Source organism: Marinomonas sp. ABL3_031 (assembly GCF_056161265.1).
Genome location: NZ_JBSWYU010000001.1, coordinates 1 through 56,934 on the forward strand (window position 1 = coordinate 1; position 56,934 = coordinate 56,934).

Annotated in this window: 57 protein-coding genes, 2 rRNA genes and 1 pseudogene (1 of these 60 only partly in view); 38 read left to right on the forward strand and 22 right to left on the reverse strand. The window is 43.6% G+C overall.

What is annotated here, in order from left to right:
• Positions 1-78, forward strand: a 23S ribosomal RNA gene (locus ACXAH2_RS00005); the annotation flags it as partial.
• 235 nt (positions 79-313) lie between these two features.
• A 5S ribosomal RNA gene (rrf, locus tag ACXAH2_RS00010) occupies positions 314-428 on the forward strand.
• Between the two features lie 199 nt (positions 429-627).
• Here rrf and ACXAH2_RS00015 read toward each other — a convergent pair.
• Positions 628-1,587, reverse strand: coding sequence for a class 1 fructose-bisphosphatase (locus ACXAH2_RS00015; protein ID WP_475075626.1), 960 nt, complete (start codon positions 1,585-1,587; stop codon positions 628-630).
• Between the two features lie 150 nt (positions 1,588-1,737).
• Positions 1,738-2,412 carry a ribose-5-phosphate isomerase RpiA gene (gene rpiA, locus ACXAH2_RS00020; RefSeq protein WP_475075628.1) on the reverse strand — a complete coding sequence of 225 codons (675 nt, stop codon included), beginning with the start codon at positions 2,410-2,412 and terminating at the stop codon, positions 1,738-1,740.
• Positions 2,413-2,689: 277 nt separating this feature from the next.
• On the opposite strand from rpiA, the gene ilvA reads away from it, so the two are divergent.
• The 3 genes from ilvA (at position 2,690) to ACXAH2_RS00035 (ending at position 7,162) form a co-directional block, all read left to right on the forward strand.
• Positions 2,690-4,195 (forward strand): threonine ammonia-lyase, biosynthetic, encoded by a 1,506-nt coding sequence (gene ilvA, locus ACXAH2_RS00025; protein WP_475075630.1) that lies wholly within the window; start codon positions 2,690-2,692, stop codon positions 4,193-4,195.
• Between the two features lie 137 nt (positions 4,196-4,332).
• Positions 4,333-6,066 (forward strand): arginine--tRNA ligase, encoded by a 1,734-nt coding sequence (gene argS / locus ACXAH2_RS00030; RefSeq protein ID WP_475075631.1) that lies wholly within the window; start codon positions 4,333-4,335, stop codon positions 6,064-6,066.
• 124 nt (positions 6,067-6,190) lie between these two features.
• Positions 6,191-7,162, forward strand: coding sequence for an asparaginase domain-containing protein (locus ACXAH2_RS00035; protein WP_475075633.1), 972 nt, complete (start codon positions 6,191-6,193; stop codon positions 7,160-7,162).
• A 91-nt stretch (positions 7,163-7,253) separates the two neighbouring features.
• Here ACXAH2_RS00035 and ACXAH2_RS00040 read toward each other — a convergent pair whose 3' ends face one another.
• The 6 genes from ACXAH2_RS00040 to ACXAH2_RS00065 form a co-directional block, all read right to left on the reverse strand.
• Positions 7,254-7,877 carry a ubiquinone biosynthesis accessory factor UbiJ gene (locus tag ACXAH2_RS00040; RefSeq protein WP_475075634.1) on the reverse strand — a complete coding sequence of 208 codons (624 nt, stop codon included), beginning with the start codon at positions 7,875-7,877 and terminating at the stop codon, positions 7,254-7,256.
• A gap of 32 nt (positions 7,878-7,909) precedes the next feature.
• Entirely contained in the window at positions 7,910-8,287 is a 378-nt protein-coding gene (locus ACXAH2_RS00045; RefSeq protein ID WP_475075636.1) for a gamma-butyrobetaine hydroxylase family protein, read from the reverse strand.
• Between the two features lie 64 nt (positions 8,288-8,351).
• Positions 8,352-9,677 carry an ATP-dependent protease ATPase subunit HslU gene (hslU, locus tag ACXAH2_RS00050; RefSeq protein WP_475075639.1) on the reverse strand — a complete coding sequence of 442 codons (1,326 nt, stop codon included), beginning with the start codon at positions 9,675-9,677 and terminating at the stop codon, positions 8,352-8,354.
• Between the two features lie 37 nt (positions 9,678-9,714).
• Complete coding sequence (gene hslV / locus ACXAH2_RS00055) at positions 9,715-10,266, reverse strand: ATP-dependent protease subunit HslV (protein WP_475075641.1); 552 nt, start codon at positions 10,264-10,266, stop codon at positions 9,715-9,717.
• 99 nt (positions 10,267-10,365) lie between these two features.
• Positions 10,366-11,004, reverse strand: coding sequence for an SPOR domain-containing protein (locus ACXAH2_RS00060; protein WP_475075643.1), 639 nt, complete (start codon positions 11,002-11,004; stop codon positions 10,366-10,368).
• A gap of 49 nt (positions 11,005-11,053) precedes the next feature.
• Entirely contained in the window at positions 11,054-13,285 is a 2,232-nt protein-coding gene (locus ACXAH2_RS00065) for a primosomal protein N' (protein WP_475075644.1), read from the reverse strand.
• Between the two features lie 267 nt (positions 13,286-13,552).
• On the opposite strand from ACXAH2_RS00065, the gene rpmE reads away from it, so the two are divergent.
• The 4 genes from rpmE to ACXAH2_RS00085 all read left to right on the forward strand — a co-directional run bounded on the left by rpmE (position 13,553) and on the right by ACXAH2_RS00085 (position 16,709).
• Positions 13,553-13,768, forward strand: a complete 216-nt coding sequence (rpmE, locus tag ACXAH2_RS00070; protein WP_475075646.1) for a 50S ribosomal protein L31 — start codon at positions 13,553-13,555, stop codon at positions 13,766-13,768.
• A gap of 14 nt (positions 13,769-13,782) precedes the next feature.
• Entirely contained in the window at positions 13,783-14,559 is a 777-nt protein-coding gene (locus ACXAH2_RS00075) for a thermonuclease family protein (protein WP_475075648.1), read from the forward strand.
• A 175-nt stretch (positions 14,560-14,734) separates the two neighbouring features.
• A complete protein-coding gene (locus tag ACXAH2_RS00080) occupies positions 14,735-16,003 on the forward strand; it encodes a malic enzyme-like NAD(P)-binding protein (protein WP_475075650.1) in 1,269 nt (422 codons plus the stop codon).
• Positions 16,004-16,148: 145 nt separating this feature from the next.
• Positions 16,149-16,709, forward strand: a complete 561-nt coding sequence (locus tag ACXAH2_RS00085) for an LOG family protein (RefSeq protein ID WP_475075652.1) — start codon at positions 16,149-16,151, stop codon at positions 16,707-16,709.
• A gap of 74 nt (positions 16,710-16,783) precedes the next feature.
• Here ACXAH2_RS00085 and ACXAH2_RS00090 read toward each other — a convergent pair whose 3' ends face one another.
• Entirely contained in the window at positions 16,784-19,243 is a 2,460-nt protein-coding gene (locus tag ACXAH2_RS00090; RefSeq protein ID WP_475075654.1) for a penicillin-binding protein 1A, read from the reverse strand.
• A gap of 156 nt (positions 19,244-19,399) precedes the next feature.
• On the opposite strand from ACXAH2_RS00090, the gene ACXAH2_RS00095 reads away from it, so the two are divergent.
• The 12 genes from ACXAH2_RS00095 (at position 19,400) to ACXAH2_RS00150 (ending at position 36,239) form a co-directional block, all read left to right on the forward strand.
• Positions 19,400-20,362 carry a hypothetical protein gene (locus ACXAH2_RS00095; protein ID WP_475075655.1) on the forward strand — a complete coding sequence of 321 codons (963 nt, stop codon included), beginning with the start codon at positions 19,400-19,402 and terminating at the stop codon, positions 20,360-20,362.
• Positions 20,328-21,062 carry a hypothetical protein gene (locus ACXAH2_RS00100; protein ID WP_475075656.1) on the forward strand — a complete coding sequence of 245 codons (735 nt, stop codon included), beginning with the start codon at positions 20,328-20,330 and terminating at the stop codon, positions 21,060-21,062. The genes ACXAH2_RS00095 and ACXAH2_RS00100 overlap by 35 nt, the downstream gene beginning before the upstream one ends.
• On the forward strand, positions 21,031-22,203 hold the full coding sequence (locus ACXAH2_RS00105; protein WP_475075658.1) for a type IV pilus secretin PilQ: 1,173 nt from the start codon (positions 21,031-21,033) through the stop codon (positions 22,201-22,203). Before ACXAH2_RS00100 ends, ACXAH2_RS00105 begins: the two co-directional genes overlap by 32 nt.
• A 42-nt stretch (positions 22,204-22,245) precedes the next feature.
• Positions 22,246-22,788, forward strand: coding sequence for a shikimate kinase (locus tag ACXAH2_RS00110; RefSeq protein ID WP_475075659.1), 543 nt, complete (start codon positions 22,246-22,248; stop codon positions 22,786-22,788).
• A gap of 5 nt (positions 22,789-22,793) precedes the next feature.
• Positions 22,794-23,894: a 3-dehydroquinate synthase gene (aroB, locus tag ACXAH2_RS00115; protein ID WP_475075661.1), complete on the forward strand. Its 1,101-nt coding sequence runs from the start codon at positions 22,794-22,796 to the stop codon at positions 23,892-23,894.
• Between the two features lie 35 nt (positions 23,895-23,929).
• On the forward strand, positions 23,930-25,477 hold the full coding sequence (locus tag ACXAH2_RS00120; protein WP_475075663.1) for an ATP-binding protein: 1,548 nt from the start codon (positions 23,930-23,932) through the stop codon (positions 25,475-25,477).
• Between the two features lie 424 nt (positions 25,478-25,901).
• A complete protein-coding gene (gene gltB, locus ACXAH2_RS00125; RefSeq protein WP_475075665.1) occupies positions 25,902-30,353 on the forward strand; it encodes a glutamate synthase large subunit in 4,452 nt (1,483 codons plus the stop codon).
• 94 nt (positions 30,354-30,447) lie between these two features.
• Positions 30,448-31,869 (forward strand): FAD-dependent oxidoreductase, encoded by a 1,422-nt coding sequence (locus ACXAH2_RS00130; protein WP_475075667.1) that lies wholly within the window; start codon positions 30,448-30,450, stop codon positions 31,867-31,869.
• A 142-nt stretch (positions 31,870-32,011) separates the two neighbouring features.
• Entirely contained in the window at positions 32,012-32,191 is a 180-nt protein-coding gene (locus tag ACXAH2_RS00135; protein WP_475075669.1) for a DUF6435 family protein, read from the forward strand.
• A gap of 247 nt (positions 32,192-32,438) precedes the next feature.
• Entirely contained in the window at positions 32,439-33,593 is a 1,155-nt protein-coding gene (locus ACXAH2_RS00140; RefSeq protein WP_475075671.1) for a hypothetical protein, read from the forward strand.
• A complete protein-coding gene (locus tag ACXAH2_RS00145; protein ID WP_475075673.1) occupies positions 33,590-34,099 on the forward strand; it encodes a polysaccharide biosynthesis/export family protein in 510 nt (169 codons plus the stop codon). The genes ACXAH2_RS00140 and ACXAH2_RS00145 overlap by 4 nt, the downstream gene beginning before the upstream one ends.
• A 1-nt stretch (position 34,100) precedes the next feature.
• On the forward strand, positions 34,101-36,239 hold the full coding sequence (locus ACXAH2_RS00150; RefSeq protein ID WP_475075675.1) for a GumC family protein: 2,139 nt from the start codon (positions 34,101-34,103) through the stop codon (positions 36,237-36,239).
• Between the two features lie 27 nt (positions 36,240-36,266).
• On the opposite strand, the gene ACXAH2_RS00155 is transcribed toward ACXAH2_RS00150, so the two are convergent.
• On the reverse strand, positions 36,267-37,835 hold the full coding sequence (locus tag ACXAH2_RS00155) for a cation:proton antiporter domain-containing protein (protein WP_475075677.1): 1,569 nt from the start codon (positions 37,833-37,835) through the stop codon (positions 36,267-36,269).
• A 261-nt stretch (positions 37,836-38,096) separates the two neighbouring features.
• Here ACXAH2_RS00155 and ACXAH2_RS00160 point away from each other — a divergent pair, with 261 nt between their 5' ends.
• The 14 genes from ACXAH2_RS00160 to ACXAH2_RS00225 all read left to right on the forward strand — a co-directional run bounded on the left by ACXAH2_RS00160 (position 38,097) and on the right by ACXAH2_RS00225 (position 46,453).
• Positions 38,097-39,332, forward strand: coding sequence for a multidrug effflux MFS transporter (locus ACXAH2_RS00160; RefSeq protein WP_475075679.1), 1,236 nt, complete (start codon positions 38,097-38,099; stop codon positions 39,330-39,332).
• A 296-nt stretch (positions 39,333-39,628) separates the two neighbouring features.
• The gene (locus tag ACXAH2_RS00165; RefSeq protein ID WP_475075681.1) at positions 39,629-40,987 is read left to right on the forward strand and encodes an amidohydrolase family protein; all 1,359 of its coding nucleotides are present in this window, start codon (positions 39,629-39,631) and stop codon (positions 40,985-40,987) included.
• Positions 40,988-41,127: 140 nt separating this feature from the next.
• A complete protein-coding gene (locus tag ACXAH2_RS00170) occupies positions 41,128-42,456 on the forward strand; it encodes an MATE family efflux transporter (protein ID WP_475075682.1) in 1,329 nt (442 codons plus the stop codon).
• A 354-nt stretch (positions 42,457-42,810) separates the two neighbouring features.
• A complete protein-coding gene (locus ACXAH2_RS00175) occupies positions 42,811-43,014 on the forward strand; it encodes a RebB family R body protein (RefSeq protein ID WP_475075683.1) in 204 nt (67 codons plus the stop codon).
• Between the two features lie 234 nt (positions 43,015-43,248).
• The gene (locus ACXAH2_RS00180) at positions 43,249-43,509 is read left to right on the forward strand and encodes a RebB family R body protein (RefSeq protein WP_063333638.1); all 261 of its coding nucleotides are present in this window, start codon (positions 43,249-43,251) and stop codon (positions 43,507-43,509) included.
• 47 nt (positions 43,510-43,556) lie between these two features.
• Positions 43,557-43,817: a RebB family R body protein gene (locus tag ACXAH2_RS00185; RefSeq protein WP_353666984.1), complete on the forward strand. Its 261-nt coding sequence runs from the start codon at positions 43,557-43,559 to the stop codon at positions 43,815-43,817.
• Between the two features lie 37 nt (positions 43,818-43,854).
• Positions 43,855-44,115, forward strand: a complete 261-nt coding sequence (locus ACXAH2_RS00190; RefSeq protein WP_475075685.1) for a RebB family R body protein — start codon at positions 43,855-43,857, stop codon at positions 44,113-44,115.
• Between the two features lie 90 nt (positions 44,116-44,205).
• Positions 44,206-44,490: a RebB family R body protein gene (locus ACXAH2_RS00195; protein WP_353666986.1), complete on the forward strand. Its 285-nt coding sequence runs from the start codon at positions 44,206-44,208 to the stop codon at positions 44,488-44,490.
• A gap of 81 nt (positions 44,491-44,571) precedes the next feature.
• Complete coding sequence (locus ACXAH2_RS00200; protein WP_475075686.1) at positions 44,572-44,865, forward strand: hypothetical protein; 294 nt, start codon at positions 44,572-44,574, stop codon at positions 44,863-44,865.
• A gap of 86 nt (positions 44,866-44,951) precedes the next feature.
• On the forward strand, positions 44,952-45,386 hold the full coding sequence (locus ACXAH2_RS00205) for a RebB family R body protein (protein ID WP_475075688.1): 435 nt from the start codon (positions 44,952-44,954) through the stop codon (positions 45,384-45,386).
• Positions 45,358-45,621, forward strand: coding sequence for a hypothetical protein (locus ACXAH2_RS00210; protein ID WP_475075690.1), 264 nt, complete (start codon positions 45,358-45,360; stop codon positions 45,619-45,621). Before ACXAH2_RS00205 ends, ACXAH2_RS00210 begins: the two co-directional genes overlap by 29 nt.
• A gap of 8 nt (positions 45,622-45,629) precedes the next feature.
• A complete protein-coding gene (locus ACXAH2_RS00215; RefSeq protein WP_475075692.1) occupies positions 45,630-45,899 on the forward strand; it encodes a RebB family R body protein in 270 nt (89 codons plus the stop codon).
• A gap of 82 nt (positions 45,900-45,981) precedes the next feature.
• The gene (locus tag ACXAH2_RS00220) at positions 45,982-46,170 is read left to right on the forward strand and encodes a RebB family R body protein (protein WP_353666991.1); all 189 of its coding nucleotides are present in this window, start codon (positions 45,982-45,984) and stop codon (positions 46,168-46,170) included.
• A 13-nt stretch (positions 46,171-46,183) separates the two neighbouring features.
• Positions 46,184-46,453, forward strand: coding sequence for a hypothetical protein (locus ACXAH2_RS00225; RefSeq protein WP_475075694.1), 270 nt, complete (start codon positions 46,184-46,186; stop codon positions 46,451-46,453).
• 300 nt (positions 46,454-46,753) lie between these two features.
• Here ACXAH2_RS00225 and ACXAH2_RS00230 read toward each other — a convergent pair whose 3' ends face one another.
• The gene (locus ACXAH2_RS00230; protein WP_475075696.1) at positions 46,754-48,094 is read right to left on the reverse strand and encodes a hypothetical protein; all 1,341 of its coding nucleotides are present in this window, start codon (positions 48,092-48,094) and stop codon (positions 46,754-46,756) included.
• Positions 48,095-48,320: 226 nt separating this feature from the next.
• Here ACXAH2_RS00230 and ACXAH2_RS00235 point away from each other — a divergent pair.
• Positions 48,321-48,490 (forward strand): annotated as a pseudogene (locus ACXAH2_RS00235) (IS3 family transposase); the annotation flags it as partial.
• Between the two features lie 159 nt (positions 48,491-48,649).
• Here the strand turns inward: ACXAH2_RS00235 and ACXAH2_RS00240 are convergent.
• Together ACXAH2_RS00240 and ACXAH2_RS00245 are read right to left on the reverse strand one after the other, a co-directional pair.
• Positions 48,650-49,189 carry an isochorismatase family protein gene (locus ACXAH2_RS00240; RefSeq protein ID WP_475075698.1) on the reverse strand — a complete coding sequence of 180 codons (540 nt, stop codon included), beginning with the start codon at positions 49,187-49,189 and terminating at the stop codon, positions 48,650-48,652.
• Positions 49,189-50,163, reverse strand: a complete 975-nt coding sequence (locus tag ACXAH2_RS00245; protein ID WP_475075700.1) for a DMT family transporter — start codon at positions 50,161-50,163, stop codon at positions 49,189-49,191. The genes ACXAH2_RS00240 and ACXAH2_RS00245 overlap by 1 nt, the downstream gene beginning before the upstream one ends.
• Positions 50,164-50,292: 129 nt before the next feature.
• Here ACXAH2_RS00245 and ACXAH2_RS00250 point away from each other — a divergent pair, with 129 nt between their 5' ends.
• Positions 50,293-50,754, forward strand: a complete 462-nt coding sequence (locus ACXAH2_RS00250) for an Lrp/AsnC family transcriptional regulator (RefSeq protein ID WP_475075702.1) — start codon at positions 50,293-50,295, stop codon at positions 50,752-50,754.
• Between the two features lie 201 nt (positions 50,755-50,955).
• Here the strand turns inward: ACXAH2_RS00250 and ACXAH2_RS00255 are convergent, their stop codons facing one another.
• The 6 genes from ACXAH2_RS00255 to ACXAH2_RS00280 all read right to left on the reverse strand — a co-directional run bounded on the left by ACXAH2_RS00255 (position 50,956) and on the right by ACXAH2_RS00280 (position 54,441).
• On the reverse strand, positions 50,956-51,336 hold the full coding sequence (locus ACXAH2_RS00255; protein ID WP_475075704.1) for a hypothetical protein: 381 nt from the start codon (positions 51,334-51,336) through the stop codon (positions 50,956-50,958).
• Between the two features lie 148 nt (positions 51,337-51,484).
• Positions 51,485-52,078, reverse strand: a complete 594-nt coding sequence (locus ACXAH2_RS00260) for a hypothetical protein (RefSeq protein WP_475075706.1) — start codon at positions 52,076-52,078, stop codon at positions 51,485-51,487.
• Positions 52,079-52,162: 84 nt separating this feature from the next.
• Positions 52,163-52,882, reverse strand: coding sequence for a hypothetical protein (locus ACXAH2_RS00265; RefSeq protein ID WP_475075707.1), 720 nt, complete (start codon positions 52,880-52,882; stop codon positions 52,163-52,165).
• Between the two features lie 98 nt (positions 52,883-52,980).
• Positions 52,981-53,628, reverse strand: a complete 648-nt coding sequence (locus tag ACXAH2_RS00270) for a hypothetical protein (protein WP_475075709.1) — start codon at positions 53,626-53,628, stop codon at positions 52,981-52,983.
• Positions 53,629-53,694: 66 nt separating this feature from the next.
• Positions 53,695-53,994: a hypothetical protein gene (locus ACXAH2_RS00275; protein WP_475075711.1), complete on the reverse strand. Its 300-nt coding sequence runs from the start codon at positions 53,992-53,994 to the stop codon at positions 53,695-53,697.
• A 21-nt stretch (positions 53,995-54,015) separates the two neighbouring features.
• Entirely contained in the window at positions 54,016-54,441 is a 426-nt protein-coding gene (locus ACXAH2_RS00280) for a hypothetical protein (RefSeq protein ID WP_475075713.1), read from the reverse strand.
• A gap of 133 nt (positions 54,442-54,574) precedes the next feature.
• Between ACXAH2_RS00280 and ACXAH2_RS00285 the strand changes: the two genes are divergently transcribed.
• Positions 54,575-54,826: a hypothetical protein gene (locus ACXAH2_RS00285; protein WP_475075715.1), complete on the forward strand. Its 252-nt coding sequence runs from the start codon at positions 54,575-54,577 to the stop codon at positions 54,824-54,826.
• Here the strand turns inward: ACXAH2_RS00285 and ACXAH2_RS00290 are convergent.
• The 3 genes from ACXAH2_RS00290 to ACXAH2_RS00300 all read right to left on the reverse strand — a co-directional run.
• A complete protein-coding gene (locus tag ACXAH2_RS00290) occupies positions 54,804-55,751 on the reverse strand; it encodes a hypothetical protein (RefSeq protein ID WP_475075717.1) in 948 nt (315 codons plus the stop codon). The genes ACXAH2_RS00285 and ACXAH2_RS00290 overlap by 23 nt on opposite strands.
• Positions 55,752-55,765: 14 nt before the next feature.
• Positions 55,766-56,542 carry a lamin tail domain-containing protein gene (locus ACXAH2_RS00295; protein WP_475075719.1) on the reverse strand — a complete coding sequence of 259 codons (777 nt, stop codon included), beginning with the start codon at positions 56,540-56,542 and terminating at the stop codon, positions 55,766-55,768.
• A 61-nt stretch (positions 56,543-56,603) separates the two neighbouring features.
• Positions 56,604-56,934, reverse strand: the 3' portion of a protein-coding gene (locus tag ACXAH2_RS00300; protein WP_475075720.1) for an N-acetylmuramidase family protein. It continues 560 nt past the right edge of the window; only the last 331 of its 891 coding nucleotides appear in the window; its start codon lies beyond the right edge, outside the window; the stop codon is at positions 56,604-56,606.

Below are 56,934 nucleotides of genomic sequence, written 5' to 3' on the forward strand. Positions count from 1 at the left end.
GGACGTTGATAGGTTGGGTGTGTAAGTGCTGTGAGGCATTGAGCTAACCAATACTAATTGCTCGTGAGGCTTGACCATATAACACCAAAGTAGTTTTACTGGATAATGAAGAAAATCATTACCAGGCACATAGATTACGATAACTGAAATTGTTCCTGACAATTTTCAGCATTTCCTCCATCTATGGAGGTCCTGGTTTAACACTTGATCCAGGTTATTTCAAAATGAATTGTTAAAGATCCAAGCAACGTATTCGCGTGTTTTGGTAGAAGAGTAGAAGAGCTCAAACCAGAACGATACGCCAACCGAATTGCTTGACGATCATAGAGGCGTTGAACCACCTGATCCCATCCCGAACTCAGCAGTGAAAAGCGCCATCGCCGATGGTAGTGTGGGAGATCCCATGTGAGAGTAGGTCGTCGTCAAGCTTTAAACATAAGAAGCCCTGATAGGACAGCCTGTCAGGGCTTTTTTACGTCTATAGGAACGTCAAACTACACCTCGTTTGATAGCGGTCGTGCCTCCCTTGTCAAACCTACGGTTTTGTATGAAATGGATATAAAAAAACGGAGCTTATGCTCCGTTTTATTCACAAATCTGTTCAAATGCTAATGTCGTGGCTGAGTGTTAATAACTTAAGCATTTATCCACTTCATTTGCCGCTCCAAGAATCACGGCGACGCGTTGGTGAATGCCCTCTGGTTGGATATCAAGGATACGTTGAGTGTGCGTGTGCGCTTTGCCGCCTGCTTGTTCTATCAACATAGCCATAGGGTTGGCTTCATACATAAGGCGAAGTTTACCGGCACGGTTTGGTGTTTTGCTGTCCCATGGATAGATAAAGATACCACCACGACATAAAATACGATGCACATCCCCTACCATAGCGGCGACCCAACGCATGTTAAAGTCTTTCTCTCTTGTGCCGCTTGAGCCAGCGACAAGGTCGCTGACATAGGTTTGGGTTGCGGCTGACCAAAAACGTTGGTTGGACATATTAATAGCAAATTCTTGCGTATCTGCAGCCACTTCGACCTTATTTTGCGTCAGGATAAATTCATGCTTCTCAGGGTCTAAGGTGAACATCTGCACGCCTTGGCCTGTAGTCAGGATGAGCATGCAAGATGGGCCGTAAAGCACGTAACCGGCAGCAACTTGTTCTGTCCCAGGCTTTAAGAAGCTCTGTTCTGTCGCGGCGGTTTCGCCAGTGTCATGGTAAATGGAGAAGATGGTTCCAACCATAGCATTGATATCAATGTTGGATGAGCCGTCCAGCGGGTCAAAAGCGATTAGATATTGTCCTTGTGTGTTAGCAGGAACAATATCGTCTTCCTCTTCTGAGGCAATGGCCCGAACATCTGAACACTTCAGTAATGCTTCTTTGAGCATATTATTGGAGATGATATCCAATTTTTTTTGTTCTTCTCCTTGCACGTTTTCATTACCCGCAACGCCAAGAATACCCGCCAGAGAGCCTTTGTGCAGTGCTTTGCAGATGTCGATGCAAGTATCGGTTGTGACGCTAAGAAGGTTTTGCAGCGCGTTTGGAGTAGATGAATTCGCCAAAACGTGAGCTAAATTGTGCATGATCAGACCTATCCTTATTATTTTGAGGGTGGTGAAATGATACCGTTTTCGATTTTTGGTGCCAGTTTAGACTAAAAAATAGCCTGTATTATAAAGGAGTAAACCTTCTCAGATACGTCAGTTACTTTATAGGGTAACTGACGACCTTAGTTAGGCTTTGCGTAGGGTTTTAACACCTTGCTGTGTGCCTAACAATAGAACATCGGCCGCGCGATCGGCAAACAAGCCATTGGTCACCACTCCGACAATACTATTGATCTGTGCTTCTAATTTAATCGGATCAAGAATCTTCATATTGTAGACGTCTAGAATGCAATTGCCGTTGTCAGTGACGATACCTTCACGATAAACCGGATCACCGCCTAGCTTTACCAGCTCACGAGCAACATAGCTACGAGCCATTGGAATCACTTCTACTGGCAGAGGGAAATCGCCCAACACATCGACTAGTTTGGATTCGTCAGCAATACAAACGAACTCTTCGCTGCAAGCGGCAACAATCTTCTCTCGAGTTAATGCTGCACCGCCGCCTTTAATGAGATAAAGGTGATGGTTGGATTCATCTGCTCCGTCCACGTAAACGCGAATATTGCCAACGCTGTTTAGATCATAAACAGGAATGCCATGTTTTTTTAAACGCTCGGCAGACGCTTCTGAGCTGGCAACTGTGCCGTCAAAGTCGTGTTTGTGCTTGGCTAATTCATCAATAAATAAGTTGGAAGTGGAGCCTGTACCGACACCGACTATGGTATCACTCTCTAGTAAAGGCAGAATGTAATTCACGGCCGCTTCGGCAACGGCTTGTTTTAGCTCATCTTGAGTCATGAGGGGCGCTCTTAGTTATCGTTTTAATGGTAATTTGAACTCACTCTTATGGTAAGTTTCCTCTGATGGTGGGGACATTATATGCCCTTATTCTTAAGCTTGTTAACTGTGCTTTGTACGGAACTGAAAATTATATTGGCTATTTCGCAGATTCCATGGCTTGCGGCTTTACGTGCGTTGTAGCGAACAGGTATATTTCGGGGTTCAATTTTATAACTTGCTGCTCTTTCATTAAGCGTACAAGTCTTATTCTGACGAAGGTTTTCTGGGAATTATTATGCCTCACACCATTATTAAAAAGATTCTACAGGCACGCGTCTATGACGTTGCTGTAGAAACACCACTGTCTCGTGCCAATCAGTTATCAAATCGATTAGGCAACGAGATTATTTTGAAGCGAGAAGATTTACAGCCTGTTTTCTCATTCAAAATTCGTGGGGCATACAACAAAATTTGTCAGTTAACAGATGCAGAAAGAGCCAAAGGTGTGATTGCCGCGTCAGCGGGAAACCACGCCCAAGGCCTTGCTTTAGCAGCGAAAAAACTGGGCATACAAGCGACCATTGTGATGCCTGCGACTACACCAGATGTAAAAGTCAGTGCGGTACGTAATCATGGGGCTGAAGTGGTCTTATTCGGGGATGCGTTTGATGAAGCGTCGGCTAAATCGAAAGAGATTATGGCGCAAACCGGTCAAACCTATGTGCATCCATTTGACGATGTAGACACCATTGCTGGTCAAGGCACCATAGGCATGGAAATTTTGCATCAACATGAAGGGCCAATTGATGCCATCTTTATCCCTGTCGGCGGTGGTGGCCTGATCGCGGGGGTTGCTGCTTATGTTAAATATTTACGCCCTGATATTAAAATCATCGGCGTAGAGCCTGAAGATGCGGCTTGTCTGAAAGTCGCGATGGATAAGGGTGAGCCAACGCGTCTGGCACAGGTGGGCATCTTTGCGGAAGGGGTGGCGGTTGCGGAAATTGGTCAAAACACCTTCGCTATCGCCAAAGACACGGTTGATGAAGTCATCACAGTGACCACAGATGAAATGTGTGCTGCCATCAAAGATATATATGATGATACCCGAGCTATTACTGAACCGGCTGGCGCTTGTGCCTTAGCGGGTTTGAAAAAATACATCGAAAGAGAGAATGCACAAGGTCAAACCTTGATCGCCATTAACAGTGGTGCCAATGTTAACTTTGACCGCTTACGTCATGTGTCTGAACGCGCTGAATTAGGTGAAAAGCGCGAAGCCATTATTGCGGTGAAAATTCCTGAATCGCCAGGCAGTTTTAAAGATTTTTGTCAGGCTTTGGTTGGTCGAAATATTACGGAATTTAACTATCGGTATGGTGATGATGATCAAGCGGTGATTTTTGTCGGTGTGGGATTAGGTGGTAGTCCTCACAGTCGAGAAGAATTGCTTGATGATTTGAAAGAATATGAAATTGTTGATCTTACCGATGATGAGACGGCTAAAGTACATGTTCGTCATATGATTGGTGGCCATTTGCGCAGTAGCAAAGGGGAGTTGCTGTATAGCTTTGAGTTCCCTGAAAGACCTGGTGCTTTGCTGAAGTTCCTTAACACTTTAGGCGGACAATGGAATATTTCCATGTTTCATTATCGAAATCACGGCGATGCTTATGGTCGTGTTTTGGTGGGCTTGCAGGCGGTGGGAGAAGAAACCGACGTGACTCATTATTTGGATGAGTTAGGCTATCCATATCAAGATGAAAATAATAACCCAGCTTGCCAGTTGTTCTTTCGCTAATAAAGTGAAAATCGGTTATTATTAGGCCATCTACTTTCTAATGAAACCCTCTGCCGAACTTGTGTAACAAGATTGACAGAGGGTTTGTGATTTTGATGTGTTCACTTTGAGCACATGCATTGTTTAAAGGTTTCCAAGTGAATATTCAAACGCTTCTAAATCAACGTATTCAAGCGGCCATGGCCGCAGCGGGTGCGCCTGAAACAGCGCCGGCACTGACGCGTCAATCGGCGAAAGTCCAATTTGGTGATTACCAAGCAAATGGCATCATGGGCGTAGCGAAAAGCCTAAAAATGAACCCTCGTGAATTGGCGCAAAAAGTCGTCGATGGTTTGGACTTATCTGATATTGCAGAAAAAGTCGAAATTGCGGGGCCTGGTTTTATTAATATCTTTTTGAAAAATGCTTGGCTAGGCAAAGAGCTAATGGCGCTGCGTCAAAGCGACCGTCTGGATGTGCCTGAAGTCAGTGCGCCAGAAACCGTTGTGGTGGATTATTCGTCGCCTAATTTGGCCAAAGAAATGCACGTAGGTCATCTGCGTTCCACCGTGATTGGTGATGCGGTGGTGCGTACTCTGGAGTTCTTAGGTCATCGAGTGGTTCGTCAAAACCATGTGGGTGACTGGGGCACTCAATTTGGTATGTTGTTGGCATACATGGAACGCTTACGTTCCGAACAAGCTGAAATCAGTATGGCTTTATCGGACTTAGAGACTTTCTACCGCGCGGCGAAGAACTGTTTTGATGAGGATGAAACCTTTGCTAACCGTGCCCGTGAACTCGTGGTAGCGCTGCAATCAGGTGATAAAGATTGCTTGGCCTTGTGGGATGAGTTTATCGACATCTCTCTGACACACTGTGAAGAAACCTACAAAATGTTGGGTGTTTCGTTAGAGCGTCAGCATGTAATGCCAGAAAGTGCTTACAACGATGACTTGCAAAATGTGGTTAACGAGCTGCAAGAGCAAGGTCTATTAAAAGAAGACCAAGGTGCACAGTGCGTGTTCTTGGAAGAGTTCGCCAACAAAGACGGTGAAATTACGCCGATTATAGTGCAGAAAACGGGCGGTGGTTTCCTATATTCGACCACCGATCTAGCGGCGGTACGTTTTCGTCAACATACCTTGCAAGCCAATCGTGTGTTGTATTTTGTCGATGCTCGTCAATCATTACATTTTCAGCAAATTTTCACCTTGTCTCGTAAGGCGGGCTTTGTAAAACCGGAAACTCAGTTGGAACACATGCCATTTGGTACCGTTATGGGCAGTGATGGCAAGCCATTCAAAACGCGTTCCGGCGGAGTGGCTAAGTTGTCTTCTTTGCTAGAGGAAGCGCAAGAGCGTGCTTATCAATTGGTCGCATCGAAGAACCCTGAGATGAGCGAAGAGGAGCTGCGTAACATTGGTCGTGTGGTGGGGATTGCGTCAGTAAAATACGCTGACTTATCGAAAAACCGTACCAGTGATTATGTTTTTAACTGGGACACCATGTTGAGCTTTGAAGGTAATACCGCGCCTTACTTGTTGTACGCTTATTCCCGTGTTGCCAGCATTGTGAAACGTTCTGAGATGGACATTGCATCTTTAACGGGTGACATTAAAGTCGAAGCCAGCCAAGAGCGTGCTTTGGCAGTGAAACTTTGTCAGTTTGAAGAAGCAATGCAGCAAGTTGCGAACGAAGGTATGCCTCACTTCTTGTGTGCTTACTTGTATGAGCTAGCGGGTACTTTCATGAGCTTCTATGAAGCTTGTCCGATTTTGAATGCAGAGGAAGAGGTGAAAAACAGTCGCCTACAATTGGCGCTGAATACTGCATCTACTTTGAAGTTGGGCTTATCCTTATTGGGTATTGAGACCTTAGAGCGCATGTAATTTAGGCGAAGATTGGATTTGAAAGGCGCTTTTCCTCGGTTTAGCGCCTTTTTTCTTTGCGATGGGGCCTGGCTTGGATCAAATGAAACCTGCTTCCTGCGCAGAGAAATATTAGGGGAACCAGATGAAAATATACATAGCTTATACGGGTGGTACGATCGGTATGGTGCCATCAGAGCAGGGATTAGCGCCGGATAGCGCGTTTGCGCCAGCATTGTTATCACAGCTCAATAATATGTCAGACATGGCTCATGAATTTGAGATTCACAGTTACCCTGAGTTGATCGATTCATCCAATGCCACGGTAAAAGACTGGCAAACCATTGCTCAGGATATTCATACTCGTTGGCAGGATTTTGATGCCTTTATCGTACTTCATGGCACTGACACTATGGCTTACACCTCGGCTGCGCTAAGTCTGATGTTTGAAAACAGTGCCAAGCCCATTGTGGTCACTGGTTCTCAGGTGCCTATGTACCAATCCAGAAGTGATGCCATGAACAACGTATTAGGCGCTATTTCCGCCTGTGAATCAGTTGCTCAAGGTGTGTTCTTATTCTTTGCCGGACGCCTCATTGAAGGTGATTGTGCGCACAAATCCCATACCAGTGATTGGCAAGCATTCTCATCGCCTAATCGCGCTGAGCGAGGCATTTTAGGCATTGATTGGCGATGGCGAGAAGGGCCAGTGAATGAAGTTTCCGGTGAGATACGGATTCCTGACATGCAATCTGGTGCGGTGACGCTATTGCCTGTGTTTCCCGGGGTAAAGGCATCCCATTGGCAAGCTTTACTCGACGAGCAAGTAAAAGGGGCGGTATTGCTTAGCTATGGCGCGGGTAATGCACCGGATAAAGATGCTGAGCTCTTGTCCGTATTACATCAAGCCAATGAGCGTGGCGTGGTGATCGTCAATGTCAGCCAATGTGGTGCGGGCAGTGTTGCCGCTGGCGCGTATGCGGCGGGTTCGGCCTTGGTTAACGCTGGTGTAATTTCTGGGCAAGCCATGACCTATGAAGCGGCGTTTGCCAAACTGCATTTTTTAATCGGTTTAGGCCATAGTGCTGAGCAGATCAAGCTGGCTTTTGACGATTAAGGTTTCTTGTGTAAAGGATGCATTGTGAAATACCTGTCATGTGTTACATGAGTGTTAAGGCACAAGCTATCAAGTAGGTAATCATTAGCTCTTAGCGGTTTTTGTTTTCCTGCATTCTTAATCTTGCTTCAAAGCGATCCAATTGAGTACCAAATTGCTCTAGTTGATCAATGAAAGCCTCTACTTCTATTTTGCTGGGCAGTAATTGACTATTGGATTGTAGATGTTGCACCAGTTGCATACGCGCCGTTGTGGCAAAATTTTTGCTCCATGACCATTGAGCGCGTAACAAGCGCGCTAAAGCTGCGGCGGGCAGGTCACCAAGGTGATCCGCTAATAAGCCTTCCCAATCCAGCTCAAAGTTTTCCATTACCTTGTGCAAGGTCATGAGGGTTTGAGCATTACCTTGAATGCGTAAGTCTCCGTCAAAGAAACCATCGCCTTCGAGCAATTTACGATACGCTGAGCTGGGTCCTTGTACTAAAGTATCCAGTTTGGGATTCAGCTCAATCTCGTCCAAAGAGTCTGGCTTGTGCAGCATGACGCCTTGTTCAAGTATGTGTACCTGCAGAATCAAAGCAAAGTCTTCTACATACAGAAATACTTGTTGACCAGCTATTTTGCTTAGTCTTTGTTGTGAGGGAACGTCTTGTTGTAGCGCAAGGTTGATGCCATGTTCGATGGCGCTAATGGCTGACAAGCTAAGTGAGCTCATGCAAGTGTCCTGATGTTGGCGGTAACCTAATATTACAGCTGGTGGATTTGAATGACGGAAGTGTCCCGCGTCTTGCCTTCTTTTTCAAGGCGATCTAAATACATTTGCCAAAGCTCAACCTGATTAGAACCCAGTTTGTGCAAGTATTCCCAAGTAAAAAGACCGGAATCATGGCCATCATCAAAACTGATTTTTAACGCATAGTTACCGGCACCTTCGATGTTCTGAATGGCAACGTTTTTCTTGCCGTACTGAAGTATCGGCATCTGTAATCCATGACCACGTACTTCGGCAGAAGGTGAGTGGACGCGCAAATACTCTGCACTTAAGCGAAAGCTTTGACCATTTGAAAAGGCTAATTCCAGTTCACGAGACTGCTTGTGGTAATGAATTTTTGTTGGTGTGAGCATGATGTTGACTCTAAATAATAAGGCGAACCACGAAAGCGTGGTTCGCACTAATTCAGCCCTAAGCTTACAGAATGTATTGGCTTAGATCTTCGTCTTTGGCAACTTCACCTAAGTGCTCGTCAACGTAGGTAGCTGTGATGTCAACTTGCTGACCTTCAGGCATATCACAAGCAGAATAAGACACTTCTTCCAGTAAACGTTCAAGCACAGTATGTAAGCGACGCGCGCCAATGTTCTCGACCGTTTCGTTGACCTGACAAGCAATTTCGGCAATACGGGTAATGCCTTCGTCAGTAAAGTTTAGATCGATGTTTTCGGTTTTTGCGAGTGCAACGTATTGTTTAGTGAGAGACGCGTTAGGCTCTACCAAAATGCGTTTGAAGTCATCTACAGTCAAAGCATCTAGTTCAACACGAATGGGTAAACGACCTTGCAATTCCGGAATCAAATCCGATGGCTTGGTTAGATGGAAGGCGCCAGACGCAATAAACAAGATATGATCGGTTTTGATCATGCCGTATTTGGTGTTGACGGTACAACCTTCTACCAAAGGCAATAAATCACGTTGCACACCCTCGCGAGACACTTCTCCGCTGGTGCGTTCTGAGCTTTTGGCTACTTTATCAATTTCATCTAAGAAGACGATGCCATTTTGTTCAACTGCTTCCACTGCACGGGCTTTTAATTCGTCTTCATTGACCAGTTTGCCCGCTTCTTCATCACGTACTTGGCGTAAGGCGTCTTTGACTTTCAGTTTGCGCTTCTTGGTTTTGTTGGAACCAAAGCTTGAGAACATGTTTTGTAGCTGGCTGGTCATTTCTTCCATGCCAGGTGGCGTCATAATTTCCACCCCAACAGGGGCTTCTGCTACATCAATGTCGATTTCTTTGTCGTCTAATTGACCTTCGCGTAATTTCTTACGGAAAATCTGACGAGTATTGCTCTCGCTATTGAGTTCAGGGTCACCGCCACGAGCAGGAGGAAGTAAGGCATCCAGAATACGATCTTCAGCCGCATCTTCCGCTTTGTGGCGTAATTTCTCGGTTTCTTGCTCACGCAACATCTTGATGGCCATTTCCACTAAATCACGAATAATGGATTCCACATCGCGACCAACATAGCCAACTTCGGTGAATTTAGTGGCTTCAATCTTGATGAAAGGCGCATTGGACAGTTTTGCCAAACGACGGGCGATTTCGGTTTTACCCACACCGGTTGGGCCAATCATCAGAATGTTTTTTGGCGTCACTTCGGCGCGCATATCTTCTGGCAATTGCATACGACGCCAGCGATTACGTAGGGCAATGGCGACGGCTCGCTTGGCCTTTTGCTGGCCGATAATGTGATTGTCTAAGGCGTTAACCGTCTCTCTTGGGGTCATGCTGCTCATGAAATTATCTCTTAAAAGGTGTCTAATAGCGGTTGAGTTAAACGGATTTGTCTTCCAGCTTGGCTTCAACGGCGATTTCTTCAATGGTGAGGTTGTGGTTAGTGAATACGCAGATGTCCGCAGCGATGTTCAAGCTTTTTTCCACTATCTCTTTGGCTGATAAGTCTGTGTTGTCAATTAAAGCACGTGCTGCGGCTTCAGCGAAGTTACCGCCCGAACCTATGGCTAAAGCACCATGTTGTGGTTCCACGACGTCCCCAGTACCTGTGATGATTAGAGTACTTTCTTGATTTGCCACAATCAACATGGCTTCTAATTTGCGCAGGGCGCGATCCGAGCGCCAATCTTTGGCAAGATCAACGGCAGCGCGGACTAGATGGCCTTGGTGTTTTTCCAATTGTCCTTCAAAACGTTCGAATAAGGTGAAGGCATCGGCGGTGCCACCGGCAAAGCCAGCAATGACTTCACCATGATATAAACGGCGGACTTTACGAGCGTTGCCCTTCATTACCGTATTACCAAGTGATACTTGTCCATCGCCACCTACGACGACTTGGTTGCCTTTGCGTACAGTTAGAATCGTTGTCATGCTTTACTCCAATTTCGATTCTAACGAAATGGGGGCTGACAATAAGATTTCAAGCGTGAAGGGGAGATTGCTGAGATCATTCCAGCACCTCCCGAGAGGTTATGGCTCTTTCTTGACAGTATAAGAGAAGGAAGAGATGTCCATCGACACCAGTTTATCTTCGGCACGGTTCATTTTAGATCGAGACACATAGGGTCCTAGAATGACACGATACCAAGGGCGACCATCTTGGCCTGTGGTTTGACGAATATTGGTTTCTACTAAGCCAGATAAAATTAACTTGGCACGCAAGCGATCGGCATCGTCAGCGTTTCGAAAAGACGCCGCTTGTAGCATGTAATAGAAATCTTGCTCACCGCGAGGTGTCGACTGATAAGCATCAACATGGCTGGTATCGACTTCGCTATCCTGTAAAATCTGATAAAACTCAAAGTTGTCTTTTTTCGCTGTTGTCGTGGTTTGTTCGACCGGTTTCGCTTTTTTGACAGGTTTAGGTTTGGCTTTTTCCACTACCTTGGCTTTTGCAGGTTTCGCTGTCTTTGGTGTTTGCTTGGCTTTAGCGGCTTCTGTATTTACCTGACTCAGCTGAGTTAACGCATAGATGAAAGCAAATAAAACGGCTGGAATGAGTAACCATAGCCACCAAGGGGTTTTTCGTTTAGCAGGCGGTGGCGTACGACGAGTCGCGCCTTTCTTCGGACGGCTACCTTTGCTGGCGATGTAAAATGGCTTAAACATATCGGTTTTTGGGTACTCAAATCATTAGGTGCACATTATGCGTTGTCGACTAGTAAGTTTCCAGTGGATCAACGTCGATTGCGAAACGCATTTTATGCTGTTTTGTCGCCTGTTCCAACCAATGAGTGATGACTTGTGTGGCTTGGTGCAGAGGCCCTCGTTGAGAGGATTTTAAGGAAATCAATGCACGATGCTGCCCAGCTTTGCGTACTATGATGGCTGCATAAGGCCCAACCCAATAGACATCATTGGGTAACATGGGGGCTAAATCGTTTTTCATCGCATGCAAAAACTGCATGGCTTCTTGTTCATTAGCGGATTCGGCACGCACGATCACTTGATGATAAAAAGGTGGCAAAGACAAGGATTTCCGCTCGGCCAGTCCTTCAATGGCAAAGTGTTCATAGCCTGCATCACATAAGCATTCTATGGCAGCATGTTCTGGATGATAGGTTTGTAGCAATACATGTCCAGGCTTTTTCGCACGCCCGGCACGACCAGCCACTTGGGTGATAAGCTGTGCTGTGCGCTCCATGCCGCGAAAATCCGACGAGAATAACCCAGCATCCGCGTCCATAATAATCACCAAGGTGACATTGGGGAAATGATGGCCTTTGGCCAGCATTTGAGTGCCAATTAAAATGGCTTGATCATGTTCATGAATTTTTTGCGTTAGCTTGGCCATCGACGTTTTGCCTTGCGTGCTGTCACGATCAATGCGCAACACGGGCGTATCTTTAAACAAATTGCTTAATTGGGTTTCTAGCTGCTCGGTGCCTTCGCCAACAGTGAAAAGTTCATCGCTTTGGCAATCAGGACACTGATAGATTAGGGCTTTTTGTGCGTCACAATGGTGGCAATGTAGTTTGTTGGCACGTTTGTGTACGGTCAGATTAACATCACAATGATCGCACGTAGCAATCCAACCACATTGGTGGCACATCAGTGTTGGCGCATAGCCACGACGATTGAGAAAAATCAGTACCTGTTCTTTTCTGGCCAAAGTTTGCTTGATATTGGCTAATGCTGTTTCACTAAAACCGTGGACTAATGACTGACCTCTAAGGTCAACACGTTCCATAACTGGTGGTTTCGCATCTCCCGCTCGGTGACGTAATTTGAGCCAAGAAAATCGATGTTGCAACGCATTAGCAAGACTTTCGTAGGAAGGTGTGGCTGACGCCAACAATACTGGAATGTTTCTATTTTGCGCACGTTTGACCGCTAAATCGCGGGCATGGTAGCGAAATTTTTCATGTTGTTTGTAGGAGGCGTCGTGCTCTTCATCGATCACGATTAGTCCCAAATTGGGCGCAGGAACAAATACCGCGGAGCGTGTGCCTATAATGATTTTAGCGTGACCGTTGGCGGCTAATAACCAAGCGTCTAAGCGTTCTCTGTCGTTCATATTGGAGTGCATTAACACGATATCGGTATTAAACCGCACTTCAAAGCGCTTTAAGGTTTGTGGTGTAAGGCCAATTTCAGGCACCATCACCAGCACTTGTTGATCGTTATTAACATACTGCTCAATCAAGCGTAGAAAGACTTCGGTTTTCCCGCTGCCTGTCACACCATCGAGCAAAGCGACATGAAAGTGGTCTTTGTGTTGTTGCAGAGTGTCAATGGCTCGGCTTTGTTCAGAATTGAGTGTGGGTGGAACTTGTGTCTGGTGTGTATGTCTTTCACCGGCTTTATTAAAAGCACGCGGCTCTCTTCTTACTAGGCCTTTTTCTTCTAATGTTTTGCCGGCCGCATGAGCCAAATCCAATACCGCAGCGGCTTGTTGGCTTAAACCATTTGGATGCTGTTGTACAGCTTTAAGAAAGTCTTGCTGTCGTGGTGCTCGGCTCAGTTGGGCAAGGTCATAGCTTTGTCCTAGGTCGGTAGTGAACCACCAATTTTCGGTGCGAAATTCCGCGTTCTCTCCTTTTCGAAGTAATACAGGTAAAGCATGAAAAATCACATCGCCAATGGGGTGGTGATAGTAGCGAGCAGCCCACAAACACAATGACATTAGCTCTTCAGTAAGTACTGGTGCTTTGTCATGTAATGAAGTAAGTGGCTTAACCTCATCAGGATTCCAATCGCTCTGCTGACTTAATGAAACTATCACCCCGATGCGACTGCTTTTGCCAAAAGGCACTTTGACGCGCATGCCAGGTTTTAATTCGTGACGTAGGGCGATGGCTTTGGGAACTTTATAGTCGAACAGGGTGCGCAATGGCACTGGTAGAGCCACTTTAATGTAGGGAGACTGAGTTAGTAGTTGCTCTTGCATCTGCTCTGTTAAGCCTTGTTTAGTAAGGAAAAATATTCTCCAATCTTGTGTAGGTTAAGTGTACGCTAGATTAAGGGCGATACGCGAGTAAGAAATTTATCGTAAAAGCACCACAAAGGGCTTGATGAATTGACAATTGATCCCTAGAATACGCGGTTCTTGGTACCACTGTACAATGTCTGTACAACGAATCGTGCGGTGCTTGACGAGGCGAAAGCCCATATTTGTCGATCAAGTGGCGGCACACCAAACTTTAAGGTAAAAACGATGAAAAAAGATATCCACCCAAATTACTCTGCGATTACTGCAACTTGTACTTGTGGTAACACTTTGAGCCTAAACTCTACCATCGGCAAAGACATGCACATCGATGTATGCAGTAACTGCCACCCATTCTACACAGGTCAGCAAAAGATGCTGGACACTGGTGGTCGTGTTGATCGCTTTAACAAGCGTTTCGGAGCACGTCGTACTGCTAAGTAATTGGTGGAATGACCATGAGATCGCTAAAAAAGCGCCCAGTGTTGTTGGCGCTTTTTTTGTGCCTGTCATTTGGCGCTCAAGCAGAAGAAGAATGTCGTGCGCAAGGCCCATTAGAGGTTGCTAAAATAAAACGCGTGGTAGATGGTGACACGATTCATTTTACGGATGGTCGTAAAGTTCGCTTGGTGGGTATTAATACGCCCGAATTGGATCATAAAACAGCACAGCATCAACCCTATGCTGAAGAAGCAAAAGACTATTTGAGTGGCTTGCTTGATGGTTATGTTTATTTTCAAACGGCTCAAGACAGTGAAGATAGATATGGTCGTAAGCTGTATTACCTATTCGATAAAGATCGTATTTCGCTGACAAGTCAGTTATTATCTGCAGGACTTGGTTATCGTATTGCGGTGCCGCCAAATTTGTCTTATCAGACCTGCTTTGAACAAGCGGAATTATTGGCCCGCAGCGCGCATAAAAGGTTATGGCAAAACACATTGCAATGGCAGCCAAAAGCTGGTTTTGCAATTGCTAGAGTCAATATCTCTTCTGTTACCCGCAACCGAGGAGGTTGGTGGCTAGAAACTCAATATGATCTGGTTATCAACTTACCGCCCTATGTTGCAGACTACTGGCCAGCGCAAAAAGTCTTTGCTTTGCAGGGAGAAGTGCTTGAAGTTAGAGGTTGGCAACATAACAGAAAAAACCGTAACGCTGCTTTTAAATCTTGGGTTTTGTTGGTTAGACATCCCAAGGATTTGCGGGAAGTCAAGGATTCTATCGTAAACTGATTGATAGAATATTCCGATGGCTTTGTGCTTTAAACAATTTGGTAGATAGATTATTCTGACGAACCAAAATAATAAGGTGCCATTGTTTGATGTTTTTTGCCTGATGCAATGACGTTAAAGATAAGGCCCATAAAAGCAATTAATTTAATAACACCTAACAGACGGAAATATAATAATGGCAGAAGACATTAAGCAAGCCGCATTGGATTACCACGCGAATCCAGTTCCAGGTAAATTGAGTATTACCATTTCAAAACCAACAGCAACGTCTCGCGACCTTTCTCTAGCTTATAGCCCAGGTGTTGCTGAACCTTGCCGTGAAATTGCGAAAGATCCAGAAAATGCTTTCCGTTATACAGGTAAAGGTAACTTAGTTGCGGTTATTTCTGATGGTTCCGCTATTCTTGGTCTAGGTAACCTTGGGCCATTGGCGAGTAAGCCGGTAATGGAAGGTAAAGGTCTTTTGTTCAAACGTTTTGCTGGTATTAATTCAGTTGACGTGGAAGTAGAATCAGAAAGTCCACAAGCTTTCATCGATACTGTGGCGCGTATTGCCAACACTTACGGTGGAATCAACCTAGAAGACATCAAAGCACCAGAGTGTTTTGAAATTGAACGTCAATTGATTGAGCGTTGTTCTATCCCTGTTTTCCATGATGACCAACACGGTACGGCAATTGTAACTGCAGCGGGTCTATTGAATGCCCTTGAACTGCAAGGCAAAGCACTAGCAGAGGCTAAAATTGTTTGTTTGGGTGCGGGTGCTGCAGCAACGGCTTGTATGAAACTGATCATTGCGTGTGGTGCGCAGCGCGATAATATCTTCGTGCTTGACCGTAAAGGTGTGATCCATTCTGGTCGTGACGACCTAAATCAATTCAAAGCCATGTTCGCCATCGATACGGACAAGCGTACTTTGGACGATGCGATCGACGGTGCAGATGTCTTCATCGGTGTATCTGGTCCTGATCTATTGTCCGCTGAACAATTGAGCAAAATGGCCGCTAACCCTGTGGTATTTGCTTGTTCTAATCCTGATCCAGAAATTAGCCCAGAATTGGCACATCAGACGCGCACAGATTTGATCATGGCAACTGGTCGTTCAGATTACCCAAATCAGGTAAACAATGTTCTTGGCTTCCCATTTATCTTCCGTGGTGCACTTGATGTGCGTGCGACTCAAATCAACGAAGAGATGAAAGTGGCTGCTGTTCACGCATTGAAAGATTTGGCCAAAGAAGAAGCGCCTGCTGACGTTGTTGAAGCTTACGGTGGTGGTGCATTGAGCTTTGGTAAAGACTACATCTTGCCTAAACCAATGGATTCTCGTTTGTTGAATGTTGTGTCAGCAGCGGTGGCGAAAGCGGCTGTCGATTCTGGTGTAGCACAACTTCCTTACCCAGATTTCTACCCACTAGAGAATTTAGATCACTTCGGTGCTTAATGACTCTAAGCAATGAGAAACAAGCGTTTCTCATTGTTGGAAAAAAGGCGATACTCACTAGAGTATCGCCTTTTTTATGGCGAGAAAGGGGTAGTTGGAAAAGCAATAACAGCTCGATATTAGCAATATTGGTGGGAGAAAAAGCATGAGATTGGCGATTTTCTGTGGTTCTGCATTAGGAAACGATGAAGGATTTCGAGAAAGTACCGAGCAGCTTGGCCAATACTTGGCAGAGCAGGGTGTGGGTATAGTGTACGGTGGCGGTAATGTTGGCCTGATGGGAAGTATTGCTAACTCTGTTTTGGCAGCTGGTGGACAGGTTATTGGTGTGATACCAGATCATCTTAAACAGAAAGAAATTGCTCATTTGGGGTTGAGTGAGTTGCATGTGGTTGCTGACATGCATGAACGTAAAGCCAAGATGATGGCTCTGGCCGATGGCTTTGTGGCCTTGCCGGGAGGTGTTGGCACCTTGGAAGAAATCTTTGAAGCTTGGACTTGGGGACAGCTTGGTCTGCACAGCAAACCTTGCGCTTTTTATAATGTAAAAGCTTTTTATGATGCCTTGTTTAGCATGGTGGCAAGTATGCAAGAGGCAGGGTTTGTGAAATCCGCTTATCTTGATATGTTGATTAGAGAGTCTACTCCAAAAGCTTTGCTGGAGGCGATCAAGGCTTATAAAGCACCTGTATCTAAGTGGTCATAATATAAGATAAGGTCTGAGTCCTGAAAAGATCCGTGGGTGCGGATCTTTTATGTTTTAATCTCAAGTAGAAGTCGTTAGAAAAGGTTATCAAGAGCGTTGTTTTCTTGCTTTTCTTCTTGTACTTCATTGTTTATTCCATTTTCTAAAATCGGTAGGTTAGCATTTCGTTTAGGTGGTACATGTTCTTTGCGGAAAATTTCGAAAATGGCGTCTTTTTGACCTGGTAAGGCTCGCTCACCCGTTTTAGGATCGATGCGAACCGTTACCAAACTAGATGGCTTTGCAACGTAATCCGGCGGTGTACCTTGCAGGGCATAACGCATGTATTCAATCCAAGCTGGCAAGGAAACTGAGCCACCCCATTCGGATCGTCCACCATCATATCGACCCAATGGTGTGGAGTTATCAAAACCACTCCAAACAGAGGTCACTGTGTCACCGTTAAAACCCGAGAACCAAGCATCGCGGCCTTCATTGGTGGTACCGGTTTTGCCGGCAATATCATCTCGTTTTAGTACCAAGGCACGACGACCGGTACCGTATTTGATGACATCACGCATCATGTCGTAAATAATATAATTAATCTCTGAATCAATTACTTGAGGTGCTACTGGTAAGCTTTTAATGCCATCAGGACGGTTAAATAATCCCATTTGCGCTTCTTCATCAGAGCTCTTCTCTAGCAAGGTGCAGGTTTCGCACACGGTCACAGGGCTGGCTTGGAAAAGTATCTGATTGTCTCTGTCTACCACGCGGTCGATAAGATAGGGCCGCACTTGATAACCACCATTTGAGAATACCGCATAGCCTGTTGCAATCTGCAATGGCGACAAGTTAGCACTGCCTAATGATAAGGATAGGTTGTGTGGTAATTCCGCTGGATCAAAGCCAAAGCGCTTTAAGAAGGTCAATGTCGGGCGAATACCAAGCTCGTCTAACAGGCGTACCGAAACGATATTCTGTGAACGATATAGTGCTTGACGGAGACGGGTTGGTCCATAGAATTTGCCGCCATCATTTGTGGGTCGCCAAGCCGTCGCTAGGTTGGCGTCGTTAAATACCACAGGAGCATCGTTGATCGTGCTGGCTGCTGTGTAGCCGCGTGCCAAAGCACTGGTGTAAATGAAAGGTTTAAAATTAGAGCCAGGCTGACGCTTGGATTGAGTGATGCGATTGAACTTATTCTCATAGAAATTAAAACCGCCCACTAATGCTTGAATGGCACCATCTTTACTATTTAGAGATATTAATGCACTTTGTACATCGGGTTTCTGCGCCAATAACCAGCCATGAGTTTCATCTGGGCGCAAACGAATAACATCGCCAGGCACTAACACATCGGCCATGATTTCTGGCGCAGGGCCTTGGCTGTTTTCATCTATATAAGGTTTTGCCCACTGGACTGCTGACCATTCTAATGTGGCACGTTCTCCATTTACCAAACGCACGTCAGCACTTTTCTCTTCGGTACTGATGACCAAAGCGGCTTGCCAGTTTTTAAAACGGCTGACCTCTTCCAGTGCCGCTTGCTGTTCTTCTAATGGTGCATCGATAAGGTCTATACGTGTTTCAATGGATCCACGGTAGCCGTGACGCATATCGTAACTGATGACGCCGTTGAAGACAGCTTCATTGGCGGCTTTTTGACGACCTGAATCGATGGTAGTGTAAACGGTTAAACCATTGTTATAGAGCTCATCACCAAAGGAGTCATATAATTCAGAACGTACCATTTCGGCAATATAGCCCGCTTCAATATCTGGAGTAACGCCATGATTTTTTGCTGTGATGGGGGACTCTACTGCGATTTGATACGAGCTTTTGTCTATCATACCAAGTGACAGCATGCGTTGTAGGATCCAGTTACGACGAATTAGTGCTCGTGATGGGTTAACAATAGGATTATAGCGTGAAGGGGCTTTTGGTAAGCCGGCAATCATAGCTATTTGAGCTAGGTTAAGTTCATTTAAATTTTTTCCATAATAGACCTGAGCGGCGGCTTCAAAACCGTAGGCACGTTTCCCTAAATAGATTTTATTGACGTAAAGTTCGAGAATCTCATGTTTGGTTAATTCACGCTCCATCTTTAGGGCTATGAAGATTTCGGTGAATTTACGAGTAAAGGTTTGTTCAAAGGATAAGAAGTAGTTTCGAGCGACCTGCATAGTGATAGTACTACCACCACCTTGCTTTTGCCCTGTGGTAACTAATTGTAAGACGGCACGGCCTAGGCCAAGAATATCTACGCCCGGGTGATGATAGAAATTTGTGTCTTCAGCAGCGAGAATAGCGTGTTCTAAATTGTCAGGAATGTCTGAGTAACTAATCGGAGTACGACGTTGTTCTCCAAATTCTCCGATTAATTGGTTGTCTGCCGTATAAATACGCAATGGAATACGTAACTCAATATCTTTTAGTTCTTCTACTGTTGGGATGCGATCTTTTACATTGTAATAAATCGCATAGGTGATAGCAGCGGCACAAATTGCTCCAAATACACCAAGAAAAAATAGTGTTTTAAATACCTTAGCCATAAATAACCAAATGTTACTGAGTGAAAAAGAATCATTATACCTAAAACAACTCAGAATAGACGCTTAACTTTGCAGCAAAACGTGTTATCTTGAGAAAAAGTTCGTATGGATATAGAGCTTTGACATCTATCTAGCAAATTAATTCAAGGATGAGTTATGACGTTTGCGTTGCTTTACACAGTTGCGGTATTTTCTGAACAAACTTGCCGTTTTTTTGCATCAGTAGATCAAACTGAAATAGCATCAAGATTGCAGCATAAGGATGATTCAACTGGTCATTTAGATTCCTTATCAGAAGTCTTGCTATCACTGGACTTCTCTCAAATAGCTTCCAAAAAACGCATATTAGTATTAGTGCCTGATCACTGGTTAAAGGTTACTCAGCCGATTCTTGAACATCCAGTATCGGCGCAACTGCTCCCTTTAGCGGCGTTAAGTTATGCTGTTGAAGTAACATTTGCGACCCCAGAAGAAACGCATTATGCCTTTAATCAGCAACGTTTAAATTCCAAGCAAACTCGATTAACCATCTATTCTTGCTCGCAAGACTGGTTGCAACAACTAATGGCGCCTTTTGAGGCGCACAGCCAGAGCGTCATTTTGATGTCCTTTACGCAATATCAAGGCATAAAAAAGAAGTCTTGGTCGGCGTGTTTTGCCCAGCGATTAACTAGCTTTCAGCCTAACTTTCATCGGCAGCAAAAAGTCCGCCAATATCTTCGAGTGGGCATCCTTGCTAGTGTATTTTTACAGGGCGCGGCGGGCTTTTATTTTTGCCATTTATACGATGCCGTTAATACTACTCGTTTGGCTCACGATCAAATTCTCGATGTGCAGTCTACCTGGTTGCAGGATCAGCAGTCGCAAGCCTTTCCTTTATCGGCTTTGCATCTGGTTCAGGGCATACCGAAACAAGCACGTATTGAACAATTTTATGCCTATCGGCAGCAAGCCAATATGCAAATTATGTTACCCGAAAGCATGCTGAAGCGTTTGCAGGAAAGTTGGCAAAAGAGTCATCCCGATTGGCGCTGGTCTTTTATTCAGGATGCGGTTTTACAAGCCCCAGGTCAGGAGTTAGTTAATGCCTACATACAGATTATCGCAGATAAAGACTAATCTATATCAACATTTGAATGGGCGTATTATATTGGCGCTGGTGTTGTTGCAAGCGGCAGTGTGGTATCTACTCATATTTGATGTTTACGGAGAGTGGCAACAAGCACAGCGTAAATTATCGCGTGTTTGGCAAAGTTGGCAGAGCATTCAACAGCAAGACGCACTGTTGCAAACTCAGCATTTTGAACAATGGCCCTGGTTGTCATTGACTCCCATTCACAGTCGTAACCAGCTCATTACTGGCTGGCGAATTGAGGGTGTGGCTGGATTGAGTGATTGGCAACCTGCTTTGGAAAGTATTCAGGAAAAATTTGCACTATCGGTTATCAGTATTAAGTGGCGACGTCAGCAAGGTGCCCAATGGATGGGAATTGTCGATGTGGATATTGAACCGCCAGGTGGTAATCGAGTATGGCAAAATTGGTTGCCAAGTCGAGTTCAGAGAGCGGTGTTTCATGATGATGATTGGCGTTTGTTTTCCACCATGAAGGTACAGGATCGTCGTTCAGCATTGGTGCAATATCGCCAACGTCAATATTGGTTGACAGAAGGTAGTTGGATACCAGATGCCAGCGTGAGTGTCAGTAAGGTAGCGGCCGATCATGTGATTTTGATTGCCAAGGATGGCAAGCAATATCGGCTCGAAATGCAAACAAGGAGGTCATTGGATGACGATTTTCAGCAGGAGGTGGCTCACTAGTGTCGTTCTAGTTTTTAGTCCATACAGCATGAGCTTAGATCTATACATTGAGAATAAGCCGTTACAAGAAGTCGTGCCTTGGATTGCCGCTCAGTTAGAAGAAAGTGTGGTGATCAGCCCAGAGTTAGATCAATCGCTGACCTTGTCAATTAACAATGCCACTTGGCAAGCTGTATTGAAAGCCATAGGACAACAACCTGGAATTGAGCTTCATTGGCAGGAAGGTGTGGCGGTGTTGATGCCACAGATAGAATCTCAAGTTTTACCACCTACGCCAAGTTGTCAGCATAAGTTTTGGCCGATAAAGCATGCAAAGGCAGAAGTTGTAGGTAAGCATTTACAAACATTATACCCCAATTTAGCCTTGGTGATTGATGGGCGCACCAATTCTATATTAGGGCAGTTTTGTGACCCGCCTGATGGTCTTGACGAGGTGTTCGCTTGGCTGGATACCCCCCTCAAACAGGTTGAAATCAGTGCGCAAATAGCCCAAGTCAGTCGATCCGCGCAATCACAATTTGGAGTGAATTGGCAAAGTACTTTGTCGTCTGGTATTCGATCTTCGATTGGTGGTGCTATCGATCTGGGAGCATTAGTTCCAAGCAGCGCATTCTCTTTTTCCACAACGGGCAATAATAGTTTGTTGTCGTTAACCTTAGACATGTTGGAAAGCCAAGGCATGGCAGATGTGGTTTCCAAACCAAAGATTGTCACCGCTGTTGGGCAGGTGGCACGGATTGAGTCTGGAACAGAAATTCCCTATCAAACGATCGAGGACGATAATGTCAGTGTGTCATTTCGTCAGGCAGCCTTAGTACTGGAAGTAACCCCCTACATTAAACAACAGGACCATATTTTACTTGAGTTAAGCATTCATCAGGATTCGGTTGGAGATTTGGTAAATGGCGTGCCGAGTTTGAAGACCAATCGCTTACGTACTCAGGTGATGGTGAAAGATCAACAAACCTTAGTCTTAGGAGGTGTTTTTCGAGAAGAAAGCTTTACCACCGAGAATCAAGTGCCGCTGTTAAGTGACATTCCTTGGTTTGGAGAATTCTTTAAAAGCCGTTCAAAACAACAAGAAAAGGTTGAATTACTTGTATTTATTACGCCAAAACTGCTACAAATGACGTTAAACTAAGACTCAGTCTTATTTGACTTAAACTCTGTGTAACAAAATACAATGATAAATGCCCCCAATATTATTCTAGTAGGCCCAATGGGCGCAGGAAAAACCACCATAGGCCGTTTGATTTCACAATCGATGGGTAAAGAGTTTTATGATTTGGATAAGGTCATAGAAGACAATACAGGCGCGGACATTCCATGGATCTTTGAACGTGAAGGGGAAGAGGGTTTTCGTAAACGCGAAACGCAAGCGCTGGCGAACATAGTTCAGTCTGGAAAAAACAACACAGTATTAGCCACGGGCGGTGGTATTGTGATGCGCGAAGAGAATCGCGATATTTTGAAACAAGATGCATTGGTGATTTACCTTTATGCGTCTGTAGCTCAGCAACTGTATCGTACGTCAAAAAGCTCACATCGTCCTTTGTTGCAAACAGGCGATCCTAAGGCCACTTTAAAAAAACTGTTTGCTATTCGGGATCCTTTGTATCGTGATGTCGCGACTTTGATCATAGAGACAGATGCTCGTCATCCTAAAGCAGTCGCCAACAAAGTGATTGATGCGTTAAGGCGTTATTTAAATTCGGAGGAAAACTAAATCGAATGCGTACTTTATCTGTCGATTTAGGTGATCGTAGTTACCCTATTTATATTGGTAGTGGTGTTCGTCAGCAGAAACCATTATTTACTAAGGCCATTCATGGTAAGCAAGTCATGATTGTGACCAATGAAACAGTGGCAGACATTTATCTTGCACCTTTAGTTGCACTGTTGACTGAAGATTATCAGGTGGATACCTGTGTGTTGCCAGATGGAGAAGTTTATAAAACGCTAGATACTTATGGCACTATTATGACGTCTTTGCTGCAAGCGAAGCATAATCGCACCACGACCATTATTGCTTTGGGCGGAGGTGTGGTTGGCGACATGGCTGGTTTTGCTGCTGCCACCTATCAGCGCGGTGTGCCTTTTATACAAGTGCCAACTACCTTGTTGTCACAAGTGGATTCTTCTGTTGGGGGTAAAACCGGGGTCAACCATCCGCTAGGCAAAAACATGATCGGCGCTTTTTACCAGCCACAAGCCGTGATCATTGATACCGATACGTTAAGTAGTTTACCTCCGCGAGAATTGTCTGCAGGTATGGCGGAAGTGATCAAGTATGGCTTGATATGTGATGCGGATTTCTTTTCTTGGTTAGAAGAGGAAATGCAAGATCTGATGCTCTTGGATACAGAAAAGATTACCGAAGCCATTTACCGTTCTTGCTTGGCTAAAGCAAATGTGGTGGCGCAGGATGAAAAAGAAGGTGGTATTCGCGCTATATTAAATTTGGGGCATACTTTTGGGCATGCTATTGAAGCAGAGCTGGGGTATGGCAAATGGTTGCATGGTGAAGCGGTGGCAGCAGGTTGTATTCTGGCAGTGGACTTGTCATGGCGCATGGGCAATCTTAGTGAGCAGGACGTGAGTCGTGCTGTGGCATTATTTGAAGCAGCTAAGTTGCCAGTTATGCCACCATTAGAAATGTCCTTGGAAAGCTTTGTTGAGCGCATGGCGTTAGATAAAAAAGTGTTGGATGGCAGTTTGCGATTGGTGTTGTTGGCAGCATTAGGGGCGGCCATTGTTACGTCAGATTTTCCTGTAACGGATTTTGAGGCTTGTATTATAGATGCCTTGGAAGCTAGTAGGCAGGCGAGTTAGACATAAATTATTGGTGATAGCGGAAAAGGACGGATATGTCTCAGTCTCAGCCAGATTTTCAATTTGATCTAGATGAAGCCTTAAATCAGCCCAATAAGGGTTCGCTGAGGGATCCTTTTGGCGCCAAAGATGAATCCGTTTATTTTGCTTCCGAAGAAGGTAATCAGCAATTGGCCTTACTGGAGCACTTGAGTCGTTACAGTAATTTGATGTCTGTCGTGCAAGGTCCTGAAGGAAGTGGAAAAAGTCGCTTTTTGATGGAATTTTCTCGTCATCAGGATGAGATGACGGTGATTAGTCATGTAAAAGCCAGTATGTTGATGACAGCGGGTCAGCTTCTACAGGCAATTTATACTGGCTTTTCTGGGCATTTTAGCCAGCCGCCTAACGAAGCAACCTTTGGTCCTTTACTTAAATTTTCCCATGATTTGGATGAGAAAGGGCAAGCGGCGTTAGTCTTGATTGATAATGCGCAAGAACTCAACACGGATGCGGTCAGTATGTTACTGGACATGATGTCTCTTGCGACTGAAAATCAGTCAGTACCTCATGTGGTGTTATTTAGTGAGCATTCTCTGTCACGTAATCTGGATACGTATCAAAAATCTCGTTATGAACAATTGAGTCACTCGTTCACCTTAGCTCCTTATTCATTCGAGCAAACCCGTGCTTATATGTTGCATCGTGTTCGAGCTGTGGGTGGTGGTATCAATCTTCCTTTTAATGACAAACAGATTAAGCGAATACATCAAGAATCAGGTGGTTATCCTGGGCGCATCAATGAAATAGCTCAACGTATGATGGGCAAAGGTAAAGCGGCTAAATCGTCTTCAAGTTTTAGTTTGGGAATGGGGTTTCCGCTGGCGCATATGGCGCTTTTATCTATTGTCATGCTCGGTATTCTGGTGGCCGTGTTGTTTTCTGACAATCAAGATGAGCCTGCCGCAAATGCCGATAGAGCCTCCAATGTGATTCCTTTAAGCCCAAGACAGGGGCAATCTTCTGAAGAGACCATAGCGCGCATTGATGCGATGCAGCGCAAAATTGGCCAAGAAGGGGAGTTAGTGCTGCCGCCTGTGCCTGACGGTGCCTCATTGCCCGCGATTAACTTGTCGCAACAACAAACGAATGCCGCAGAATCAACGCCTAGTGTGGCGCCAACGATTGAAACGGCTCCCATTCGTGCGGAAGCACCAATGTTGGCAGAAGCTCCTCAGCAGCAGAAAGTGGTTGAGCCTAACTCTGTTACCGAACAAGCTAAAGCAGTAGAGTCAAATGATCGTTTCAATAAAACCCAATGGTGGCTCAGTCAAAACCCGAACCGTTACACGCTTCAATTACTGGGCACACACAATCAGCAAACGGTGAAAGATTTTATTCGCGATCAAGGCGGTATTGATACCTTTGGTTATTTTCAAGCTGCTCACAATGAACGGCCTTGGTTTGTTGTAGTGTACGGTCTTTATCGTAATCGCAGTGAAGCGATTGCAGCAGCGGAGACCTTGCCATCAGATTTACGTGCCTTGAATCCTTGGGCGAGAAGTGCTCGTGGAATTCAAGATGACATTCGAAAAGCACAATAATTCGGTCATTAAATTCTTCTTTCAGTACAGAAAAAATCATAGAAATATGCTTTCGGATGCGTTTTTTTATGTCGGCTAGAGGCAAAAAAATCGTAATTTAGTAAAAATAACTGTATTTCTCTAAAAAACGTGAATGAACAGAGGATTTTTCTGTTTGCCAAAACTCCTGCCATAGATAATTCTCTAACACTGCAAAAATGGCTGCGAAATTCTTGCTAAAGTCCCCCAAAGTAATAGAAAACAAGGTAAGTCAAGTTTGAGTCCATGGTCGCCTCAGGTTAGTATGACCATCCTTTTTTGATGGCGCTTTGGGCAAAATACAGTCTTAACAAATGCTTTCTATAACATTAGTACAGCCAATATCGCCCTCCATCAAATAACGAATATCTTCTTATTTTTATATTTCAACCGTGGGAGTTGGTGTATGAATGCAGGCCTTTATCGCCCTGGCGAGTTCAAGGACAACTGTGGTTTTGGCTTAATTGCACATATGGAAGGCAGTACGAGTCATGAACTGCTGAAAACCGCCATTCAATCTTTAACATGTATGACACACCGTGGCGGTATTGCTGCAGACGGCAAAACGGGTGATGGCTGTGGCCTTTTGATTCAAAAACCGGATGCATTCTTACGCGCTGAAGCAGCCACTTTGTTTGGTCACACTTTATCGGATCTTTACGGTATTGGTATGGTCTTTTTGGACCAGGATGAAACCGCCGCAGAAGAGCAACGTAATCGAGTCAGCCAAGAGTTAGAAGGCCAAGGTTTACGCTTGGTGGGTTGGCGTGAAGTACCAACCGATCCTTCTTGTCTAGGCAGCATTGCGTTGGACTGTTTACCGCGAATTGAACAAGTATTTGTCGACAGCAACCGTATGGATGCACGTACCTTTGCGACACGTTTGTTCGTGGCGCGTCGTCAAGCTGAGATTGCTTTGTCTCAGTATGAAAACTTCTACATCTGTTCTTTGTCTGACAAAGTCTTGTCATACAAAGGTTTGATGATGCCAGTGGATTTGCCATCTTTTTATAAAGATCTTGGCAATGAAAAGCTAAAAACGGCGATTTGTGTATTCCACCAACGTTTCTCAACCAACACCTTGCCACGCTGGCCTTTGGCTCAGCCATTCCGTATGTTGGCACACAATGGTGAAATCAACACTATTGAAGGTAATCGTAACTGGGCATTGGCTCGCGGCAGCAAATTGCGTTCACCTTTGATTCCCGAACTACAAGACCTACAGCCTCTGGTTAACCTAACAGGATCTGACTCTTCTTCAATGGACAATATGTTGGAGATCCTGGTGACTGGCGGTATGGATATTTTCCGTGCGGCGCGCTTGATTATTCCGCCAGCATGGCAAAATGTCGAAAACATGGACCCAGAGTTGCGTGCTTTCTATGAATACAATTCCATGCACATGGAACCTTGGGATGGCCCAGCGGGCTTGGTAATGACCGATGGCCGTCACGCAATTTGTATGCTTGATCGTAATGGTCTGCGTCCGTCTCGTTGGGTTGTGACCAAAAATGGCTTCATTACCCTAGCATCTGAAATCGGTACCTATGATTACAAGCCAGAAGACGTCGTCGCTAAAGGCCGTGTTGGGCCTGGCCAGATGTTGGTAGTGGATACTCAAACGGGTAAAGTTCTTCACACGGATGACATAGATAATCGTCTAAAAGCCTTGCACCCGTACAAAAAATGGCTGAAACAAGAAGCCATTCGTATTGAAACCATCTTGGTGGAATCGTCACAAGAGTTTGTGCCTTTCACCCATGATGAAATGTCCACTTATCAAAAGATGTTCCAAGTGTCTTTTGAAGAGCGTGAACAGATCTTCCGTCCATTAGCGGAAAGTGGTCACGAAGCGGTCGGTTCGATGGGTGACGATACGCCGATGGCGGTGATGTCGAGTCAAACTCGCCCAGTCAGTGACTACTTCCGTCAAAAGTTTGCTCAGGTAACTAATCCGCCGATTGATCCATTGCGTGAATCCATTGTGATGTCATTGGAAACTTGCGTCGGTGTAGAGCGTAACTTGTTCGAAGAAACACCTAAGCACGCAAACCGTATTATTTTGTCATCGCCTTTGCTGTCGCCACGTAAGTTCAGCCGTTTGTTGGCGATGGACGATCATAGATTCCGTTTGGTGCGTTTGGATACCAATTACGATCCAGCCGAAGCGTCGTTAGAAGAGTCTATTAAAGCGCTGCAATTGAAAGCCGAGCAAGAAGTTCGTGATGGCGCAGTGATTTTGGTGTTAACCGATCGTGATTTGGCCAAAGGTCGTTTGCCTATTCCTGCGCCAATGGCAGTAGGTGCGGTTCACCATCATCTTACCAAAGTCGGTCTGCGTTGTGATTCCAACATCATCGCTGATACGGGCTTTGCTCGTGATCCACATCAATTTGCTGTGCTATTAGGTTTTGGCGCCACGGCAGTGTATCCATACCTGTCCTATCGTTTGATTAACGATATGATCGAAAAAGGTGAAGTCTTGGGTGACCCTATCGCCTGTCACGTCAAATACCGTAAAGGGATAAACAAAGGCCTGATGAAGATCCTATCTAAGATGGGCATCTCCACCATAGCGTCATACCGTGGTGCGCAATTGTTTGAAGCTGTTGGTTTAGCAAAAGACGTGGTTGATCTCTGTTTCAAAGGCGTGGCAAGCCGCATTCAAGGTGCCAACTTCATTGACTTCCAGCGCGAACAAGCGTCGGTGGCGAACAATGCGTGGAAATTGCGTAAGCCGATTCAGCAAGGTGGCTACCTAAAATACGTTCACGATGCGGAATATCATGCCTTTAACCCAGATGTGGTACGTAACCTGCAAACCGCTGTGGGTAGTGGTAAATTCACTGACTTTACCAAGTACACAGAGCTGGTAAACAGTCGTCCTGCTTCTATGTTGCGTGACTTGTTTGCCATTTCGGATAAGGCAACACCGATTGCTTTGGATCAAGTGGAGCCAGTGGAAAGTATTTTGCCACGTTTTGACTCCGCTGGTATGTCGCTGGGGGCTTTGTCACCAGAAGCGCACGAAGCGTTGGCACAAGCGATGAACGAATTAGGCTGTCGTTCCAACTCAGGTGAGGGGGGCGAAGATCCAGCTCGTCACGGAACAGAGCGCCGCTCTAAGATCAAACAGATTGCCTCTGGTCGTTTTGGTGTGACGCCAGAATACTTGGTGAACGCAGAAGTGTTGCAGATCAAGGTAGCACAAGGTGCGAAACCAGGCGAAGGTGGTCAGTTGCCGGGTGGTAAAGTAAACGGTTTGATTGCACGATTGCGTTACGCTGTTCCAGGTGTCACCTTGATTTCACCGCCGCCACACCACGATATTTATTCTATCGAGGATTTGGCACAGCTGATTTTCGACTTGAAGCAAGTTAATCCAGAAGCATTGGTTTCCGTAAAACTGGTTTCTGAGCCGGGTGTTGGCACCATCGCCGCGGGGGTAGCGAAAGCCTACGCGGATTTGATTACTATCTCTGGTTACGATGGTGGTACCGCTGCGTCGCCAATCACTTCGATTCGTCATGCGGGGTCTCCTTGGGAACTAGGGTTGGCAGAAGCGCAACAAGCCCTGCGTGCCAATGATTTGCGTGGCAAGATTCGCTTGCAAACAGACGGTGGTTTGAAAACCGGTTTGGATGTCGTTAAAGCCGCTATTCTTGGGGCTGAGAGCTTTGGTTTCGGTACCACTCCAATGGTTGCTATGGGTTGTAAATTCTTACGAATTTGTCACCTAAATAACTGTGCCACGGGGGTGGCGACTCAGGATCAAAAATTGCGTGATGATCACTTCTTAGGCACAGTTGAAATGATCAAGAATTTCTTCTTGTTTATGGCGGAAGACACTCGCTTGTGGTTGGCAAAATTGGGCGTATCTAATCTGCAAGATTTGATTGGACGTACGGACTTGTTGACCCTACTACCAGGTGAAACAGACAAACAGAAAAGCTTGGATCTGTCGCCTATCCTTAACAACGATGCGATCCCTGCAGATAAACCACAATACTGTGAAGTACCGCTGAACCCGCCACACGACAAAGGCTTGTTGGCATTGAAAATGTGGGACACAGTTAAACACGTCGTGGAAGAAAAAGAAGGTGGCGAGTTTGCTTTTGACGTCACGAACTGTGATCGCTCAATTGGTGCGCGTTTGTCTGGTGAAATTGCTAAGCGCTATGGTAACCAAGGCATGGTGGATACGCCTTTGACCTTGACGCTAAAAGGTACAGCTGGTCAGAGCTTCGGTGTTTGGAATGCTGGCGGTCTGAATATGTACTTGGAAGGTGACGCCAACGATTACGTGGGTAAAGGCATGACTGGCGGTAAGCTGGTGATTCGTCCACCACGTGGTTCTGCATTCAAATCACAAGACTCTGCCATCATAGGTAATACCTGTTTGTACGGTGCAACAGGCGGAAAACTGTTTGCTGCTGGTTCTGCTGGTGAGCGTTTTGCGGTACGTAACTCTGGAACGCATACGGTCATCGAAGGCGCAGGCGATCACTGCTGTGAGTACATGACTGGCGGTATGGTAACCGTATTGGGTAATACCGGTTACAACTTCGGTGCAGGTATGACAGGTGGTTTTGCTTACGTGTTGGACTTGGATCGTACCTTTGTTGATAAGTACAACCATGAACTAGTGGAAATTCACCGTATCGGTACGGAATTAACGGAAGAATATCGTTCACACCTTCGTTCTGTAATCGAAGAGTATGTTCGCGAAACGGACAGCGAATGGGGCCATGAAATCCTAGAAAACTTCTACGATTACATTGGCAAATTCTGGCTGGTTAAACCGAAAGCAGCGAGTTTAGGGGCGTTGTTGGCCAATACTCGCCAACGTCCAGAATAAAACACGCTGTCATGGTGCTGAGCACCTTGAATGAATTTTGACCCATTTGAGAGAGTGCCGCTTCAATGGAAGCGGCCCCAGGAGATAGCAGCTTATGTCTGAGCGCTTGAACAATGCATTTCAATTCGTCGAAGTTGATCGTCAGGATCCAAAGAAAAAGCCTTTGATTACTCGTAAGGCTCAGTTCGTCGAAATTTATAAACCGTTTGAAGAGCCTAGTGCCAAAAATCAGGCTCACCGTTGTTTAGAATGCGGTAACCCATATTGTGAGTGGAAATGTCCGGTTCACAATTACATTCCGAACTGGTTGAAATTGGTTAGTGAAGGCAACATTTTGGAAGCCGCTGAGTTAAGTCACCAAACCAACTCTTTGCCCGAAGTATGTGGCCGAGTTTGCCCACAAGACCGTTTGTGTGAAGGGGCTTGTACCCTTGGTGAAGGCGGTTTTGGTGCCGTTACCATAGGCTCGGTAGAAAAATACATTACCGACACGGCGTTTGCCCTAGGCTGGCGTCCGGACATGTCTAAAGTGGTACCGGTAAACAAAACGGTTGCTATCGTTGGTGCCGGTCCTGCAGGTCTTGCTTGTGCGGACGTATTGGTGCGCAACGGTATCAAACCTGTGGTATTTGATAAATACCCAGAGATTGGTGGTTTGCTTACATTCGGTATTCCAGAATTCAAACTGGAAAAGAGTGTCATGACACGCCGTCGTGAAGTGTTTGAAGAAATGGGTGTGGAATTCGTACTGGGTACGTCTGTTGGTGATGATGTGCCGTTTGAACATGTTTTGGAAGAGTACGATGCGGTTTTCCTTGGCATGGGTACTTACAAATACATGAAAGGCGGCTTCCCAGGTGAAGATCTGCCAGGTGTTTACGATGCACTGGATTACCTAGTATCGAATGTTAATCACTGCTTGGATTTGGAAGAGGACGAAGCCGATTACATTAACCTAAAAGGCAAACAGGTTGTGGTTTTGGGTGGTGGTGATACTGCGATGGACTGTAATCGTACGGCGATCCGTCAAGGTGCTAAGAGTGTGACTTGTGCTTACCGTCGTGACCGTGAAAACATGCCTGGCTCGCGCAAAGAAGTGACTAACGCCAAAGAAGAAGGCGTGCAGTTCCTATTCAACCGTCAGCCCGTGGAAATCATCGGTGATGGTAAAGTCGAAGGCATCAAGGTAGTAGAGACCCAAATGGGTGAGCCGGATGAAAATGGTCGTCGTTCTGCGGAAGTGATCGAAGGCAGTGAGCAGATTATTCCTGCTGATATTGTTTTGGTCGCTTTTGGTTTCCAAGCTAGCCCAGCACCTTGGTTCGAAAAGTTTGGTATTGAAACGGATAGCCGTGGCCGTGTATTGGCGCCACATAACGGCGAGTTTATGTTCCAAACCACTAATGAAAAAATCTTTGCTGGTGGTGATATGGTACGTGGTTCAGATCTTGTGGTAACGGCTATCAATGAGGGTCGTAAAGCCGCAGAAGGCATCATGGACTACCTAGATGTATAACAGCTTAATGGGGCTGTCTGCGGTAGGCCTTTAGATGTTACCATCAATGCCAACTTAATTTGATTAAGTTGGCATTTTTTGTGGTGAACACATCTAAACACGCCAGTTTTGCGTACATGACTATTACTATAGGAGTAAAGTCATGTTCAGTTTCTTAAAAGCGGATCCGCAGAAAAAACTCAATAAAGATTATGATTTATTACTAGAAAAGGCCATGCAAGCACAACGCAACGGTGATATTCGCTTGTATGCTGAATTAACCGCAGAAGCGGAGGTGGTAAAGGCTCGGTTAGAGGAAATGGTTTCCTTGTCGACTAAGTAATTTTTGAGTATCAACAAAAGATATGATCAAGAACAAAAAAGCCAGTCTACAGTAGACTGGCTTTTTTTATTTAAATTAGTGAGTTACTTTTCATGCATGGAGATTGTAAGAATTAATCTATTTATGAGCTTAGCGATAAAAAAAACATGACAATTAAAAATAAAATACAAAGTTATTGTATATTTTTGTAAATATACTGTATCTTTTAGTATCTTATGAAACCATTAGATAGGATTAAGTACTAACCATGATTCAAAAGCTGAAATGCTTGTGCTTGGTGCTCACATGGAGTTTTACATCTGCTTTAGCACAGGGCGTGGAAGTGGAAGATTTGGGCTATCAATTGGGAGGTACACAAATTTCGGCAGGTTTGGCTGTGGGAGAGAGGTCGTTCTCGTATCAGCCATCGTATTTATATTATCAATCGAATATAGGAATAGAGAGCGCCCTGACAAGTGGTCGATATATATTACAAGGTCGTTATGATTTTAATGTATATCATCCTGAACAGAGGGATGATGAGACGCAAGATCATCTACTGACATTAAGTTCAGCATGGCGACCAATACCCTCTTCGACAATATCACTTGCAATTAACTTAAATGACAAAGAAGAGGAGCGAGGCACAGGTTTAACATCGGACCTTATTAATATCGACAACTCGCTTAGTTCCTATCGTCAGCAAGGTATGGATGCCAATTTTAACTTCAATCGAATTGCTGAAAGGAGTCCTATTTTAAGTATTTCTTATAATAAAGATATTAAAAAATATGATCAAAAAACAAATTTAGCATTAAATGCAAATTTTGAAAATGAGTCTGTCAATATTAGTTCTGGCTATCGATGGTCAGACAAAAAAATATTTTATACTGTTGAAAAAAGAAGAGAGTTCTATCCCAATGCTCTAAGCAAAAACTCAACTAATTATATTTCGTCATTGGGTTTCGGCTTGCCTTTGACTTTAATAACAGATCTATCTTTAGCGTTTGGTAAAGAAAATAAAGAATTTGATAGAGATGAAGAAGAACAAAAGACGACATATTGGTCTGGAGCAATTAACTGGAAGCCATATGCAAATAATACAATTTCGATACAGAGTATTAATCAGCAGAACCCATTAACAAAAGAAAATCAAACGCTCAATGAAGAAAATGAATTTTCAATATTGTGGAAATATGAAAGAAGCTCTGTTTATAGTATTTTGGTTAGACTCTCAGATAAGAAATCTATTGTTGTTATAGATGAAAAAGAAAGCAATGAAGAATCTATGTCGCTTAAAATTGATAATAATTATAAGGGTTTTATATTTTCCTTTTTATATGAGAGAGAAGAAGATGTAAATTCAGAAAAATATTGGAGTATGGGTCTATCTGTATCATATAGATTTTCGGGGGTTATATGAGTAAAAAAATACTCTTTTTATTGATGCTTTTTTGGTCCTGTATTGCTGTGTCACAAGATGATTACGTTCTGAAGGCAGGCGATACAATCAAAATACATGTTTTTAATGAAGAAGAATTAAATTTAGAAACCAAAGTGGATTTATCTGGCACAATTAATTTTCCTTTTGTCGGAGAAGTGGAAATAGCAAATAAAACCAGTAAAGAAGTAGAAAAAATAATAAAATTAAAACTAAAAGATGGATACTTAGTGAACCCTGAAGTGAATGTCTCCATTTTAGAGTATCGACCTTTTTACATTAATGGACAAGTTAAGCAACCAGGTGGTTTTTCGTATCGCCCTAATATGAAGGTTTCTATGGCGATTGCCCTTGCGGGTGGCCTTACTGACAGTGCTTCTCGATCCGATTGGTTTATAAAAAGATCATCAGAGAAAAAAGAAAAGGTAACAGGTGAAAGTTATATCTACCCTGGCGATATATTAATTATAGAAAGAAGTTTTTTTTAATATGAAAGATCAAGTTGTACATGAAGATGAAATAGATTTATTGGAAGTTTTTTCAATTATTTTGAATAAAAAATTGATTTTTCTAATTGTCTTTTTGTTTTCAGTCTTGTCTTCCATTTATGTTTTTTATACATCGAAAGATACTTATACATCGGAAGTTAATATTCAAGTGAATCTAAATTATAAAGGTGCTGTCTCTATTCTTGATCAGTTTTCCTTGGGTTCTGGTGCTTCAAATAGCTATGGCTCAGAAATTGAGCTTATAAAATCGAGAAATTTACTCTCGAATGTCGTAGATGTTATTGATTCTAAAGTTCTGGATGAATATGTCGAGAGTGAAATTCCCTATTATATTGATGTTTTTTTGAGTAAAATAGATAGTGTTTTATTAAAAATAAAAAGCTATCTTTCTTTTTCTGGTAATGAAGAAAGTTCAGCTATAGAGAAAAGACTTGCAACGATTAAAAAAATACAAGGTATGCTCTCTGTTAATTATGATGCTGCTAGTAATTCGTTGAAAATATCGATTACATCAAATAAACCAGAAGTATCAAAAAATATAGTGAATGCAATTGCCTCCGAGTATATCAGTTATAAAGACAAAGAGGTTGCAATACGTAATAAAGAAACGGTTTCTTGGCTTTCAGGAGAAATTGAGGGTATTAAAAAGGATATTGTGAAATCTGAAAGTGAATTAAAAGAACTCTCTGGTGATGAAGATTCTCCTGATATTAGTATTATGATGAACTTAAAAGAGGATGAGTTAAATAATCTATCGTCAAAAATAAATGATTTAGAAGAACGATTGGCAATTGAGAATATCTACATTAGCAAATTAGATGGAGTTGACGATCCAAATGTTATCTTGGAGTCTCCTCTTATTAATTCTAATTCTGAAATTGAAAGAACAAGAAGCGCTATTTCTTCTGCAGAAGCTCAATTACTAGAAACCAGTCTGAAATATGGTGCTAAACATCCTAGAAACATTGCCGCTAAAGAAAACTTAGATAATTTAATTTCTCGGCTATATCATCAAGTAAAAAACCAGCTATCCATTAAGCAATCCATTTATGAAGTTGAAAAGAAAAAGCTGTCTTCTTTGTATGACGAATTCGATTTAATTAAAATTGAATTAAACTCTCTTGGTCAGTCTGAAGATGCTTATATGGAGAAATTGCGAGAAGTTGAAACTTATAGAAGCTTATATGATATAACGTTAAGACGTCTTCAAGATAGCCAAAGTGTTAGTAATATTAAAAATGAGGTTGCTAAGGTTTTAGATTATGCATTATTGATAGATGTTGTGAATAATGACGTGCGTTATAAGAAAGCCTTTCTTTTTATTTTTTTAGGTTCTATTTTAGGTCTGTTTATTAGCCTTTTTTTTGGTGTGTTGGATCAAAAAATTTACACTAAGAGAACACTTGAGCTTCTTACGGGAATCCCTAACTTAATAAATTTGCCAAAAACGACTTTTAATAGAAGTAAAAATAATCACTTTGGTTATTCAAAAAACAAGGCTTACATTGAGTCTATATACCGATTAAGAACTCAGTTGCGTAGCATACATAAAGAGAAAAAAGTAATAACAATCGCTTCAGCCAAAGCGAGAGAAGGAAAATCTACAGTATCTTTACACTTAGCAAAAGCGCTTTCAGAGTTAGAAAAAACACTAGTCATAGATATCGATTTTAGACGCCAATCCATTGCTAAATATTTAAATATACCGAGTAATCGTTCTGGTTTATCAAACATTATTGCAAAAAAATCAAAAGTATCAGATGCAATAACGCAAAATCATGATGAAGGATTCGATGTTATGGGGGCGGGTACGTATTTGGATAAACCAAATGATCTATTGTCTTCTCATATGATGGAAAAAATACTGGATTACCTAAAAGATTATTACGATAGAATTATCATTGAAGCACCTCCCATTCAACTATTTTCAGATGCAGAAAGTGTTGCTAAGTTTTCTGACGGATTGGTTTTTATCGTTAAGTCTGGTAATACTAAAAAGAGAGATGTTTCTGAAACCATTGAACAGCTAAAAATGATTGAAGTTAACTTAATAGGCAGTATTTTAAATCAAGCTAAAATGCCATCTCGCAGGAAAAGCTATATTGATTATGTTAAATAGGTAGTAAAAATGTCTGAAATTTAGGGTTTATTTGTATTGTATCAAGCCCAAACTCTCTTCTGCGAACCCTGTCCCTGCTTCGGTATAAAAGTTGAAAACATTGTCTATGCCTGCAGTGAGTAATTCCTCACGTTCATCTTGATAACGAGCAATGGCGGCAATTTGTCCTTGATAATTTGCTTTACGCAGTTGAATAGCAATATTGGTGCTGTCTTCTGCAATTGGTAACGCCAACATGATGAGCTGAATGTTTGAGGTGTCCAGTCGCTCCCACAAATCCGCATCTTCACCATCGCCATAAAATACATTGTCATTATTGTCTTGCATTTTTTTGATGCGACTGCGATCTGCATCCATGCCTGCAACGCCATTACCTACTAAATTTTTCAAAGATTCAAAGGCACCGCGGCCAACTCGACCTAAGCCGACGACTAAAATCCTCGCATCTTGGGGCTGACTGAAAATATCTGCAGGTAAACAATCAGGGTTTTCATATCGACGAATAGAATCTTTGTTAGTTTGATAGAGACGATGAGATTGTCGATATAGAATACTGGTTATTACGAATGAGAATGACACAGCAAGGGCTAAAATGACGAGCCATTCTTTGTTCAGCCAGCCATTAGAGACACTGAGTGCGACCACGATTAAGCCAAATTCGCTGTAGTTGGATAAAATCAGTGATGATAAGAACGATGTACGGGCGCGCAGCTTTAGTTTAGTTAATAAGCCAAAAAACAAAACAAACTTCACAAATAGTACAAAGGTAATAATTAAACTGATGCCTATCATTGCCAAGTCAGGCAAGGCGGTAAAACCAATAGATAAGAAAAAGCCGATTAGGAACAAATCTTTAAAATTCATTAATGACTTATTCATTTCCGATGCTTTGCTATGAGAAGCAAGCAGAATACCTACAATTAGAGCACCTAAGTCGCCTTTTACTCCAACTAAATCAAACAGTTGATAGCCGCCTAATGCTAAGAATAAGCCCGTTAAGGGGAGCATTTCTCCGTGTCCGGCTTGATCTAATATTTTATTGATCAAAGGACGAACGATGAATAAAGCAAACAAGCCTAGTGCCCAAATAGAAGGTATCTTGCCTGTCGCCGCTACAAGGAAAATCACCGCCACTATGTCTTGCATGACCAAGATGCCTAAGGCCAATTGACCATGACGGGTTTTAAGTTCACCGCTTTCTTCTAGTAGTTTCATCACGCAAACGGTGCTGGAAAAACTCAACCCAAAGCCGATAAGCGCAGCGGTTTTTAAGTCCAGTGCACCAAAGAAGGGTAAGCTTAACAAACTAATCAGCAAGGCCAAGCCAGCAAAAAGAATCGTCCAAACACTCATATGACTAAGTGTTGATGCCCAAACTTCACGTTTGAGTAAATCTTTCACATGCAGTTTTAGGCCTATGCTGAATAACATCAAGGTAATGCCAATATTGGCCAGAGACTCGAGTATGTTGCTGGGTTGAATGCCGAGATAATTGAGGAGGAAGCCCGCGAACAGAAAGCCAATAAGAGGTGGCAGGTTGGCGAGTTTAACTGCTAGACCACACATAAACGCAAATAAAATCCAAATGAATTCCATACTTTCCTTCTATTTACCTCTAATGGACGAGCTGACGAAAGGGGAATTTAATGATACGAGATTTACTGCACTCGCGCAGCTTTGAAAGAGCATGTTTTTTGTAGCCTTTCGTGTTTTAGAAATTTTGCTTTTGTTACTTCATGACGAGTACACTTCTATGTCCTTTATTAAGCGCATGACGAATGGACTCCCCACTTTGCTTTAGTGATTTATATTGCACGTTACCAATTTGAACTTTATTGATATGGATACACTTTACCTATGTCGCATTCTGACACTGCTCATCTTACTCAGATAAAACGCCTTCCAGAACGAGAATTCATTATCTTGTTTGCCCTCATGATGTCGTTAACGGCACTGACCACGGATGCCATGTTGCCAGCGTTTGCTTTTATCGCCAAAGATTTGGTCATTGATAATTACCAGCATACGCAGTGGATTATCTCGGCGATGATTTTGGGCATGGTGTTTGGTGAAATTACCTTTGGGCCATTGTCGGATGCAATCGGTCGAAAAAAAAGTATTGGCATAGGAATTGGGATTTATCTTATCGGTACATTAGTGGCGTTGCTCTCGTCTTCGTTGGAAATTTTATTGATTGGGCGCTTAATACAAGGTTTTGGTGTATCGGCTCCGAAAATCGCCTCTCGAGCTATGATTCGTGATTTGTACAAGGGTGCGGCCATGGCACGCATTATGTCTTTTATTATGATGATTTTTTTGTTGGTGCCGTTACTGGCTCCAGCGATTGGTCAGTTGGTGATGAAACTCGGGAGCTGGCGATGGATATTTGCCATGTTGTTGATGCAATCTTTAATTGCATTGGCTTGGTTATATTGGCGCCAGCCAGAAACCTTACCAATTGATCGTCGTATTCCTTTGCATTGGCGTAATTTGTTAAGGGACGCACGAGACATTTTGAGTCATAAAGACGTTGTGGCCTTTACCATATTACTGGGTTGTATCTTTGGCAGCTTGATGCTTTATATCAGTACGGCGCAATCCATTTTTCAAGACATTTATGGTGTTGGGGAAGCATTTCCTTTGTACTTTGCCATGATGGCGATTGGCTCTAGTGTGATGAATTTCTTTAATGGAAAGATTGTGTTACATGTTGGTATGAAAGCTTGTGTGTATTTTGCTTTAATCTTAATGGTTTGCCTGTCATTTACTCTTTCCTGGGTGGTTTTAGCTTATGATGGTGTGCCGCCTTTTGTGTATTTTATGGGCATTTGTATGGCGATGTTTTCTTGTCTTGGCATGGTGTTTGGTAATGTGAATGCCATGGCAATGGAACCACTAGGGCGAACCGCAGGCTTAGGCGCCGCTATGATTTCATCTTTGTCGAGCTTTGTTGCGATAGTCTTGTCGGCATCAATAGGGCAGTTTTATCACAATACTCTTACGCCTTTTGCGACAGGCTTCTTTCTATTATCTGTTGTTAGTGTAGGCTTAATGTTTTTCGCCATACACTTTTCTTCTTTACAAAAAGGCTGACTTTTATCAGGGCTGTCTAGAGGTGATAACACACCTTGTAACCTAGTCCTAAGCTGTATTGCGGGACGTCATCTTGTCTTTTGGCTTGATGCCAATGCATTTAAATCATGTGTGGTACCTAATCAGTGTGATGAAATAGCGATGAGATATCTGTTGAGCTGAAAAATAAAAGAGTGAGTAGGTTTTTACTTTCAATACATTAATCACATCATAAGAAAAAGAGTAGAAGCGGTTCATGCTTCATGGCCCAGACATTGCTCTTTCCCCATTAGGAAGGAGTTAATATGGAGTGAGTTATGACTCAGTATTTTATTCATCAAGCAGAAGCCGTATTTGGTTTTGATAAGCCGGTATCCATTCAAATTAAAGACGGCATGATAGCCGACATAGGTGAAAACTTAGTGGCAAGAGATCAAGAGGTGGTCATCGATGCCAGTCAGTGCGTAATCTACCCTGGTTTTGTCAATACTCACCATCATTTGGCGCAATCCATATTAAAAGGCATTCCAGCTGGTTTGAATCAAGGGTTAGGAGAATGGTTGGCCAGTGTGCCATATCAATTTTGGCCGCATATCACACCAGAGCACATGTATTTAGCGGCTAAATTGGGACTGTTTGAGCAATTAAGGTCAGGTGTGACCACTTGTGCCGACCATCATTATTTATATCATGCGGCGACCACTCCTGAGTTAGAAGAGGCGGTATGGCAGGCAGCGCAAGATCTTGGCGTACGCTTTGTACTCTGTCGTGGTGGTGCAACCGCTCAAGGTAGCCATAAAGGTTTGAAATCCAGTGCGATTCAGCCTGAGTCCTTATCTCAGGCCTTGATGCGCATGGAAAATTCTTATCAGCAGTATCACGATGACCACCCTCACAGTATGAAACGTTTGGTGGTGGCGCCAACTAGCTTGGTGCACACTTCGCCCGCGAAGGACTTAAGAGCCTTTGCTGAATGGGCCAAAGCCCGTGGTTTAAAACGTCATTCGCATTTATTGGAAGTTGGCTTTGATGAGCAAATGGCTCAGCAAAAATTTGCCATGAGGGCGATCGATTACGCCGCGCATTGTGATTGGCTAGGTGAAGATGTTTGGTTTGCTCATCTGGTAAAAGCAGATGAATATGCCATTCAACGCCTAGCGCAAACTGGTACTAGCATTGCTCATTGTCCTACATCAAATTGTCGGCTTGGTAGTGGCATTGCGCCAGCCATTGCCATGGAACAAGCGGGGATGAAAATTACACTGGGTGTGGACGGTTCAGCATCTAGCGAAAATGCTTCTATGCTGCAAGAATTAAACTTGGCTTGGTTGATACATAGATCCCAGCATGGCCCAGAAGCGACTAGGATAGAGCAGGTGATTCGCTGGGGAAGTGAAAATGGTGCAGACTTACTTGGTTTAAAAACAGGTCAATTAGCGCAAGGGTACGCTGCTGACTTGGTCATTTATTCGTTGGATGCCCCCCGTTATGTTGGTGTTCACAGTCGATTACAAGCGCCAGTTTTGTGCGCAGAGCCCGCTAAGATCGCCTACAGTTTCGTTAACGGTAAACTAGTGGTAGAGCAAGGTAAGGTCGCAGCTGTAGAGGAAACCAGCTTAATGCAAGAGGTTAGCAAAGCTTGTGAAGACTTGATCAGTAGAGCGACAACACAGTAGGTAAACTTGTTACTGATTGAAGGTGCACGTGACGAGAGATTTAACCGATATCTTCACAATTGCGGATGGGCTTCTGCCAAATTGTCGCAGAAAAAGCGTTATAATGTAGCGTTCATTATTGTTTGAGTGCCGTTTCTCTTATGTCAGTATCTTCCGCTTCTTCTCTTGGTCGCGAACTCTTTAAAATGACTTGGCCCATGTTGTTCGGTGTTTTGTCTTTGATGAGCTTTCAGCTGGTAGACAGTGCCTTCATTGGTCAATTGGGGGTTTTACCTTTGGCGGTACAGGGCTTTACCTTACCGATTCAAATGTTGGTCATTGGTTTACAGGTGGGCCTTGGCATCGCTACTACAGCGATTATTTCGCGAGCGTTGGGAGCACAAAATACTCATTATGCTAAGCAGTTGGGTGGCTTGGTATTGATGATTGGTGGTTTGGGGATTGCTGCGTTCAGTGTGCTGATCTGGCTGATGCGAGGCGCTATTTTGTCCCTGTTAAGCGCGCCTGATACGGTTTATGCCATGGTTGATGACTATTGGCCACATTGGTTGTTAAGTGCTTGGATTGGAGCTTTACTGTATTTCTTCTACAGTATTTGTCGGGCCAATGGTAATACTATTTTACCGGGCATCATGATGATAGTAACCAGTGTGTTAAATGCCTTGTTGGATCCGCTTTTTATTTTCACCTTAGACATGGGATTGAATGGAGCCGCCATTGCTACTAGTGTGTCATTTGGTTTGGGCGTGTTGGTCGTCGCACCGAAAGTAGCCAGTAAACATTGGTTTTCATTTGATTGGAAAAGCTTGGAACTGACCAAAAGTCTGGCGGATATTGGCCATATCATGGGGCCTGCTATGGTGAGTCAATTATTGCCACCAGTGTCGTCTATGTTAGCTACTAAGCTAATCGCCAGTTTTGGTACGGCAGCGGTCGCTTCTTGGGCATTGGGTTCACGCTTTGAATTTTTTGCTATTGTCTCTATATTGGCCTTGACCATGTCCATGCCACCAATGGTTGGACGTTTACTTGGCGCACGTCGGATAGAAGACATTCGTACTGTGGTGTCAATTGCTTGTCGATACATAATATTATTCCAATTACTGGTTGCTTTGGTGACCTTTTTATTCGCAGACCCATTGGCGCGCCTGATGACCAGTGAACAAGAAGTGACCCGTATTTTGACTTGGCATTTATTGATCGTTCCTGTCAGTCTTGGTGCCCTAGGCATCTGTATGCTGGTGGTTTCCGTGTGTAATGCCCTTGGAAAATCCTATACCGCTCTCGTTATTTCCGCCTTACGCTTGTTTGCTTTTTTCTTACCTTGTTTGTGGATCGGCTCTGAACTGGCTGGCATCAAGGGGATTTTTATCGGTGTCTTGGTTGGTAACCTTTTAGCTGGACTGTGTTCGTGGCGTATATACCAGAAAGCCCTACAAAAGGTTACTGCAGCACAAACAGAAGCTTAATATTTCCTTATGTGGCAAGAGAGTGTCTTATACCGCACTCTCTCCATCGTCGTCTAGGGTAATTCACTTCCATCACTTCCTTTTTCTTTCTTTTTTATTCTCATTCTTCGTTTTCAATTGTTTTGATTGAGTGAAAACACCGCATGAAAAAGGCGTTTTACGGGGAATGAATGTGTTCCTCTTCTTAACATCAATCCTTTCTATGGCTTTGCTCTAGCTATTCTTTTTTTAACATTGAAAATGGCCGGAAAATGACATGAGAAACAACGGATTGTCGGTGTATTCGCCCCAGTTTTTGAAAAATAGGCAAGCTAAACTGAGTGAGCATTAGATTTTAAAAAAGAGGACATCTCGATGCCAGTTGATATCGAAAAATTGTTAACCCAATGGTCGCCTGTTAGTTCACGTGACATGTATTTGAATATGGTAGCGGATTCATTAGCAAAAGCATCACAAAATGCTGCTCATACCCAGCAACAAATACAAACCATCACTGTGACCAATACCGCATTAGGTTCTGGGTTGATTTATGCGATTGCGGCTCAAGGCTCGAAGTAATAATGGCCAAAACAATAAGCTAATGAGTCATCTAACTAACAAACAATGTGACTCAAGGTGTCTATGCCGCTAGCGAATCGCTTTGACCATCGAGTGATGGAGAAGGGTATGAGACATCAACTGACTCATGATGATGGGTACTGTGATTTAGGTGTCAATCATCATATTGAGGAGAGCTAATAGCCTATTAGCTTGTAGAAATACCATTTAAATCAACGGAAAAGGAGTAATACCATGCCAGTAAATGAACAAGTCACAGATTCAGTCACGCAGGTCAACACCAAAGTGGTCGGTGAAACGCCGGCGATGGCGATGGGCAACCTACTGATGTCAACCAGCCAAGCGTTGAGTAATGCGGCACATAATGCCACAGCGGCTCAACAACAGGCACAAATCACTATGCAAGCGGCCACAGTTCAAGGTGTGAATTCACTGATGGCAATAGGTTCTGCAGTGATAGGTCGTGGTGCTGAGGGCATTATTGAGAAAGGCTAAATCTTGCCAAGACTACAGAAGATTAGAAAAAAGAAAGGAGTTAAACCATGCCAGTAAATGAGCAAATAACCGACTCGGTCACTCAGGTGAATACCAAAGTAGTGGGTGAAACGCCAGCCATGGCAATGGGAAATTTATTGTTGTCTACCAGCCAAGCCTTAGGGACAGCAGCTCATAACGCAACAGCGGCTCAGCAACAAGCTCAGATCACGATGCAAGCGGCCACCGTTCAAGGAGTCAATTCGCTTACGGCTATTGGCTCTGCTGTATTGGGACGAGGTGCAGAAGGCATTATTGAAAAAGGCTAGTAGCGAGTGAACATAATTCAATATAAGGAACGAAATCATGCCAGTAAATGAACAAGTCACAGACTCAGTTACGCAGGTCAACACCAAAGTGGTCGGTGAAACACCCGCCATGGCGATGGGTAATATGTTGATGTCAACCAGTCAAGCGTTAGGTACAACGGCGCACAATAGTACGGGAGCACAACAACAGGCGCAAATCACTATGCAAGCGTCAACGGTGCAAGGAGTCAATTCTCTTATGTCTATCGGTTCTTCGGTGATAGGTCGAAGTGCGGAAGGCATTATTGAACCTGGTTAGCGGGCTAATCTGAAATAGGGAAAGAAAATGTGACAGCGCATTTTCTTTAACCATTTGTAAGCAAGTAAACATAAAAGAAGGAATGAAATTATGCCAGTAAATGAACAAATTACCGATTCAGTGACTCAAGTCAATACCAAGGTAGTGGGTGAAACACCGGCCATGGCAATGGGCAATATGTTGATGTCTACCAGTCAGGCATTAGGTACGGCAGCTCATAACGGCACCAGTGCACAGCAGCAGGCGCAAATTACGATGCAAGCGGCCACGGTACAAGGTGTGAACTCCTTGATGTCGATTGGTAGTTCCGTTATCGGTCGCAGTGCAGAAAGCATTATTGAGCCAGATGCCGCGCCTGAAGCAGAAGCTTCTTAAGGTTTGTCTACCTAACGTCATAAGACAACACCCTGGTCAGTGATTTACTGGACAGGGCGTTCTTTCAATAAGGAGAAGACGATGAAAAGTGTGAGTACCCCTCCTGATCCGGATACCTCCGCATTTCATGCGGCTACCCAATCGGTGGCGCAATCCACTGCCATGGCATTGGCGGATGCAACGGATAACTTAAGGAACTTAAATACCCTGAGCACAACGGCCATTGGTACGGCATTAAGTCAGTTATTGGAAACGGGGGACAGTAAGTACCTTGATGTGATTGAGCAGGCACAAAAAATTGTTGTGAATGGCACAGAAAATTTTGGCGCAGTGGGCGAAAAAATAGCGACTGTACTTTATGAAAGTTCGCCTTAAGAGGCTCTTTATCGCCCAAGTGATCGATACTAGCAAGTTTAACCTTTATTCATAAAAATCGTGGCTTAAATGGCTAAGGAGTGAAGATGGAACCTCAGGATATACGCTATGAAAATGAGTTTGAGCAAGAAGTGCCCGCGAAAGCGGTTCAGGAGTTCAACACATTACAGACTTTTTCCGTTCAGCCAACCAGTCTGTTGGAAACCACGTTAACAGATACATTGGGTTTATCAATGCACAATGCGGTGACCAATCAACAACAATCACAGATGACCACAGCGGCATCTATTACCAATGCATGTGCACGCTTGTTAAAGACTCATTCAGTGATTAGCAAACCAAAGCAAAAAGCAGATGATAAGGTGCCAACCACTGAAGATCCTATTAAGGAGTCAACCGATGAGACTCAGGCCCCTCCCCCTGAGGATCCACCTTCAAAGAAAAAAGCCTTGAATGTAAAAGGTTTTCTAAAGGGTAAGAAAGGAACAGAAGATGAACAAACCCAGCCAAATGAAATTTGATCTGGATGCCCAGCTTGAACAAATTGATACCTTTACTAAGCAGCAACATCTCGAAGTAGAGAATCTGATCTCCAGCACACAGGAAAAACTGTCTAAAGCTGAGTCAGAGAGCGCGGTAAACAAGGTGGAAAAAGAAGTCAGTCAAATACTCAGTAGCATTGAGTCGAAACTGGATGAAGAAATAACCAACATCAATCAGCAGCTACAAACCTTGCTGCCAGCAGAGAAAAAATAGAGGTTATTATGGCTAAGAAAGTGAATGAACAAATTACCGATTCGCTGACGCAAACCAATACCCAAGTGTTAGCGTCGACACCCGCAAGTGCTATGGGTAACCTATACACGGCAATGGGACTGGCTATGTCGAATCTGAGCAGCAATGCATCCAGCGCTCAGCAACAAGCGTCGATCGGTATGCAAGCAGCTACCGTACAAGGGGTGAACGCCATGACTGGCATTGGTGCTGCCGTACTGAGTCGTGCTTCCGAAGGCGTCGTGGAAAAAGACAGTTGAGTCGACTAGACACAAAAAGTCCTTTAGCAACAAAGTAGGGCTTTTTGTGGATGAATAGCAGCAATCTAATAGGGGAAGAAGCATGAGTGACGCTAACTCACAAGATTTGCAGCAAGTTAATCAGGTCATAGGTCAACTTACTGAATCCGCCATGTCGGATACCATGGGATTACAGATGCAAAATGCCGTGACCATTCAGCAAGGTATGCAAACCATCAGTAATGCAGCGACCTCGACCGCTTGTGCTCTTATTCTCAAAAAAGGTGGCTAATAAGTGACGCATCATGGCCAACGACAGCGCAACGGACAAGGCCAAACAATCGGTGGCACAATCCACTGCCATCGCGGTACAGGATGCCGCGGATAATCTACGTAATTTGAACACCATCAGTACGACGGCCATAGGTGTGGCCTTATCGGAGTTGTTGGCCACAGGGGATCCGAAATACATTGATGTGATAGAGCAAGCGCAAAAAGTCATGTCAAAAGGGACAGAAAACTTTGCCGAGCTCGGCACCAAAGCGGCGGAAGTGGCGAAGAAATTTAGTGAATGATTTTTATTGTTCAGTAAGGAGCTTAGTGCCAATTCAAATGAGCACTTTGGCGTTGATTTTTTGTTAGAAAGCCCATTGCTGATTGCCTCTTTCTTTACTTAGGGAAGGAGCGAACAAGTCTGACTACGGCAATGCGCCCTAATCCCCTACATCCATGTTAGGGGCAGCATGTGGATACGCTTATTTGAACTATTTCACACTACTCAATACATTATTAATTTCTGTCTTAGCTGGGGTTACTACTTCAGTGGCGATAGCAGTAACCACAATTATTAGAAAAAGACAAAATTATAGGTTCAATTATTCGAAATACGCCACTCCATGTACACTCATTGGAAGACGTAAACGTTTTCCGCTGTGTTCAATTCGAGGTGTATCCTCGTCCACTATATTAAATATCTCTATGCCTCCCATTTTTTCTGCCGGGGTTTTCTCGTGACGATATTCTCCTATCCCCAGAAACAATCTATTTCCTGAACGATCAAAACTCAGGCCCTGAGAATTATTGGCCTTGATTTCGACACTATTTAAAAATGATACCGTGCCGTTGCTGGGATTAATTCGAAATAACGAGACTGCCACCATTGGCTTATATAAAGGGTCACTTTCAGGTCGTGTCGATTGATGTATGTCAGCCGTAGCTAATAAGCCATTTCGGTTAATTGCAATAAATTCAGCATTCATGCCACCTTGAACGCCACCAATAACAATATGGCCCGGACGTGGGGAGTTCGTACTAGGGTCACCTAGCTTAATCGATGTTAATACCCCCAGGCTCGTTGTATGCCATAACCCAGGAACATCGAGCCCCCATTGTGCATCACTGGTAATAAAATATTTCCCATCAGGGGTAAACTCACCTGCCCAAGGAAACTTATTTGTTTGAACCGTCCCCCAAGGTGTCAACGAGACCTTACCCATTTCATCTTGAGCAAACTTAAAAAAGCTTACTTGAGAGCGAAAAGGCAACAACATTGCTACTACTTTTCCTGATGGATGCCAAATCCCCTGAAAAATACCATCCGCGCGCAAATCCGGTCTAGGTACCAGTTCTGGTTGAATGTCTATGGCCTCTCCAATCCCTGTTTTTGTAATAGGAATAAACAATGCATGACTTTCAGGCCTCGCTCCCACCACCATGGCCATTGTTCCGCTAGCATTTATTGTCACGCCTGTTGGTTGAAATCCCGTCTCTATTGATGCAATTAACTTTGGTTGCAAAGGGTTACTAATATCAAAGGCTCTGACATGATTACCACGCTGAAGCTCTGACAATTTGGTATCTGAAGGCTGTCTCGGTTCCCAAATTTCGATCACAAAAGCTATGTCGCCATCTGGGGTTATCGCGAGTGGATTTGCTGGTGCATTCATGCCATTTGATGCATTAATCGAACTTATAGAAGAAGCAGAGTCCTTAGATAAATCAAATACGGACAGGGTATCCAGATACGAACGAGGTTCAGCCAAATTACCTGTATAGTATGACTCGGCTTCCATATCAGCATCAGAAATGGCAACCAGATAACCTTTACCATGTGCGACCACGCTTGATATTTGAATGGCCAGCACCGCTATAAAAACACCTATCGGACGATATAAAAACGTCAAGTTTGTCATCGTTACTTCCTCATTTTTCTTCATGATTTTTGTCATAGAGAATAAAAGTTCAAAAAGTATTAGACGAACTTCTATTACTTATATTGATCACTCACCTTATTTGATTCACTGCAAAAATGTATAAAAAAACGACAGTGTTCCTTTTTAAAAGCACATTCTGTCCATGGGTTTTGCTTATTTTGTGATCTACTCGAACAATAATTGGGTTATTAAGTAGAACGTTTTATGATCAAATAATCGGGCGCAATCTATTAAAAAATCATGTTGTACTGAAAGCCAAATCATGGCGATTTTGAAGCAACACGAAGCAGGAGAGTCGATTCCTGACAAAGCCCGAGAACGCATCATCATTACCGCATCGATCAGTGGCGAGCGAAATACGGCGGTATGGATGCTCCAAAGGTGAAGTGTTTAAAAGAGTGAGAGACAGAAAACTTTGCCGAGCTCGGCACCAAAGCGGCGGAAGTGGCGAAGAAATTTAGCGAATGATTTTTGTTGTTCAGTAAGGAGCTTGGTACTAATTCAAGTCAGCACTTTGGCGTTGATTTTGTGTTAGAAAGCCCATTGCCGATCGCCTCTTTACTTAGTTAATTTGAGAATGTCTTTAAATTCAGGCGCTTTACTGTCAGCGACTAACTCATACAAACACATCTCCAAACTGCTGGTGGCAGCGCCGTAGGCGAGTAGCTTGGTAATGGCCAATTCTTTATTAAACAATGATCGAGAAGAAACGCAGTCAACCACCACTTCCACCTGGTAACCTAAGTCGAGCAGTTGCCTGGCGGTTTGGTACACGCAAATGTGAGTCTCAATGCCACATATTAACCAATTTTCGACCCCTGTTTGTTTGAGAGCGCGAATAAATTCTGAGGAACCGACTGCACTAAAGGTGTGTTTCTTAATGGGTTCAAGGGATGTCAATAAATTGACAATTTTAGCTTGAGTAGAGCCTATTTTATCAGGAGTTTGTTCTAACCACAGAATGGGTAAATTCAATAGCTTAGCACCTTGGATTAATTTGGCCGTTTGATCCATGAGAGCATCACTGTCGTGGACAATGTCTGCCAGCTTGCCTTGGATATCAACAACGATTAACCCTGTGTTTTGTTTGTTTAACATCATGATTCCTTAGTTGTTTGGTTACTGGCACTTTGCTCTTTTGAATCGCGTTTTTTTAATATCATTAAATAGCTCGAAATTGTCCAATTAAATTTCACCGCGCTGACAGCCAGTAAGATAAGAATTACCCCCAATATTTGTAGCTGGCTGATATGAGTCGCGAAAGCCAAATGATCTACTACCAAGGCTGTTATCGGATAAATGAAAGATAGCAAAGCAATTAAGCTGGTGGGCAGTTTTTGAAAGCTGTCGTACATGATGATGTACATAAAGCCAGTCAATACAGCTCCTAGTATCAGTAGGTCTAACCACTGGCTGGCTTGGGTTGGTAAGTTGTTGAAATCAGCAAATGGCAAGAGCATGAATATACCAACAATGACCTGTACTAACGCGACAAAGGCTGAGGGTATTTTGCTGACTTGTTTAGTAATCATGGTCGTCACTGTGTAGAGTATGGCCGCACCTAATGCGAGTAACAAACCAAATACAGCAGTTGGACTTGTTTCAGTTGATTCATCTTCGAAAAATTGACGCATGTCGTTCCAGTTAAGTTCTGTCATTAAAAATAAGCCAACAAACGCCAGTAGAAGCCAGAATATTAAGCCTATGGACAGTTTTTCTTTTGCTACTAATGTGCCCGCTAATACCAAAAAGAGTGGCTGCATGTGGTAGGCAACAGTTGCGATAGAGAAAGGTATATATTTGAATGATGCGAATAGAAAAACCCAATTTCCGACCAAGGTTATGCCCCCTAGTATGATCATCATCAGCACACTAGGTTGAAAAAAGTCACGACGAATCACGCCTGAAAAATAGGCAAATACGCCTAGCACAACGGCTGCAATGGCGCAGCGAAAAAACACCACATTCCAAAAATCTTGAGCTGAGTTAATGACAAAATAGCCAATGGTGCCAGACAGCATCATGGCGAGAATGAGCTCAAAGGAGCCGATATTAATGGCTGAGCCTTTCATGGTTTTCTCCTTGTATTGATGGCGATTGAAACGATACGCTAACGATAATAGATTAAAGTGTCAGCAAAGCTTTTGGCATATAGAAATGAAGGCAAATGAAAGCAATTACCGTATATATTAGAGGTAAAAATGCAAAATAGACTTGGAAATTATCAAATTCATTTGGACGGTACGGATGTCAAGCTGATTAAGCTTCTATATGACAATGCCAGAATGCCCATTGCCGAACTCGCCCGTACTGTCGGTATGACGGCTCCGAGTGTAAATGAACGTTTAAAACGACTGGAAGAGAATGGTGTCATTTCGGGGTATCGCATTGACATTAACCCTGCAGTGTTAGGCTATCGCCTGATGGCCATTGTGCGTATTCGTCAGCACCCTGGCAAAGTGAAACAACTGGAAAGCCTAATTGAGTCCATCGCAGAATTTGTTGAATGCGATAAGGTAACGGGAGACGACTGTTATATTGCTCGTTTGTATTTACAAGATATCAGCGATCTTGATCCTATTCTTGATCGTGTTTCAGAAATAGCGGATACCAATACCGCTATTGTAAAATCTACGCCGGTAAAGCGGCGATTATTGCTTTGAGTCTCTACCTTTCAAAGAGCTAAGTAAATACTTATTGCGCAGAAGTAAGTCTGACGTAATGCTCGGGGAAATAGGGATAAAAAATAGAACAACTAAAGTCCATCATTGTCAGACTTAGCTGTTCTACTCTTTGCCAACCATCAAGCTCATTTTCCGAGGCTTTTCTCTTATTTGATCAAGCAGGCTAGATCTTGTCTGATCTTAGCTCCAACTAAATCCAGCCAAGGCAAAGTCATGAACTTTGACATTACCACCAAGCTTTTCTAACTTAGTTTGGTGACCGTTCACATAACTATATAAACTATCAAGTATCGATTTGGAGTTATCTTCATTCATAAATTCACTTAGGGTGCTGGTTGGCTTCCATTTTCTATCTTGCTTGTTTCCATCAAGGTAAACACCTCTACCATCAGTTATACCGGGAGCACTATGTTGATTCATAGGATTTAGATGTTTGGAAATAATTGCGACTAATTGAGCCTGTTTTTTGTACTGAGCGAGTGCCTCACCAGTAACGACTAGAGGGTTCACTTCACTATCTAAGTTGGAGTCTGTTCCATTATAAAAGACACGCAGGTTCATTGTTTTTTCCTACCTGTGGGAGTGATGAAATTACAATATCTTCTCGCTGAATTAAGGACTTGGAGAGTGAGAGGATAAAAGCGGTTTAATGAATGGTCTAAGATAATAATTTTGGATTAAAAGAAGAAAAACCGGCTGGCATTAGTTGCTAAACTAATGCCAATAAAAACCTTTCTTCCCCGCCTTTTTTCATCTGACACAGACGTGATATTTGACCGCTGCCGGCTTGACCGCTGTCTAACACATAAGCGCATTCTTTGTGGTTATCCAATGGTTGGAAATGTTGCAATTCTTCACCACTGAAGCGTCCCCATAAACCAATGAAAAGCAGGATGTTGTCATTCGATAAAACGGAACGTAATGCATTGATGCGCTTAACATCTTCGTAGAGTTTATTGCGTTCTTTTATGCTCGCCAGTTCCTCTTGACGGAGGGTATGAAATTCAAACCAATAGGTTGAATCAGAAGTGACGAGTTTTAAGTCGGCTTTTGACGCGGCTCTTTTTTCACAAGGGGCCACTTGTTGGGTCTTTAGGTTATATTTGTAATACTCTTCTGCTTGCTGATAGGAGCAGACGTATTGGCATTCTTGGCTGTTAATAATGCGACTTAGTGGCAGGCTCAGTTCAAGAGTCATCCAGTAACGGCTCAATGTTTTGCTTTGCGGTAAAGAGATGATCTGGTTAGCCTGATCAAAATTATACTGCGCCGCGATTTGGGCAAGTAAGCTGTGTTGTATCATGGCAAGTCTCCAGATCCATTAGGCCAATTATACAAATGAAATGCGACCATGAGATCGCATCATCTTGTGGTGTCCATGTCTTCATCATGATTGATCTGGTCCGGTCAAAGCCAAGGTTTTGTCCTTGGTACCATTGCTTTGTTGAATGGCTTTGACAAATTGGTTAATGGCGTTTTCGGCATGACCTTTGTCGACGTTTTCTTGATTAATGTAGGGGTCGAGTTCGGTGCGAATGTGGCCACCGGTTAGGGCATCTTTCTCTCTTTGTACTACGATGGCATGGACAGCCTGACAAAAGGCAAAAGCATCGGTTTTACTGTAAATTCGGTGTTGTTTTCCTGTGTTACCGGTATCTGGATAACGTGGCGCGGCATAAGACACTAGGTAAGGCTGGGTTTTTGGATCGTTACCGACCATTTCTTCACAAGAAAAAAGGACAAAGTCGGTGGATTTGCAGTTGTCCATGACGTTATTGCAGATGGGGGCGTTAGCCTCTATGCCTAGATTATAATCACAGAAAAATACATCAACTCCCTTAATAAGAGAGCCCATCATGGTGTCGAAGGCAGACTGGACATCCTCAGGTAGATCATGATCTTCAGCTAGCTTGTTAAACTCTGAAGATGTCACGATAAAAGAGTTACGCCAGCTTGCCAGTAATTCCGTGCCATTAGAATTATCACGATTTTTGTAAGCAACTTTATAGCCACTGTCGAATACATCTTCGACATTTGGTTGATCTGAAAGGCAGGCAAAAATCCGCCCGTCGGACGCTTCACATAATCGAAAAATGAGTTGACTCATGGTGATCTCCTGTTGAGTGGTGATATTGCATTGAGAGTTGAAGAATAAGTTGTTCTGTATTGATAGACTCGGTGGAACCTTTTAATCACGCGGTGAGATTAATGCTTTGATGCCAGCATACATGACGGAATATTGGATAAGTTTTGTAGGCTAGGACTGATGATCTTGGAAGAGGCAGAAATAGGGGAAGGTGTGTTGCTTGCGCTCGGATCTATCGGTAAGAATGTCTCGTTGTTGGGTGTGTGTGTTGCTTTGTCCAGAAAGGTTGTCGTGGCGCTTTCGTCGTCATTATCGCCATCTTCCGTATTTTCATCTTCTGGCTTGTCTGGTGCTTGATGACAGTCTGTTTGTTCCTCTGTTTCAGGAGAAGAGCCCTCTGCTGGCTGGTTTTTTGGGGGAATGGTTGCCGAGTTGCGATGATCCAGTACTGTCGTGTCGATAGAGCTTCTAGTAAAGGCATCTTGCGGTAAATCCGGGAGTTGCATGCATAAGTTATTGATAAATTGTTGATAAGGATTGCAGGTAAGATCAAAATGCGCCAAAGGTGTCGCGGTATTTGTTGTAATCCTTTGTAGAGTGGATTCTGGTGTTTCAATGTTTTGAGATGGCGATTCGTTTGTCTGTAAACCAGGCTGAGTCGACTGGGTTGGTTGGGCTTTTTTTACCCGCTTTTTGAGGATTTTGGGACGCCGAATGAATCGAAAACCATAGCGAATTCGGACCAGACGACGTTTTGGTTGTTTCATGTGAGTTTCCTTTATAGAGCGAGACAAGTTGAGTACTTGTCTCATTGTGATGTATTGGCACCTTCCTCAAAGCAGGCCTTTGCTTAGAGATTGAATGGCATCATTGACCAGTTTTTGAACTTCCGCTTTGGCAGTAATTTGTTTAGTCAGCATCTCAGCTTCCAATATGTCTTTTTCTCTTTCTAGCTCCATGTCCAGCTCTTCTTGGGAAATAATGCCTTCTTGCTTGGCTTGTAATAAAGCACTTAGCGAGTCCTGTTGTTTTGTTAGGCTGCTGGTCAAAGCGTCACCTAGGGTGTTTTTCAATGGTGAGTCTTCTACTTGATCTAAGGTTTGTTTAACAATTTTGCTAAAAATTTGATTCATGTTCAGGTCTCCTATTGGCGGTTATTGTTTGGCCATTTCCCCTTCAATCAGGCTATTCATTAGCCGTCGGTATTGGTCCATTCTGCGTTGAATAATGAAGTCTGAGATGGCGTTGTTTTTCTTATGTGCGGCAATGTCCTGTTGCCACAGGGAAGTGAGTGTTTTGCTTTGGGTTAAGGTTTCGTTATTTTTTTCGCGTAGTGCCTGACGACGTTCTAGGCTACGAATTTGCACTTCAATATCGATATAACGAGCTGAGACGTTGGAGTAAGTTCGTTCTGACTCTGGTAAAGACTGTAAAATCAAATAAAAACGATCAATGTCTTTATCAATGTTCTCCATTTGTTCTAGGGTTCTTGAATCAAAGGGGGCGACGAGTTGGATAGAACAACTGATTAATATTATGGCGCTGAGTAGTAAACAGGAGAGAGTGAGTCGCTTTTTCATGAGAGTCCCTTAGTTGATCAATGATGCTGATATTGTGATCTCATTTAGCTGCAAAGACTCAGGCTTTTAGATGCATTTGTTTGCCCAAGATATTCTCTTTCTAAATGGCATGGTGGGGGTTTTGGGAGGTGCTATGAGTGACTTGATAAAAGGGTTAAAGGCGGTGGAAAGCGCACTAAAAGCAAAACCAAAAGGTCAAGCTCCCAAGTTAACACCGGAACAATTTCAACAGTTAGGTAAAGTGAAAATAACCTTACAGTTAGTGTTATTGGGGATTAAGACACCGATGGATTTGCAAAAAGAGACGGCTAAGATGCTAACAAAATTGGCTAAGACCTTTATTGAAGAGGCCAGTCAAAAAGCTAACGTGAAGCAGGAGGAGTAACAGGACGAGGACCGGGTGGTGCAATGTTGGTTTGCTTACGAAGATTATCGATGAGTTTATCCAGCAGTGAAAATAATACTTCGATGCTGTATCCGGATAGAAAGGCCAGAGCCATAGGAGAGAGTGCCATCTCGCCCACATCGGGTTTAAGGAACCAGCCAGTAATCATGCCAGCAAGACACCCTAAAGTTAACCGTAAGCGATAGCCAATTTCTCGACTGGCCGTGTAAGTGAGGCTTCTTACTTGTTGTAAAAGAGTGCGTAAGACAAAGATCAAAGCACCTAACAATCCATAGATTAAGGGCAGTAAATAACTTTGTAGCATTTGAATAAAAGACTGAGCCGCAATCATATTGGCTGAAAACTTGATGCCTAAATGTTGTTGCTCTAATGGCACATCCAAATGAATCTCCTGACCGAACATCCATACAAGATTCCATTTTTTCAGCAATTGGTAGTTGGCTTCAATATGGTCTGGTAACGGATGGGTGATGGGTTGCGGAAAGGTTTTTAAGTCTTCAAGCAGGGTATAACCAAACAGGTAAAACATTTGCACCATGAGTAAGAAGAGCAAGGTAAAAACCGTGTAATAGCGATACAAAGTGATGGTTTTTGATGCTGTTGGTCTGGTTTGTTTGCCATTTTTAATGATGGGCACTACCGCTTTAATACTTTCAATGGTAACAGGGTAGATCTGACGTGCGAGACGGTCATAACATTGGATTAAGTAGATTTCATCACCTATCGACCAATTATTGTTTGCAATTTTTGTGCTGACGGCGGTGATGCCCTTGGCAATTTCTGGGCTGATGGTGAGATTGCCGTGACGGGCGACATAATGCAAAAGACAACGACCATCTTCAGCGAGTCTAATCAGTTCCTTTTGGGCGCTGGAAGAGGCTTTTATTGTCTCGTCGTTCGTCACTGGCAATGGCTCCTTTAGTAAAGATACTCTGAAACACTTTCGTGTTGATAATCCAGCAACTTGCAGCCCCCGCCAGAATTGTTCCAAATGGCTTGAGGGCTATCAAAACTGAATTCGTTGGCTTTTAAGTCGAATTTATTGGTATAGACTTTAAGCGAAGTAAACGCATCAAGCTTGGTGTGTTTAGGAAACTGGAAGAATCGGTCGTTGGTGATGGCTTCTAAACGCCAACCATCCAGCATGACATCGCTGTCGGATAGATTGCTGATTTCAACAAATTCGTCGCCTTCACTGCGGAATTCTTTGCCATCATAATTCATATGACTAATGACGACTTTATCATGAGCACTTTTGCCATAAGCTAGACTACAGAGAATGTTGTTTTGAGCATCGTATAGGGTGCCTAAATCGCCCTGATTGTTCCAGATCGGGCGTTTATAACGAAAACTGTAACTGTGGTTACCCGATGTCATGAGTTTGAGTTTGTCATAGGGAAATAAAACGCTATTTTCAGGAAAAGTGAACACTTGTTTGGGCGAACCCGCTTGTAAGCGCCAGCCAGTTAAGTTGATCTGCAGGCCTCCGCGGTTGCGAATGGTGACGCATTCGTCTAGCGGATCGGAAGGGTTGTCGTATTCTATCTTGTCGATTACGACCTGATTAAAGGCTTGAAGTTTGTTTAACTTATCCCAGAGCTCATCCGCTTCCTGACGACTCATTGGCGGACAATCTGCAATGCTTTTCAGCATCTTGGTGATGGCGTTTTGCAAGCGATTATTAAAATAGGACATATTGATTTCCTTATTGAGAAAGGGTCGTTAGGAGAGGGCAAGACATCGCCCTCGTTGGTTTTTAATCTGCATTGTGTTTGTCGTAAGCGGCTTGCAGTTTTTCGTCATAACGGTTTTCAGCGTAGCCTGGGCCGTTGTAATAACGAGCAAAAGTCGGCCAATCGAGGTTTTGAATGGCTTCAAGTAAGCGACTGTTAGATTTGATGAAGTGAACGAACGCAATAAGGTGATAACTTTCTGCAAAGAACATATCTCGTACAAAGCTTTCCACGTCGTCGTAGCCAGCGGCTTCATGGTTAAAGCCCATAATCTGATAGCGTCCGTATGAAGCCGACTTAAGTGCGGCGATACGATCCAATTGCATAGCCTTGTATAAGCGTTCGTATTCTTTC

What these genes read in the sequence shown, in the direction of transcription:
- rpmE (WP_475075646.1), top strand. Translation starts at nt 13,553, where the DNA reads ATGAAAAAAGATATCCACCCAAATTACTCTGCGATTACTGCAACTTGT.
- ACXAH2_RS00045 (WP_475075636.1), bottom strand. Translation starts at nt 8,287, where the DNA reads ATGCTCACACCAACAAAAATTCATTACCACAAGCAGTCTCGTGAACTG.
- ilvA (WP_475075630.1), top strand. Translation starts at nt 2,690, where the DNA reads ATGCCTCACACCATTATTAAAAAGATTCTACAGGCACGCGTCTATGAC.
- ACXAH2_RS00170 (WP_475075682.1), top strand. Translation starts at nt 41,128, where the DNA reads ATGTCAGTATCTTCCGCTTCTTCTCTTGGTCGCGAACTCTTTAAAATG.
- ACXAH2_RS00095 (WP_475075655.1), top strand. Translation starts at nt 19,400, where the DNA reads ATGACGTTTGCGTTGCTTTACACAGTTGCGGTATTTTCTGAACAAACT.
- ACXAH2_RS00180 (WP_063333638.1), top strand. Translation starts at nt 43,249, where the DNA reads ATGCCAGTAAATGAACAAGTCACAGATTCAGTCACGCAGGTCAACACC.
- ACXAH2_RS00270 (WP_475075709.1), bottom strand. Translation starts at nt 53,628, where the DNA reads ATGAAACAACCAAAACGTCGTCTGGTCCGAATTCGCTATGGTTTTCGA.
- ACXAH2_RS00035 (WP_475075633.1), top strand. Translation starts at nt 6,191, where the DNA reads ATGAAAATATACATAGCTTATACGGGTGGTACGATCGGTATGGTGCCA.
- ACXAH2_RS00110 (WP_475075659.1), top strand. Translation starts at nt 22,246, where the DNA reads ATGATAAATGCCCCCAATATTATTCTAGTAGGCCCAATGGGCGCAGGA.
- ACXAH2_RS00120 (WP_475075663.1), top strand. Translation starts at nt 23,930, where the DNA reads ATGTCTCAGTCTCAGCCAGATTTTCAATTTGATCTAGATGAAGCCTTA.
- ACXAH2_RS00065 (WP_475075644.1), bottom strand. Translation starts at nt 13,285, where the DNA reads ATGCAAGAGCAACTACTAACTCAGTCTCCCTACATTAAAGTGGCTCTA.
- aroB (WP_475075661.1), top strand. Translation starts at nt 22,794, where the DNA reads ATGCGTACTTTATCTGTCGATTTAGGTGATCGTAGTTACCCTATTTAT.
- ACXAH2_RS00085 (WP_475075652.1), top strand. Translation starts at nt 16,149, where the DNA reads ATGAGATTGGCGATTTTCTGTGGTTCTGCATTAGGAAACGATGAAGGA.
- ACXAH2_RS00225 (WP_475075694.1), top strand. Translation starts at nt 46,184, where the DNA reads ATGGCCAACGACAGCGCAACGGACAAGGCCAAACAATCGGTGGCACAA.
- ACXAH2_RS00135 (WP_475075669.1), top strand. Translation starts at nt 32,012, where the DNA reads ATGTTCAGTTTCTTAAAAGCGGATCCGCAGAAAAAACTCAATAAAGAT.
- ACXAH2_RS00260 (WP_475075706.1), bottom strand. Translation starts at nt 52,078, where the DNA reads ATGATACAACACAGCTTACTTGCCCAAATCGCGGCGCAGTATAATTTT.
- ACXAH2_RS00060 (WP_475075643.1), bottom strand. Translation starts at nt 11,004, where the DNA reads ATGTTTAAGCCATTTTACATCGCCAGCAAAGGTAGCCGTCCGAAGAAA.
- gltB (WP_475075665.1), top strand. Translation starts at nt 25,902, where the DNA reads ATGAATGCAGGCCTTTATCGCCCTGGCGAGTTCAAGGACAACTGTGGT.
- ACXAH2_RS00160 (WP_475075679.1), top strand. Translation starts at nt 38,097, where the DNA reads ATGTCGCATTCTGACACTGCTCATCTTACTCAGATAAAACGCCTTCCA.
- ACXAH2_RS00280 (WP_475075713.1), bottom strand. Translation starts at nt 54,441, where the DNA reads ATGAAAAAGCGACTCACTCTCTCCTGTTTACTACTCAGCGCCATAATA.
- hslV (WP_475075641.1), bottom strand. Translation starts at nt 10,266, where the DNA reads ATGACAACGATTCTAACTGTACGCAAAGGCAACCAAGTCGTCGTAGGT.
- ACXAH2_RS00130 (WP_475075667.1), top strand. Translation starts at nt 30,448, where the DNA reads ATGTCTGAGCGCTTGAACAATGCATTTCAATTCGTCGAAGTTGATCGT.
- ACXAH2_RS00100 (WP_475075656.1), top strand. Translation starts at nt 20,328, where the DNA reads ATGCCTACATACAGATTATCGCAGATAAAGACTAATCTATATCAACAT.
- ACXAH2_RS00250 (WP_475075702.1), top strand. Translation starts at nt 50,293, where the DNA reads ATGCAAAATAGACTTGGAAATTATCAAATTCATTTGGACGGTACGGAT.
- ACXAH2_RS00090 (WP_475075654.1), bottom strand. Translation starts at nt 19,243, where the DNA reads ATGGCTAAGGTATTTAAAACACTATTTTTTCTTGGTGTATTTGGAGCA.
- ACXAH2_RS00185 (WP_353666984.1), top strand. Translation starts at nt 43,557, where the DNA reads ATGCCAGTAAATGAGCAAATAACCGACTCGGTCACTCAGGTGAATACC.
- ACXAH2_RS00220 (WP_353666991.1), top strand. Translation starts at nt 45,982, where the DNA reads ATGAGTGACGCTAACTCACAAGATTTGCAGCAAGTTAATCAGGTCATA.
- ACXAH2_RS00230 (WP_475075696.1), bottom strand. Translation starts at nt 48,094, where the DNA reads ATGAAGAAAAATGAGGAAGTAACGATGACAAACTTGACGTTTTTATAT.
- ACXAH2_RS00150 (WP_475075675.1), top strand. Translation starts at nt 34,101, where the DNA reads ATGAAAGATCAAGTTGTACATGAAGATGAAATAGATTTATTGGAAGTT.
- ACXAH2_RS00165 (WP_475075681.1), top strand. Translation starts at nt 39,629, where the DNA reads ATGACTCAGTATTTTATTCATCAAGCAGAAGCCGTATTTGGTTTTGAT.
- ACXAH2_RS00245 (WP_475075700.1), bottom strand. Translation starts at nt 50,163, where the DNA reads ATGAAAGGCTCAGCCATTAATATCGGCTCCTTTGAGCTCATTCTCGCC.
- ACXAH2_RS00175 (WP_475075683.1), top strand. Translation starts at nt 42,811, where the DNA reads ATGCCAGTTGATATCGAAAAATTGTTAACCCAATGGTCGCCTGTTAGT.
- ACXAH2_RS00255 (WP_475075704.1), bottom strand. Translation starts at nt 51,336, where the DNA reads ATGAACCTGCGTGTCTTTTATAATGGAACAGACTCCAACTTAGATAGT.
- ACXAH2_RS00080 (WP_475075650.1), top strand. Translation starts at nt 14,735, where the DNA reads ATGGCAGAAGACATTAAGCAAGCCGCATTGGATTACCACGCGAATCCA.
- hslU (WP_475075639.1), bottom strand. Translation starts at nt 9,677, where the DNA reads ATGAGCAGCATGACCCCAAGAGAGACGGTTAACGCCTTAGACAATCAC.
- ACXAH2_RS00210 (WP_475075690.1), top strand. Translation starts at nt 45,358, where the DNA reads ATGAACAAACCCAGCCAAATGAAATTTGATCTGGATGCCCAGCTTGAA.
- ACXAH2_RS00265 (WP_475075707.1), bottom strand. Translation starts at nt 52,882, where the DNA reads ATGAGTCAACTCATTTTTCGATTATGTGAAGCGTCCGACGGGCGGATT.
- ACXAH2_RS00140 (WP_475075671.1), top strand. Translation starts at nt 32,439, where the DNA reads ATGATTCAAAAGCTGAAATGCTTGTGCTTGGTGCTCACATGGAGTTTT.
- ACXAH2_RS00275 (WP_475075711.1), bottom strand. Translation starts at nt 53,994, where the DNA reads ATGAATCAAATTTTTAGCAAAATTGTTAAACAAACCTTAGATCAAGTA.
- ACXAH2_RS00145 (WP_475075673.1), top strand. Translation starts at nt 33,590, where the DNA reads ATGAGTAAAAAAATACTCTTTTTATTGATGCTTTTTTGGTCCTGTATT.
- rpiA (WP_475075628.1), bottom strand. Translation starts at nt 2,412, where the DNA reads ATGACTCAAGATGAGCTAAAACAAGCCGTTGCCGAAGCGGCCGTGAAT.
- ACXAH2_RS00040 (WP_475075634.1), bottom strand. Translation starts at nt 7,877, where the DNA reads ATGAGCTCACTTAGCTTGTCAGCCATTAGCGCCATCGAACATGGCATC.
- ACXAH2_RS00285 (WP_475075715.1), top strand. Translation starts at nt 54,575, where the DNA reads ATGAGTGACTTGATAAAAGGGTTAAAGGCGGTGGAAAGCGCACTAAAA.
- ACXAH2_RS00240 (WP_475075698.1), bottom strand. Translation starts at nt 49,189, where the DNA reads ATGTTAAACAAACAAAACACAGGGTTAATCGTTGTTGATATCCAAGGC.
- ACXAH2_RS00015 (WP_475075626.1), bottom strand. Translation starts at nt 1,587, where the DNA reads ATGCACAATTTAGCTCACGTTTTGGCGAATTCATCTACTCCAAACGCG.
- ACXAH2_RS00075 (WP_475075648.1), top strand. Translation starts at nt 13,783, where the DNA reads ATGAGATCGCTAAAAAAGCGCCCAGTGTTGTTGGCGCTTTTTTTGTGC.
- ACXAH2_RS00200 (WP_475075686.1), top strand. Translation starts at nt 44,572, where the DNA reads ATGAAAAGTGTGAGTACCCCTCCTGATCCGGATACCTCCGCATTTCAT.
- ACXAH2_RS00205 (WP_475075688.1), top strand. Translation starts at nt 44,952, where the DNA reads ATGGAACCTCAGGATATACGCTATGAAAATGAGTTTGAGCAAGAAGTG.
- ACXAH2_RS00190 (WP_475075685.1), top strand. Translation starts at nt 43,855, where the DNA reads ATGCCAGTAAATGAACAAGTCACAGACTCAGTTACGCAGGTCAACACC.
- ACXAH2_RS00105 (WP_475075658.1), top strand. Translation starts at nt 21,031, where the DNA reads ATGACGATTTTCAGCAGGAGGTGGCTCACTAGTGTCGTTCTAGTTTTT.
- ACXAH2_RS00215 (WP_475075692.1), top strand. Translation starts at nt 45,630, where the DNA reads ATGGCTAAGAAAGTGAATGAACAAATTACCGATTCGCTGACGCAAACC.
- ACXAH2_RS00155 (WP_475075677.1), bottom strand. Translation starts at nt 37,835, where the DNA reads ATGGAATTCATTTGGATTTTATTTGCGTTTATGTGTGGTCTAGCAGTT.
- ACXAH2_RS00295 (WP_475075719.1), bottom strand. Translation starts at nt 56,542, where the DNA reads ATGTCCTATTTTAATAATCGCTTGCAAAACGCCATCACCAAGATGCTG.
- ACXAH2_RS00195 (WP_353666986.1), top strand. Translation starts at nt 44,206, where the DNA reads ATGCCAGTAAATGAACAAATTACCGATTCAGTGACTCAAGTCAATACC.